The sequence below is a fragment of the Pseudomonas sp. GW821-FHT09E12 genome (assembly GCF_059416085.1).
Map to the genome: position 1 here is coordinate 1 of NZ_JBWKOM010000012.1, position 57,514 is coordinate 57,514.

At 61.2% G+C, this 57,514-nt stretch carries 51 protein-coding genes and 1 pseudogene (1 of these 52 cut by a window edge); 23 read left to right on the plus strand and 29 right to left on the minus strand.

Annotation, left to right across the window (positions count from 1 at the left end):
* Window positions 1-1,049: 1,049 nt before the first annotated feature.
* Window positions 1,050-2,666 (minus strand): AAA family ATPase, encoded by a 1,617-nt coding sequence (locus tag AC07PQ_RS28040; protein WP_493186760.1) that lies wholly within the window; start codon window positions 2,664-2,666, stop codon window positions 1,050-1,052.
* A gap of 485 nt (window positions 2,667-3,151) precedes the next feature.
* Here AC07PQ_RS28040 and ppk2 point away from each other — a divergent pair, with 485 nt between their 5' ends.
* The gene (ppk2, locus tag AC07PQ_RS28045; protein ID WP_493186761.1) at window positions 3,152-4,225 is read left to right on the plus strand and encodes a polyphosphate kinase 2; all 1,074 of its coding nucleotides are present in this window, start codon (window positions 3,152-3,154) and stop codon (window positions 4,223-4,225) included.
* A 94-nt stretch (window positions 4,226-4,319) separates the two neighbouring features.
* Here the strand turns inward: ppk2 and AC07PQ_RS28050 are convergent, their stop codons facing one another.
* Both AC07PQ_RS28050 and AC07PQ_RS28055 read right to left on the minus strand, forming a co-directional pair.
* Window positions 4,320-5,663: a sensor histidine kinase gene (locus AC07PQ_RS28050; RefSeq protein ID WP_493186762.1), complete on the minus strand. Its 1,344-nt coding sequence runs from the start codon at window positions 5,661-5,663 to the stop codon at window positions 4,320-4,322.
* Window positions 5,660-6,370 (minus strand): response regulator, encoded by a 711-nt coding sequence (locus AC07PQ_RS28055; protein ID WP_009045463.1) that lies wholly within the window; start codon window positions 6,368-6,370, stop codon window positions 5,660-5,662. The genes AC07PQ_RS28050 and AC07PQ_RS28055 overlap by 4 nt, the downstream gene beginning before the upstream one ends.
* A gap of 168 nt (window positions 6,371-6,538) precedes the next feature.
* Between AC07PQ_RS28055 and AC07PQ_RS28060 the strand changes: the two genes are divergently transcribed.
* The 4 genes from AC07PQ_RS28060 (at window position 6,539) to AC07PQ_RS28075 (ending at window position 9,551) form a co-directional block, all read left to right on the plus strand.
* Window positions 6,539-7,327 (plus strand): MlaA family lipoprotein, encoded by a 789-nt coding sequence (locus tag AC07PQ_RS28060; RefSeq protein WP_493186763.1) that lies wholly within the window; start codon window positions 6,539-6,541, stop codon window positions 7,325-7,327.
* A complete protein-coding gene (locus AC07PQ_RS28065; RefSeq protein ID WP_007929492.1) occupies window positions 7,314-7,589 on the plus strand; it encodes a hypothetical protein in 276 nt (91 codons plus the stop codon). The genes AC07PQ_RS28060 and AC07PQ_RS28065 overlap by 14 nt, the downstream gene beginning before the upstream one ends.
* Window positions 7,590-7,701: 112 nt before the next feature.
* Window positions 7,702-9,168: a PAAR domain-containing protein gene (locus AC07PQ_RS28070; RefSeq protein WP_493186764.1), complete on the plus strand. Its 1,467-nt coding sequence runs from the start codon at window positions 7,702-7,704 to the stop codon at window positions 9,166-9,168.
* Window positions 9,165-9,551, plus strand: a complete 387-nt coding sequence (locus AC07PQ_RS28075) for a hypothetical protein (RefSeq protein WP_007929488.1) — start codon at window positions 9,165-9,167, stop codon at window positions 9,549-9,551. Before AC07PQ_RS28070 ends, AC07PQ_RS28075 begins: the two co-directional genes overlap by 4 nt.
* A 687-nt stretch (window positions 9,552-10,238) precedes the next feature.
* On the opposite strand, the gene AC07PQ_RS28080 is transcribed toward AC07PQ_RS28075, so the two are convergent.
* Window positions 10,239-10,793 carry a hypothetical protein gene (locus tag AC07PQ_RS28080; protein ID WP_493186765.1) on the minus strand — a complete coding sequence of 185 codons (555 nt, stop codon included), beginning with the start codon at window positions 10,791-10,793 and terminating at the stop codon, window positions 10,239-10,241.
* 46 nt (window positions 10,794-10,839) lie between these two features.
* Window positions 10,840-11,667: an NYN domain-containing protein gene (locus AC07PQ_RS28085; RefSeq protein ID WP_274335127.1), complete on the minus strand. Its 828-nt coding sequence runs from the start codon at window positions 11,665-11,667 to the stop codon at window positions 10,840-10,842.
* Between the two features lie 373 nt (window positions 11,668-12,040).
* Here AC07PQ_RS28085 and AC07PQ_RS28090 point away from each other — a divergent pair.
* From AC07PQ_RS28090 to AC07PQ_RS28120, 7 genes and pseudogenes are all read left to right on the plus strand, one after another.
* Window positions 12,041-12,539 (plus strand): annotated as a pseudogene (locus AC07PQ_RS28090) (PAAR domain-containing protein).
* Between the two features lie 3 nt (window positions 12,540-12,542).
* Window positions 12,543-13,274, plus strand: a complete 732-nt coding sequence (locus tag AC07PQ_RS28095; protein WP_493186766.1) for an alpha/beta hydrolase — start codon at window positions 12,543-12,545, stop codon at window positions 13,272-13,274.
* A complete protein-coding gene (locus tag AC07PQ_RS28100) occupies window positions 13,271-13,801 on the plus strand; it encodes a hypothetical protein (RefSeq protein ID WP_493186767.1) in 531 nt (176 codons plus the stop codon). Before AC07PQ_RS28095 ends, AC07PQ_RS28100 begins: the two co-directional genes overlap by 4 nt.
* Before the next feature lie 137 nt (window positions 13,802-13,938).
* On the plus strand, window positions 13,939-15,888 hold the full coding sequence (locus tag AC07PQ_RS28105) for an alkaline phosphatase D family protein (RefSeq protein WP_493186768.1): 1,950 nt from the start codon (window positions 13,939-13,941) through the stop codon (window positions 15,886-15,888).
* Between the two features lie 102 nt (window positions 15,889-15,990).
* Entirely contained in the window at window positions 15,991-16,581 is a 591-nt protein-coding gene (locus AC07PQ_RS28110) for a DedA family protein (protein ID WP_493186769.1), read from the plus strand.
* 123 nt (window positions 16,582-16,704) lie between these two features.
* Window positions 16,705-17,955, plus strand: coding sequence for a 2-aminoadipate transaminase (locus AC07PQ_RS28115; protein ID WP_493186770.1), 1,251 nt, complete (start codon window positions 16,705-16,707; stop codon window positions 17,953-17,955).
* Between the two features lie 147 nt (window positions 17,956-18,102).
* Window positions 18,103-18,342: a hypothetical protein gene (locus AC07PQ_RS28120; RefSeq protein WP_007929469.1), complete on the plus strand. Its 240-nt coding sequence runs from the start codon at window positions 18,103-18,105 to the stop codon at window positions 18,340-18,342.
* A 9-nt stretch (window positions 18,343-18,351) separates the two neighbouring features.
* Here AC07PQ_RS28120 and AC07PQ_RS28125 read toward each other — a convergent pair whose 3' ends face one another.
* Window positions 18,352-19,173: an amidohydrolase family protein gene (locus tag AC07PQ_RS28125; protein WP_007929467.1), complete on the minus strand. Its 822-nt coding sequence runs from the start codon at window positions 19,171-19,173 to the stop codon at window positions 18,352-18,354.
* Window positions 19,174-19,588: 415 nt separating this feature from the next.
* On the opposite strand from AC07PQ_RS28125, the gene AC07PQ_RS28130 reads away from it, so the two are divergent.
* The gene (locus tag AC07PQ_RS28130; RefSeq protein ID WP_101338996.1) at window positions 19,589-20,863 is read left to right on the plus strand and encodes a glycoside hydrolase family 68 protein; all 1,275 of its coding nucleotides are present in this window, start codon (window positions 19,589-19,591) and stop codon (window positions 20,861-20,863) included.
* Between the two features lie 227 nt (window positions 20,864-21,090).
* On the opposite strand, the gene AC07PQ_RS28135 is transcribed toward AC07PQ_RS28130, so the two are convergent.
* From AC07PQ_RS28135 to AC07PQ_RS28195, 13 genes are all read right to left on the minus strand, one after another.
* Window positions 21,091-22,185, minus strand: a complete 1,095-nt coding sequence (locus tag AC07PQ_RS28135) for a polyamine ABC transporter substrate-binding protein (protein WP_493186771.1) — start codon at window positions 22,183-22,185, stop codon at window positions 21,091-21,093.
* Window positions 22,186-22,290: 105 nt separating this feature from the next.
* Complete coding sequence (locus AC07PQ_RS28140; RefSeq protein WP_493186772.1) at window positions 22,291-23,106, minus strand: carbon-nitrogen hydrolase family protein; 816 nt, start codon at window positions 23,104-23,106, stop codon at window positions 22,291-22,293.
* A 162-nt stretch (window positions 23,107-23,268) separates the two neighbouring features.
* Window positions 23,269-23,652: a hypothetical protein gene (locus AC07PQ_RS28145; RefSeq protein WP_007929460.1), complete on the minus strand. Its 384-nt coding sequence runs from the start codon at window positions 23,650-23,652 to the stop codon at window positions 23,269-23,271.
* Window positions 23,649-25,163, minus strand: coding sequence for a flavin-containing monooxygenase (locus tag AC07PQ_RS28150; protein ID WP_493186773.1), 1,515 nt, complete (start codon window positions 25,161-25,163; stop codon window positions 23,649-23,651). Before AC07PQ_RS28150 ends, AC07PQ_RS28145 begins: the two co-directional genes overlap by 4 nt.
* Window positions 25,164-25,275: 112 nt before the next feature.
* Window positions 25,276-25,773, minus strand: a complete 498-nt coding sequence (locus AC07PQ_RS28155; protein WP_007929455.1) for an HIT family protein — start codon at window positions 25,771-25,773, stop codon at window positions 25,276-25,278.
* 48 nt (window positions 25,774-25,821) lie between these two features.
* The gene (locus AC07PQ_RS28160) at window positions 25,822-26,778 is read right to left on the minus strand and encodes a fatty acid desaturase family protein (RefSeq protein WP_007929454.1); all 957 of its coding nucleotides are present in this window, start codon (window positions 26,776-26,778) and stop codon (window positions 25,822-25,824) included.
* Window positions 26,779-26,804: 26 nt separating this feature from the next.
* Window positions 26,805-27,836 (minus strand): ferredoxin--NADP reductase, encoded by a 1,032-nt coding sequence (locus tag AC07PQ_RS28165; RefSeq protein WP_007929452.1) that lies wholly within the window; start codon window positions 27,834-27,836, stop codon window positions 26,805-26,807.
* Window positions 27,833-29,137 (minus strand): fatty acid desaturase, encoded by a 1,305-nt coding sequence (locus AC07PQ_RS28170; RefSeq protein WP_053262533.1) that lies wholly within the window; start codon window positions 29,135-29,137, stop codon window positions 27,833-27,835. The genes AC07PQ_RS28165 and AC07PQ_RS28170 overlap by 4 nt, the downstream gene beginning before the upstream one ends.
* Before the next feature lie 79 nt (window positions 29,138-29,216).
* Window positions 29,217-30,353: an acyl-CoA dehydrogenase family protein gene (locus AC07PQ_RS28175; RefSeq protein ID WP_101339002.1), complete on the minus strand. Its 1,137-nt coding sequence runs from the start codon at window positions 30,351-30,353 to the stop codon at window positions 29,217-29,219.
* Window positions 30,354-30,381: 28 nt separating this feature from the next.
* Window positions 30,382-32,994, minus strand: coding sequence for an aminotransferase class III-fold pyridoxal phosphate-dependent enzyme (locus AC07PQ_RS28180; protein WP_007929444.1), 2,613 nt, complete (start codon window positions 32,992-32,994; stop codon window positions 30,382-30,384).
* A complete protein-coding gene (locus AC07PQ_RS28185; RefSeq protein WP_007929443.1) occupies window positions 32,987-33,265 on the minus strand; it encodes an acyl carrier protein in 279 nt (92 codons plus the stop codon). The genes AC07PQ_RS28180 and AC07PQ_RS28185 overlap by 8 nt, the downstream gene beginning before the upstream one ends.
* A gap of 904 nt (window positions 33,266-34,169) precedes the next feature.
* Entirely contained in the window at window positions 34,170-35,039 is an 870-nt protein-coding gene (locus tag AC07PQ_RS28190) for a LuxR C-terminal-related transcriptional regulator (RefSeq protein WP_493186595.1), read from the minus strand.
* Entirely contained in the window at window positions 35,036-36,877 is a 1,842-nt protein-coding gene (locus AC07PQ_RS28195) for a fatty acyl-AMP ligase (protein WP_493186596.1), read from the minus strand. The genes AC07PQ_RS28190 and AC07PQ_RS28195 overlap by 4 nt, the downstream gene beginning before the upstream one ends.
* Before the next feature lie 348 nt (window positions 36,878-37,225).
* Between AC07PQ_RS28195 and AC07PQ_RS28200 the strand changes: the two genes are divergently transcribed.
* From AC07PQ_RS28200 to AC07PQ_RS28210, 3 genes are all read left to right on the plus strand, one after another.
* Window positions 37,226-38,695 (plus strand): amidase, encoded by a 1,470-nt coding sequence (locus AC07PQ_RS28200; protein ID WP_493186597.1) that lies wholly within the window; start codon window positions 37,226-37,228, stop codon window positions 38,693-38,695.
* 14 nt (window positions 38,696-38,709) lie between these two features.
* Window positions 38,710-39,852: a fatty acid desaturase family protein gene (locus AC07PQ_RS28205; RefSeq protein WP_493186598.1), complete on the plus strand. Its 1,143-nt coding sequence runs from the start codon at window positions 38,710-38,712 to the stop codon at window positions 39,850-39,852.
* 234 nt (window positions 39,853-40,086) lie between these two features.
* Window positions 40,087-40,791, plus strand: coding sequence for a hypothetical protein (locus AC07PQ_RS28210; protein ID WP_007929715.1), 705 nt, complete (start codon window positions 40,087-40,089; stop codon window positions 40,789-40,791).
* A gap of 97 nt (window positions 40,792-40,888) precedes the next feature.
* Here the strand turns inward: AC07PQ_RS28210 and glyA are convergent, their stop codons facing one another.
* Entirely contained in the window at window positions 40,889-42,244 is a 1,356-nt protein-coding gene (glyA, locus tag AC07PQ_RS28215; RefSeq protein ID WP_493186599.1) for a serine hydroxymethyltransferase, read from the minus strand.
* 494 nt (window positions 42,245-42,738) lie between these two features.
* Between glyA and AC07PQ_RS28220 the strand changes: the two genes are divergently transcribed.
* Window positions 42,739-43,341, plus strand: coding sequence for a helix-turn-helix transcriptional regulator (locus tag AC07PQ_RS28220; RefSeq protein ID WP_493186600.1), 603 nt, complete (start codon window positions 42,739-42,741; stop codon window positions 43,339-43,341).
* Window positions 43,328-44,209, plus strand: a complete 882-nt coding sequence (locus AC07PQ_RS28225; RefSeq protein WP_493186601.1) for a queuosine precursor transporter — start codon at window positions 43,328-43,330, stop codon at window positions 44,207-44,209. The genes AC07PQ_RS28220 and AC07PQ_RS28225 overlap by 14 nt, the downstream gene beginning before the upstream one ends.
* Window positions 44,210-44,300: 91 nt before the next feature.
* Here AC07PQ_RS28225 and queC read toward each other — a convergent pair whose 3' ends face one another.
* From queC to hmpA, 9 genes are all read right to left on the minus strand, one after another.
* Complete coding sequence (queC, locus tag AC07PQ_RS28230; protein WP_007929707.1) at window positions 44,301-44,999, minus strand: 7-cyano-7-deazaguanine synthase QueC; 699 nt, start codon at window positions 44,997-44,999, stop codon at window positions 44,301-44,303.
* Window positions 45,000-45,117: 118 nt separating this feature from the next.
* Window positions 45,118-46,005 carry a heme o synthase gene (gene cyoE, locus AC07PQ_RS28235; protein WP_025806166.1) on the minus strand — a complete coding sequence of 296 codons (888 nt, stop codon included), beginning with the start codon at window positions 46,003-46,005 and terminating at the stop codon, window positions 45,118-45,120.
* Window positions 46,006-46,016: 11 nt separating this feature from the next.
* The gene (gene cyoD, locus AC07PQ_RS28240) at window positions 46,017-46,352 is read right to left on the minus strand and encodes a cytochrome o ubiquinol oxidase subunit IV (protein WP_007929704.1); all 336 of its coding nucleotides are present in this window, start codon (window positions 46,350-46,352) and stop codon (window positions 46,017-46,019) included.
* Window positions 46,352-46,978 carry a cytochrome o ubiquinol oxidase subunit III gene (locus AC07PQ_RS28245; RefSeq protein ID WP_007929702.1) on the minus strand — a complete coding sequence of 209 codons (627 nt, stop codon included), beginning with the start codon at window positions 46,976-46,978 and terminating at the stop codon, window positions 46,352-46,354. The genes cyoD and AC07PQ_RS28245 overlap by 1 nt, the downstream gene beginning before the upstream one ends.
* A 3-nt stretch (window positions 46,979-46,981) precedes the next feature.
* A complete protein-coding gene (gene cyoB / locus AC07PQ_RS28250; protein WP_007929700.1) occupies window positions 46,982-49,000 on the minus strand; it encodes a cytochrome o ubiquinol oxidase subunit I in 2,019 nt (672 codons plus the stop codon).
* Between the two features lie 3 nt (window positions 49,001-49,003).
* A complete protein-coding gene (gene cyoA / locus AC07PQ_RS28255) occupies window positions 49,004-49,945 on the minus strand; it encodes a ubiquinol oxidase subunit II (RefSeq protein ID WP_007929698.1) in 942 nt (313 codons plus the stop codon).
* 793 nt (window positions 49,946-50,738) lie between these two features.
* Window positions 50,739-51,248 carry a disulfide bond formation protein B gene (locus AC07PQ_RS28260; protein ID WP_007929696.1) on the minus strand — a complete coding sequence of 170 codons (510 nt, stop codon included), beginning with the start codon at window positions 51,246-51,248 and terminating at the stop codon, window positions 50,739-50,741.
* Between the two features lie 24 nt (window positions 51,249-51,272).
* Window positions 51,273-51,812, minus strand: a complete 540-nt coding sequence (locus AC07PQ_RS28265) for an ester cyclase (RefSeq protein ID WP_493186602.1) — start codon at window positions 51,810-51,812, stop codon at window positions 51,273-51,275.
* Between the two features lie 277 nt (window positions 51,813-52,089).
* Entirely contained in the window at window positions 52,090-53,271 is a 1,182-nt protein-coding gene (gene hmpA, locus AC07PQ_RS28270) for an NO-inducible flavohemoprotein (RefSeq protein ID WP_009045495.1), read from the minus strand.
* Between the two features lie 156 nt (window positions 53,272-53,427).
* On the opposite strand from hmpA, the gene norR reads away from it, so the two are divergent.
* The 5 genes from norR to AC07PQ_RS28295 form a co-directional block, all read left to right on the plus strand.
* The gene (gene norR, locus AC07PQ_RS28275) at window positions 53,428-54,981 is read left to right on the plus strand and encodes a nitric oxide reductase transcriptional regulator NorR (RefSeq protein ID WP_493186603.1); all 1,554 of its coding nucleotides are present in this window, start codon (window positions 53,428-53,430) and stop codon (window positions 54,979-54,981) included.
* 273 nt (window positions 54,982-55,254) lie between these two features.
* Window positions 55,255-56,157 (plus strand): chemotaxis protein CheV, encoded by a 903-nt coding sequence (locus AC07PQ_RS28280; protein ID WP_009045497.1) that lies wholly within the window; start codon window positions 55,255-55,257, stop codon window positions 56,155-56,157.
* 3 nt (window positions 56,158-56,160) lie between these two features.
* Window positions 56,161-56,652, plus strand: coding sequence for a GNAT family N-acetyltransferase (locus tag AC07PQ_RS28285; protein ID WP_493186604.1), 492 nt, complete (start codon window positions 56,161-56,163; stop codon window positions 56,650-56,652).
* Window positions 56,653-56,840: 188 nt separating this feature from the next.
* A complete protein-coding gene (locus AC07PQ_RS28290; RefSeq protein WP_493186605.1) occupies window positions 56,841-57,176 on the plus strand; it encodes a hypothetical protein in 336 nt (111 codons plus the stop codon).
* A 92-nt stretch (window positions 57,177-57,268) separates the two neighbouring features.
* On the plus strand, window positions 57,269-57,514 hold the start of the coding sequence (locus tag AC07PQ_RS28295; protein WP_493186606.1) for a YkgJ family cysteine cluster protein. 504 nt of this gene lie beyond the right edge of the window; only the first 246 of its 750 coding nucleotides appear in the window; its start codon is at window positions 57,269-57,271; its stop codon lies off the right edge, out of view.

Consider the following 57,514-nt stretch of genomic DNA (forward strand, 5'->3'; position numbering starts at 1 on the left):
ATCAGCTGTCACCGGCAGAGTTTGAAAAGCGTTACGCAATGAGCTTGCAAGGTGTCTAGAGAATCCGGGGCGATTCAAACAAATGTCGCGGAAAATTCAGACGTCGCATGGGCTCACCACAATGTTCGAGCTGGGCGAGCCGTCGCATGTCTAAGTTTTAATCGTAAAGGGGTCTATTCAACTAGCTCACGAGTTGGTGCTGCAAACGTTCACTGGGTAACTGATGAAACGAGCACCTTAGCGTTTTGGCGCACTGCGATTGATGTAGAAGGCGACACTTACGAATCATTGCGTCGCTTGGCACCACATGCGTTTCCTTCTTTATATATTCATCCCGATGTTTGGACCGGTCTGCATCGGCTATCTGGGGGGTATCTCGAACATCGAAATGAAGTTAAGAGGCATTTTGCAGTTTTCAATGACTACGGCACGTGGGCTTTTATGTGTCCGCCTCCAGCCTTAGCTCCAAATGAGGCTATGGGGTTGGACCCGTCACAAGCTCCATCTAATCAAATAATTGAGCGTCGCTTCATTGGTTTTAACGTAGATATATCACCGGAGAACCCGAACGTCTACCGTAATGCCAACTGTCGCCGAGCTCGCGAGATAACCATCGAAGCTAGAGAACTATATTGCGAGTGGCATGCAAAAATACAGGCACATCAAAATAGAATTCACGTTCATCCTCCAGCCAAGGAGTCCAGCGGAAAGTTTATTGTTGCCATAGTCCACGAACACTTAGAACTCCCCTAAGTATCTAACATCAAATTTCGCGACCTAAAAACCAAACACCACCAGTCTTCTTTAATCAAGCGGACACATCGAAGTCTGGTCATGAGTTCTCGAGAAAAACCAAGTACACAATAATATTTTTCCTTCAGGGTTTTCAATTTCAATGTTTAAATTCAGTAAGTCTAGAGCCTTGTCACCTCTATGACTTTTCGGGTTTCCGACCCTGTGCCGAAGAAAGCTGCGCAGGGTCCACAGCAGCCTCTAGGCATCTAGAGCAACATTTTGATGAATAGAACTCGAGTGCATGAGGCTATGGATTATTGTGGTTCTGGGATCTCGGGCAGCTCCCGACGCAAGGCTCGAACAAGCCCGGGAGCCCGCTCGTTGAGAAGCATCCGGGTAAGCCATCCCTCGAACGGACCTCGGCTAGTGTTTTTCAATCGGCTTGCGGCCTTAGCTAGCATTCCCTTGTTATCCACTAATGACAGAAGTTTCGCGAGGTCACCCTCATCAATCGCAGCAGCAACGTAATTTCGACGCTCTTGAGCAATTGCTTGAACGTCGATATTTCTCGTCTGCTCCTGATAAGCAACGCTGATGGCTTCAATCGTAGGCTCCTGGCTGAGATCGGTTCTCTTGAGAGAGCGGTCAATACGTCGTAGGCAGTACATGCGTACAACTTGCTCAATCACAGCAGGCTGCCCCGCTAATGTAAGGAGATCGCTCCTCAACAACGAGAGGCGCTCTTCCGCTTCCTCCAGTGATAAATGTTCCGAAATAGCTATTTCCCGACTGACATCAGGTAGTAAAAAAAGATTCTCTATCTCTGAAACAGGTAAAACCGCTATCCCTAAGCGCCCAAGGTTTTCAATTTCCGCTGGCTCGTACCCGTCGGCATCGATAATGCCTGAACAGTGAATTCGCGTGAATGCAGTATTGGTTCTCAACGTTGAGACCGCATGGATAACGTCTTGACACGAACCTCGGGGCATCACGGTCCATTGAGGATATGCACATCGGTAGACCGCTTTATCTAGACTGTTGGTATCGCCTTCAACGAATAGAATAGGGCGACGGCTGCCAAGTAGCAACGTTGTGATCTCTTCCGAAAAACCTGTATCTGCGGGTATCGCGTCTATCGCCCATGTAGGGCCAGCAGGGCGATAATCACGAATCACATACTTCAAGCCAACTCTCGAAGCTGCGAACTCTAGATCATGTGTTATAAACAAAAGCGCGCAATCCGGCCGAACGCTTTCTAACTGATCCCATAATTTACTCATAACCGACCGGTGAATGTGTAACTCAGGTTCATCAATTACAAGTACTGAGTTATCAGAAGCCAGCAACACTTGACCGATGAGATAAAAAATTGCTCTTTCACCGTCACTCAAATCTGCTGCACTGTATAAACTCTCACTGCCAGGGACCCGCACCTGGATATCGTCTCCACTAAATAAAAGCTCGCGATGCGGTAATAGATGTTCCCAAATCGTTTGGAGCTGTTCAAATTTAGTTGCTATTGCCGGCTGGCTATTTCCTGCGCGTGAGTTTTGATGCGTCGTGAGAGCTGTGCGTGACTGCTCCGCGAATAAGCATTGAAGGAGGAAGTCAAAGTCATTCAGTAGCTTGCTGGCTGCTTTAGAACCCCAACGATAACCCTTTCTGTGGCCGAGATGAATGTCATCAGCGGCATGACCAAACCTGAGGCCATTTAATGCTTGGCTTTCTTTTATCTTCACGACTTCGGGCTTAAGCTCCAAAGCCCGATGTGCTGAAATCCTATGAATTTCTTCACCGCCGGCGTCTTCTAGAAAGACAGCGAGCCTGCTTTTGCCAGCTCCGTTAGCGCCCACCAAAATTGCCGACGTCCCATTTTCGAGGGTTAGTGAAACGTCGCCGTCAGTCGTTGGAATCGAGAGTGTGTAAGGCATTACGAGAGCATCCTGGCTAACCTTGAAAGCAATGAGTGTACCTGTAGAGCAAATACTTCTTCGGCGCCATCCCAAATTTCGCATCTTTAGGAGTCCAGAAGCACTCAAAACTATGTATCCCTATCTGTATCCCTTCTATCAAGATATCGCTGCAGACCACGGGGCTTATGGAACATTCAAGTCTCCCTCGGGCACCAAACTTAAAAAAGACCTTGAGATTCAAGGTCTTTTTTTTCGCCTGCAGAAAAGTGCCGCAGCCCCTGCGCGCCAGGATTCCGTAGGAGCGAAGCTTGCTCGCGATGAACGATGACGCGGAGAGACTGGCACTGCGCAGCGTCTGTTTCGCGGGCAAGCCTCGCGCCTACAGAGGACTAAAAAGCGCCAATGCAAACCTGCTCAAAAGCTTCCTTGATACGCATCAAGAAGCCCTGACTTGTGCGCCATAGACTGTCTGAAAGACATTGGAGCGATCAGACAGGCCCGATATGAGCGAAGAATCCACCGCGCGTCCCCTTCCCGAAAAAGCCACACCCACAGCCAAACCGACGGTCACGGCCAGCAGCAAAAGCGCCCCACGCAAGCCCGCCACCCCACGCCCGCGCCGGCCTCGTGCGGCCAGTAAACCTGCCGCGGCCAAAAACGCCGAGGCGGAAATCAGCGCCATCAGCCAGCAGCCGGTCGCCTTGCAGGTAGCCAGCGCGCCCCATGGCAGTAATGAAGACAGCTCCACCGCCAAGCTGCCGGCCAGTTACCCGTACCGCAGCCGCATGCGCCGCGCCGAATATGAAAAGGCCAAGCAGGAATTACAGATCGAACTGCTCAAGGTGCAAAGCTGGGTCAAGGAAACCGGGCAGCGCGTCGTGGTGCTGTTCGAGGGACGCGATGCCGCGGGCAAGGGCGGCACCATCAAGCGCTTCATGGAGCACCTGAACCCGCGGGGCGCGCGGATCGTCGCCCTGGAAAAACCCAGCGAGCAGGAACAGGGCCAGTGGTATTTCCAACGCTACATCCAACACCTGCCCACCGCCGGGGAAATGGTGTTCTTCGACCGCTCCTGGTACAACCGCGCCGGGGTCGAGCGGGTCATGGATTTCTGCTCGCCCCTGCAATACCTGGAGTTCATGCGCCAGACGCCCGAACTGGAACGCATGCTGTGCAACAGCGGCATCCTGCTGTTCAAGTACTGGTTCTCGGTCAATCGCGACGAGCAACTGCGCCGCTTCATTTCGCGCCGCGACGACCCGCTCAAGCACTGGAAGCTCTCGCCCATCGACATCAAGTCGCTGGACAAGTGGGACGAATACACCGCCGCCAAACAGGCGATGTTCTTCCACACCGACACCGCCGATGCGCCCTGGACAGTGATCAAGTCGGACGACAAGAAACGCGCGCGGATCAACTGCATCCGCCACTTCCTGCATTCCCTCGACTATCCGGGCAAGAACCTGCGCGTGGCCCATCAACCCGACCCTGTGCTGGTGGGCCGGGCGTCGCGGGTGATGGAGGAAGACGAGCGGGTGTACCGGGACAACCTCATGCCCAATCCCCCCTCGCCCTAACTTGTGTCCCCTGTAGGAGCGAGCTTGCTCGCGATCCGCGTAGCGGCCAGCGGCCGGGCCGTCCGGTCGGGCGCTATCGCGAGCGAGCTCGCTCCTACAGGTATGTCATCGGCAACAGCACACAGGCCTGCAGCCCGCCACCGTCACGGTTGCGCAAGCGCAGTTCGCCGCCATGCTCCAGCACGATCGCCCGCGCCGCGGAAAGCCCCAGGCCGACGCCGCCGGTATTGCGGTTGCGCGAGCTTTCCATGCGGAAGAACGGCTCGAACACCTGTTCCTGCCACTCGACGGGAATCCCCGGCCCGCGATCCAGCACACAGACCGTCACCTGCTCGGCATCCGCCACCACTTCAATCGCCGGTTCGCTGCCATATTTGATGGCGTTTTCCAGCAGGTTGCTCATGACCCGCTTGAGCCCCAGCGGGCGGCCGAAATACACCAGGCGCGGCGGGCCGCTGAACGCGATGTCGATGGACTGGTCGCGGTAATCGTCGACCAGGGTTTGCAGCAGCTCCGCCAGATCGAAGGACGTCGCCTCCTCCAACCGCGCGTCGTCACGGAAGAAGTCCAGGGCCGAGTTGATCATCGCCTGCATCTCGTCGACGTCATGGAACAGCCGGCGCTGCTGCTCGGGGTCCTCGATGAACTCGCCGCGCAGGCGCATGCGCGTCAGGGGGGTACGCAGGTCATGGGAGATCGCCGCGAGCATCTGCGTACGGTCCTTGATGAAGTGCTGCAACTGGGCCTGCATGGCGTTGAACGCGAGGATCGCCTGGCGAATCTCGTGGGGCCCGACCGGCTCGATGGGCGGCGCGCGAAAGTCCACGCCAAAGCGCCGCGCGCCCAGGGCGAACTGCTGCAAGGGCTTGGCCAGGCGGCGGGTGGCGATCAAGGCGACCAGGACAGTGGACAACAACACCAGCCCGATCACGATCAGGTTACGCGGCCCCTCATCCAGCCCCCAGTTGCGCGAGACCGAGGAGAACATCAGCCAGGAGCCGTCGCTCATCTGGATCAACAACGCATAAGGTCCGCCCGGCTCCGGCCAGTCGCTGGGCTGATAGGTTTCAATGTGCCCTGGCCCCGGCCTGAGCAGCTGTTTGAGTTTCGTCGAATCCTCGCGGTACTCCGGCTCATCGACTACCGGTACCTCGATATCCCGTCGCGTGGGGTGCCAGGTCACACTCAGGCCGTGGTCGCTGACCGACTCGGCCAAGCGCGCGCGTTGCAGCGGTTGCGAGGCGTCGATCAGATTGCTGATGGACGCGATCTTTTCCACCAGGCCGGATTCGCTCAACGGCGGCTTGGCCCAGACCCCGGCCAACTGCACGAACAGCGCATTGAAGGCCAACGCGGTGAGCATCGCCATCAGGGTGGTCAGGGCGATCCAGCGGGCGATGGTGTCGCGCGGGCCGCCCGGTCTGTGTCTTGCTCTCATTGGCGGGTCACGCTGGGGGTGAACAGATAGCCGCCATTGCGCACCGTGCGAATCATCGCCGGGCGCTTGGTGTCGAACTCCAGCTTGCGCCGCAGGCGACTGACCTGCACATCGATGCTGCGGTCGAAGGCGTCATGGGCCTGCCCGCGCGCCAGGTCGAGCAACTGCTCGCGGGTGAGGATGCGTTGCGGATGCTCGACGAACACCAGCAGCAGGTCGAACTCCCCCGCCGACAGCGGGATCATCACCTGGTCCGGCGAGCGCAGTTCGCGGCGGGTCAGGTCCAGTTGCCAGTCGGCGAACCGGATCAAAGGGCGCGGCACCTCCCCGGTCACCGGTCGACTCTCCCCGGCCCGGCGCAGCACCGCGCGCACCCGGGCCAGCAACTCGCGGGCATCGAAGGGCTTGCTCAGGTAATCGTCGGCGCCCATTTCCAACCCCACCACGCGGTCGCTCAATTCGCCCATGGCGGTCAGCATGATCACCGGCACGGCGTGCTGCTGGCGCAGGCGCTGGCACAGGGTCAGGCCGTTTTCCCCCGGCAGCATCAGGTCGAGAATGATCAGGTCCGGCACCTGCCGCTCCAGCGCCGCCCACAGCGAAGCGCCCTCGGTGGCGACTTCCACCGAGTAGCCGTGTTGCACAAAAAATTTCTTCAGCAGCGCGAGGACCTCAAGGTCGTCGTCCACGATCAACAGACTGCTCACCAGTGTGTATCACTCAAGCTCGGAATGAGCTGTCATTCAAAACCATTGGACGCGGCCCGTCATATATTTCAGCGCGGTAACAAACCGACAACCACGCAATAAAGCAGACATCTTTAAGCAAAACGCCCATGCCAGCATCGGCCTCCCTGTTCCCAAAGTCCGCCGCCCATGCGCTCATTCCTGTGTTCCGTCCGCCTGCCTCGTCATACCGCCCTGCTGCTGTCCCTGTCCTACCTGGCGGGCTGTACCAGCCCGGGCCCCACCACTCAAACCGACTGCGCGAAGGTCGACTATCCGATCTATGACCCCGCCGAGCCAGTCAACCGTGGCGTGTTCGCCTTCAACAAAGCCGTCGACGACTACGCACTGGCACCGGTCGCCCGCGGTTACCGCCACCTGCCCGACTTCATGCAACAGGGTGTGCACAACTTCGCGAGCAACTTCGGCGAGCCCAAGGTCTTCATCAACGACCTGTTGCAGGGCAACCCACAGCGCTCGGTCAACAGCCTGGGGCGCTTTGCGGTCAACACCACGGTCGGCGTGCTCGGCCTGTTCAACGTCTCGGACCCGCTCGGCATCCCACGCCATACCGCCGATTTCGGCCAGACCTTCGGCGTGTGGGGCATCGGCAACGGTCCCATCGTCGAACTGCCGCTGCTGGGCACCGACAACAGCCGCGACTCCGTGGGCAAGATCCTCAACTTCGTGGTCTCCCCCTTCGGCGACAACAGCGACACCGTGCAGACCCTGGGCACCGTCGCCATGGTCGGCGGCGTAGTGGACGGTCGCGCCGCCCTGCTGCCGCTGACCGACAGCCTGAAAACGATGCCCGACTACTACAGCGCCCTGCGCGACGTGAACGCCGAACACCGCGCCGCCTTCGTGCAGGAAGGCAAGCAAGGCGCTACCAGCCCCGCGAAAAACCGCTGTGAAGGAGCGACTCATGATGACTTCTGAAACCGACGCCCTGGTCCTGCTGCAACGCGTGGCCAAACACGGCGACGCCTCCTTGCAATGCCGCGAAGTCAGCCTACGCCTGTCAGACGACCAGCAGCACCTGACCCTCAGCCGCTACAGCGAGCACTACAGCCCCGAAGGCCTGGAATGGGTCGAACGCCAGCACCGTATCAGCGTGAGCGAGTTGATACGGTGGGTGATCAAGCAGGGGGAACCGCAGGTGTTGGTGCGAGGGGTGGACAGCGATCTTGCGTCGTTATGAGTCGGCGGGGCTGAGGCCAGCCGAGGAGATAGGCATTTCAGGATCGCCTGATTCAGCAGCCTGATATTCGTCGTTACGTTCGAGGGCCCATCCCTCACCAGGAACGTACGCCATGGATTTTGTCATCAGGGAAGGCGACCCCACCACAACCGGCGGCAAGGTCATCGCCGGCTCGGGCACCACCTTTGTCGTGAATCAACGAGTGGCCCGCATTGCCGACCCGGTCTGGTGCCCGGTATGCCAGACAGTAGGTTTTATCGCCGAGGGCCATCACACCTGGGTGGATGACCAGCAAGCCACGGCGGTGGAGGGCAGCCTGGTGCAATGTGGCTGCCCGACCGGGGCCAACCGACTGGTAGCCACTCAGTGGACGGTCTGCTCCGGGAATCAACCGACCATCCCGCTCGACAGCGATTGCGTCGGGCCGGCGGTGATCAATACCCAGCGCTGGGCCGACGCCATTCATAAGGGCTACCCGCAAAACGAGTTTGCCAATGCGGTGCCGCGGGATCAGGTGCGCGGCCTGAGCGTTGCTCACGGCGATATCGTTTCACCGCCGTTGTCCGTGCAGGACACGCAGCATCTGGTAGAGCCGGGTTTTCATATCGTGCAAACGCCTATGAGCCGAGCGGCACTGGAGACGGTGCTGTTCGGTCAAGCCGATAAGGCGGTGCTGGAGAAATTCCGTCGGCTCAATCCTCAACTCTCAAACGATGCTAAACCTGGGCAACTGGTCGTGCTCAGTCATCCTGACAACTACCAATGCACTCGCGAAGAAGCGCTGTTGATGGAAGCGGCGGAAAAGGTCAGCGCGGCCTTGGCATCCCTGAGCGATGAGGAAGCGGTTTTTATGCTCAAGTATCGGGCCCAGGTTGAGTCGATACTGTCCTATGGTTCGACTGCTTTAAACGTTACTGCGGCAGCAGCGGGCAATCATATAAACGGCTTGAAAGGGACCTTGCAGGACATCGAAGCACTCCACCAAAACTTCTTCCTGCGGGATGGGCATCTGCGCAGCGTCGAGTTCTTTAGTGAAAGGAGAAAGCTGTTTGCAAAACTGGACGCCAAGCTGACGTCCATCACGAAAATGAGCATTGCCTTCCCAGATCATCCGAGTCTTAAAAGCGCCTTGGGGATTTCCAGCCAAAGCTTGGTGCATCGCTGGCCCCAAGCGGGCGCAGTGGGGCAAATACCGGGGTACGCTACACATATTGAGGGCGTATCCAGAGCATCCAAGGTGCTTCAGTGGGGCGGTTGGATTGGGGTTGCTCTAGGCGGTGGGGCCTCTTATGTAAAGGTGCAGGATGTTTGTTTGGCGGGAAGCAAGCAGGCGTGCGAGAAGGTGAAGTTCACTGAGGCCGGAAGCTTTATTGGCGGGGTAGCTATCGGATCAATCGCTACCCCCGTTATACATTCCGGTGCGGCGACTGTCTGTGCGGCAGTTGCAGCCTCCACAGGAGGTGTTGGTGGCGTCATATGTGGCCTGGTATTGGTCGGTGGGGGTGTTTATGTAGCCGGTAAGGCGGGTGAGCGCTTCGGAGAGTATTCAGGGAAGGTTATTTATGAGGTCGGGAAATGAGTAACGTAACGACTGCCGAAATTGTGCTGGTCTCTTTTGGTTGTATAACTTTCCTCGGGGCCTTCATTATGATCGGTGTGCACCTCTATTGGATTCGCACTCATCTAAATGAAGCGCTTGCATACTTCAAAAACAGCAAAATAGTAAATCAGCAAAGGGCTTTTCTATATTTTGGAACCTGGGGAAAAATGGCGTTAATCGGAGGGATAGCAGGGTTTTTGACATATTCCGGTTATTTTATTAAAAGGGGTCTACTAGATGCTGACGAGGTAAACAACTTCCCTGAGCCGCTCAAAAAAAAGCTGATCGCCTCACACTATATTCTGGGGGGACTGCTGACAAGCTTCTTCATCGAATATATAGCAATGAGACTAATTAGATAACAAAAACAAACGACACACAGATTCAAAGTCAACACAAAAGTTAAAGTTGCACAGGCATTAGAATTGGCAATAGACAAACCAAGAGCGAGAAAGCTTAAAACCCCACCCACAAGAAGGTAAAACAAACCTGATTAGCTCCCCACATGATTTTTTGTTGTTTTATGCGCCCTGACTTTTCTTGGAATATTCAGCATGGCTGGTATCTATCTCTATTGGGGGTACACCCGTATGGAGGAAATACTTGGCCACGTTAAAAACTGCAAGGCAATAACCGGGAGCAGGCTCTATCTTCACATGGCCCCTTGGGGAAGGCTTGTAATGGTCGGTATGGTGGCAGGCTTCTTAGCCCGACCTACTTCCTACGTTAAAAAAGGCATACTGGACGCCAACGAGATAGGCACTTTCCCTCAGCCATTTAAAAGAAGACTCATCATGTCGCATTATATTGTATGGGGACTTGGGGGAAGCAGCTGTTATCGGTTAGTGCAATGAAATTAATTGAGCGCTTCACCTGAATACAAAAAGGCCCTTTAAGGGCCTTTTTTTGCATCCTGCCTTCTCTCTCATATAGCAGCCAGCATTCCCTACAAACTGCCCCTATCTAAAACCAATGAATAACATTCAAAAAAACACACTACCTAGCACAACCAACACCCTATAACTTTTCATGCACTTTAATAGATAAACTTATCGCGGAATAACAATCGGAATTACCACCGGTGTCGGAGGGGCCGGCGGCATCATCATTCCTTCGCTCTTCACCACAGTCACTCCGCGCTTCTTGATGGTCTCGTACATGCGCTCCGTCGCCGCCGTGTCGTGATAGCCACCATCATCGATCATCACACTCAGTGCGCTCTGACGGCGTTGTTCGATCAGTTGCACCTGGTTGGTCCGGAAGTACGAATCCAAAGCGACCTTGCTCAGGGTCGACAAGTCGACCCGCAGGATTTCCTTGTATTTCAGCGCCGTGGCGTCCCAGTCTTGGACGTAGAGTTCGTCCTGAGTCAAGGCGAAGGTGCAGAAGTGGTAGGTACCGGTGGTAGAGCCCGGAGTGGAGATCAGTAGCGAGCAGCGACCGTGTTGCAGGATCGGTCCCTTGATGTCCGGGAAGTCTTTGCTGACTTGAGTCGTGAACTGCGTGCGATCGTAATAGATGGTGGCCCTGTCATAGGGTGTGGTGTTGCAGCCTGACAACAGAACGGTCGCGCCGATCAACAAGCTGGCACAAAGGTTACGCATGGATCACTCCTGGGAAGGTCAATCGAATCGGTCGTGGCCGACCAACTCAGCGAGCCTGCTGGTCGGGGGCTCTATTTTTGTTGCGCACGTACAACACCGCCCCGCCGGTGGGCGAGCCGCCACGGGTGTCCAGGTCAAACCATTTGCTCTGGCTACGGATCAGGCCACTGAGTTTGGTGTGGCCGTACAGCCGGGAGTCGAAGGCGGGACGCACCTTACTGATGGTGGTGCCCAACATGGCCAAGGGTGCCCAGCCGTCCTCTTCGGCGATGTCATCGAGGATCTTGGCGATGAACTCCACCGGTACTTTTGCCGGACTGCTGGAAGATGAAGCGGCTGGTTGTTTGCCCGTCTCCTCGATGGGACCGGGGGTGACCTGGGCCTTATCGCCCTGGGCGGCGGTCTCAGTGACATCCTGGGGCCGGAGAATTTCGGTGTAGATAAACTTGTCACAGGCCACGACAAAGGGCTTGGGCGTTTTCTCTTCGCCGAAGCCATATACCGTCATGCCTTCCTCGCGCAAACGCCCGGCCAGACGCGTGAAGTCGCTGTCGCTGGACACCAGGCAGAAGCCGTCGAAACGCCGGGTGTAAAGCAGGTCCATGGCGTCGATGATCAACGAACTGTCAGTGGAGTTCTTACCCTTGGTGTAGGAGAACTGCTGGATGGGCTGGATCGAATGCTCCAGCATCAGCTTCTTCCAACCGCCCAACTGCGGCCCGGTCCAGTCGCCGTACATGCGCTTCACACTGGCGATGCCGTACTTGGCGATTTCCTCGAACAACGCCTCGACAATCGACGCCTGGGCGTTGTCGGCGTCGATAAGCACGGCGAGGTGTTTTTGCTGGTTCGAGTGCGTGGACTTGGTGGCCATGGTTCATCCTTGATAGGTGGCAGCTAGGGTAGAACGTCTTCCTTAATGAGCATGAAGAGCCGGACCACGGCATTTTTTGGGGGCCGTAAGCAGAGGCGCTGGGGATCGAAGCTACTATTTTGCCATCGCGCCGTCCACCACCGACTACCGGAAGACGTTCAAGGGAGATTCGCTGATAAATCTCAGGACAACCAAGCACTGAAGGTTGAGCTGAATGACGCTCAAGTACCGGTGTAACTCCACTCGATTCAGATCAGCCGCGTCAGGCTCACTCTTATACAAAATAGCTTTCCGTTCAGGTTTGAAGAACCTGCTCGGCTACTGCATCATGCGCGCCCCAAAGGGATGACTCGCAACACTTCAAGGACCGATCATGAGTGGCAAACCCGCTGCCCGCGTCAGCGACCCAACCGCCTGCCCGCTTCCCGGCCACGGCACCAACCCTATCGTCACGGGTTCGCCCAATGTCACTTTCGACGGCCTGGCCGCCGCTCGAAAGAGTGACCAATCAGCTTGTGGCAGCCCGATAACCGGGGCGGTTTCCAGCACTGTTTTCATCAATGGCTTGAACGCCGCCACGCTGGACAGCACCGGCGGGCACGGCAACATCATCGTCGGGGGCTCCGGCACCGTCATCATTGGCGACACGGTGGTCAACGCCCCCCTTCTCCGGGCTCCTGCCCATGCCGGTTAACTTCACTGACCGTTTGAAGCTGGTGAACGATGTAACGGGCGAACCGATGCCCAATCATGCTTACGTGATCTAACGGGCCGATGGGCGCCTTGAGCATGGGGTTTCGGACGCCGCTGGTTTCACCCATGAAATCAGCTCGCATGTTGCAGAAAGCATCAAGTTGTTTTTGGAAGAGTGACGCATGGAAGCCAACACCATTACCTCGGCAAACGGTAAACCCGTCAAGTTGAAAGCCGAGCACACGCTTACAGATAAAAAAGACAAGAGTGACAAAGTCATTCCTATCGAGAGCACCAAGGCCATTGTGTTTTTTGTCGGGGGTGCAGGGGATAAGGAAAGCTATTATTTCTCTGGTCCCTACGCCAACATCAATGAGGCAAAGAGACCTCTAGATGACCGGGCGGTACAACTCCAGTTACAAGGCAAGTACCGGTCTGAGTGGCTGGGGTACAACGAAATCAGAGGAAAAAAAGATATTCAAAAAAATGTGCTGAATATCATTCCGTATAAGTCTTGCCCTATCTATATAATCGGCCACAGCCTGGGTGATTGGAATAGCGGGCACCTGACCAGCATCATGGCCAATTGGGGCTACACCATCAAAATTCTGGTCACTCTCGACCCTGTAGGCGAGGGTGCACTGGTATGGCTCGGATCAGATATTTACGGATCAGTACCAACTCCCGTCGCCGAGCAGTGGATAAACATCAAAGCCACACCCTCCAATCCCGATAGATCGGATGGCGTCGCTAACTTTGGGGAAAAATGGTTAATAAGCAGCGGGCCTGACCTCAATGTAAGCATGAATACAAACCATGCTAATGCACTCGGCATGTTCACAGGGGCCATTGCAGGTCGAAAGTCCGCTTGCGACCTGATTTTCGAGTCCATTACAAAGGAGTTCAGCAAATGAAAAAAATACTGCTCCTGCTATTAATCGCTATTTGCTCATCCTGCGCCAAAGATCATGGAAAAGTAATCGCCGATCTGACTTTCCTCTCTATCGAACGAAAAGATTATCTTCCGCTGTACACCATCCATTACAACTCGAACGTAAAACTACTAAATCTCTACGGTGAGGGTGTAAGAGACGGGATAGCTGCAGCGTTTTTCATCTGTGCCTTAGGTGATGACCAAGACCTATCCGTTGGTCATACCCCCATGTACTATGCCGCCGGCTTGATTAAAGAGGATGCTATTCAAACTTCAACATCAGCATCTAACTTCACGACTCGACTACCACTTTACGAAACACCCAACAATGGACAATCCAATACTTTTCTTTCCCAAAGCAAACTGAATGAGCTTTTAGCCAACAAACAAAGTATCCCCTGCAAAGCCGTCATCACCGCCTATGGCTACAAAGCCTACTACTCCAACACCTTGCAATTACCCGTTGCCGAACTCCTTCGGGGAATCAATAAACCCGAGACCCCGTAACCCCCTACGAGCACCGCGCAGTTCTTACCCCCCTCTGCGCGACTCCCCCCAAGCAACCCAAGCACTCGCTGACAACTCTTCGACACTGGCTGCGGTACTATCCCCGCCTCCGTTTGCCGCAAGAGCCTCGAACCTGCATGTCTCAACCGTCGCCATCGACCGCTTCCAGCATCGCCTTGCCCTGCGTCCTCGCCGGCCCTCTGCTGCGCCGCCTGGAACCCACGCGGCTGGTGCTATGGCTGGTGGGCTCGCGTGCGCTGGAGCTGACATTGCGTTTGCAGGCCGGCAGCGAGGCGCAAATCCGCGACTACCCGCTCAGCGCCGAGCAGTGCCAGGTAATCCCGGTAGGCCAGCACGCGTTTATCCACCTGATCGATCTGCCGCTGGACAATCCCCTGCCTTGCGATGTGCGCATCGACTATGACCTGCTGATCGCCAACGCCGACGGCTCCAGTTCGGGGATCGCCGAGTGGGCGCCGCATCTGCTGTATGGGCAAAAGCAGCAGCCGGATTTTGTGCTGCACAGCCGCATCCAGCAGTTGGTCCACGGCTCCTGCCGCAAGCCCCATCATTCGGCGGACGAGGGTTTGCTTTGCGTCGATCGCCTGCTGGAAGAAACAGCCGATCCGCAGCAACGCCCTGCCCTGCTGCTGATGACCGGCGACCAGGTGTACGCCGACGATGTGGCCGGACCGATGCTGAGGGCGATTCATGCGCTGATCGAGCGCCTGGGTTTGTTCGGCGAGCATCTGGAAGGCGCGGTGGTGAGCGACAGCGCCGCGCTTTACCGGCATCGCGCCAGTTATTACAAACGCGCCGAATTGCTGCCGGCGCTGAAAAGCAATGAGACCCTGCGCGAGCGTTTCTTCGGCGGGGTGAAGAAGCCGATCTTCACCAGCAGCAGCGCCGACAACCATTTGGTGACCTTTGCCGAAGTCATGGCCATGTACCTGCTGGTCTGGTCGCCGCTGCCCTGGCGCCTGATCGATCCACGACCGCCGCAGCTGGATGCCAAGGAGCAGCAGCGCTACCAGCGCGAACAACTGCGGATCGAGGCTTTCGCCAAGGGCCTGGACGGCGTGGCGCGGGTGTTCGCCCACCTGCCGAGCCTGATGATCTTCGACGACCACGACATCACCGACGACTGGAACCTCAGCGCCCAGTGGGAAGAAACCGCCTACGGCCATCCGTTTTCCAAACGCATCATCGGCAATGCGCTGATCGCCTACATGCTGTGCCAGGGCTGGGGCAACAATCCGGATGCCTTCGCCACACCGCTGCAACACACCCGCGCCCTGAGCGCCGAGGCCCAGGGCGATGCGCGCTACCTGGACAGCAGCACCCAGGACACCCTGATCGACGAATTGCTGCGTTTCCAGCAATGGCAATACACGCTGCCCACCACCCCGGCGCTAGTGGTGCTGGACACCCGCACCCGGCGCTGGCGCAGCGAGTTCAACCTGGCGCAGCCCTCGGGCCTGCTCGACTGGGAAGCCCTGAGCGAGCTGCAACATGAACTGCTGGATCACCCGTCGGCGATCATCGTGTCCCCGGCGCCGGTGTTCGGCGTCAAGCTGATCGAGACGGTGCAGAAGGTCTTCAGCTGGTGCGGTCACCCACTGCTGGTGGACGCGGAAAACTGGATGGCCCACCGCGGCGCGGCCCAGGTGATCCTGAATATCTTTCGCCACTCGCGCACCCCGGGTAACTACGTGATCCTCTCCGGCGACGTGCATTATTCCTTCGTCTACGAAGTGCTGATCCGCCACCGCAAGGGCGGGCCGAAGATCTGGCAGATCACCAGCAGCGGCATCAAGAACGAGTTTCCGCCAACCCTGCTGGAATGGTTCGACCGCCTCAATCGCTGGCTGTATTCGCCGCGCTCGCCGTTGAACTGGTTCACCCGCCGCCGGCTGATGCGAGTGGTGCCCTACAGCCCCGAACATCGCGAGGCCGGCGAACGACTGTGGAACTCGGCGGGCATTGGCCAGGTATTCTTCAACGACAACGGCCAGCCCCGGGAGATCTACCAGCACAACGCCAATGGCGCGCCGAAAACCCGGATGCTGGCGCCGGAGGAAGACTAAACCCCGCCGAGCGATTCGCAACAACGGATTCGCTCGGACACGCTATGGTTCAGCCGGTTGATCGCACCACCCCATTAGCTCTTCAAAGGCTCCCGGATTCCCATGTTCGAACACCTCGACCTGCACGCCCTGCTCGCGACCTACGGTTACTGGGTGATCGTCCTCGGCTGCCTGCTCGAAGGCGAAACCGTGCTGATCCTGGGCGGCATGGCGGCGCATCAGCAAGTGCTGGACCTGTGGGTGGTGATTGCCGTGGCGACGGTCAGCGGGATGTTCGGCGACCAGTTGCTGTTCTGGAGCGGGCGGCATTTCGGCGGGCGTTTGTTGCCGCGCCTGAAGGGCCAGCAGGCCGCCATCGAGCGGGTGACCGGGCTGATCCGGCGTTACCCCTCGACCTCGGTGCTGGCGGTGCGTTTCATGTATGGCATGCGCTGGGTCGGCCCGGTGGTGATCGGCGCCAGCGGTCTGTCGCCGCTGCGTTTCACCCTGCTGAATATGCTCGGCGCGCTGCTCTGGGCCACGCTGTTCGTCTGCGGCGGCTACTGGGCCGGCGATGCGCTGGAGCATCTGTTCGGTGATTTGAAGCCTTATCGCCTGCCGATTGTCCTCGGTGTCGTGGTGCTGGTGGTGCTGGTCGCCCTGCTGCGTCAGCGCCGGGCCAGGGCCAGGAACGCCGCGCTGCTTAACGGCTGATCCCGCCCCCACCCCAACATCCGGAATTTTCATACTGACCCCCGCACTTTATTTCGTTTGCGGCCCCACCCCGCTCTTGGCTTAGATAGCCCGCATGTTCCAGGCAGACAGAGCCCTTAGCCCATGAGCAGCGAAAGCATCAGCCAGTCGATTTCCATCGTTCACCCCATCCGTCTGAGCCACGGCAAGAATGCCGAGGTGTGGGACGAGAATGGCAAGCGCTACATCGATTTCGTCGGCGGGATCGGCGTGCTCAACCTGGGGCATTGTCATCCGCGGGTGGTGGCGGCGATCCAGCAGCAGGCCACCCGGCTGACCCACTACGCGTTCAACGCGGCGCCCCACGGGCCCTATGTGGAGTTCATGGAACGGCTGGCGCGCTTCGTGCCCTTGAGTTACCCGGTCAGCGGCATGCTCACCAACAGCGGCGCGGAGGCGGCGGAGAATGCCTTGAAGATCGTCCGGGGCGCCACCGGGCGTACGGCGGTGGTCGCCTTCGACGGCGGCTTCCATGGCCGCACCCTGGCCACCCTCAACCTCAACGGCAAGGTCGCGCCCTACAAGCAGAAGATTGGCGTGCTGCCCGGCCCGGTGTACCACCTGCCCTACCCGAGCGCGGACAACGGCGTGACCTGCGAGGAGGCGCTGAAGGCCATGGACCGGCTGTTCAGCGTGGAGATCGATGTCGCCGAAGTGGCCTGCTTCATTGTCGAGCCGGTGCAGGGCGAGGCCGGTTTCCTGGCCCTGGACGTCGAGTTCGCCCGTGCCTTGCGACGCTTCTGCGATGAACAGGGCATCCTGCTGATCGCCGATGAAATCCAGTCCGGTTTCGGCCGTACCGGCCAGCGCTTCGCCTTCTCGCGGCTGGGGATCGAACCGGACCTGGTCCTGCTGGGCAAAAGCATCGGCGGCGGTGTGCCCCTGGGCGCGGTGCTCGGGCGCAAGGCGCTGCTGGACAACCTGCCCAAGGGCGGCCTGGGCGGCACCTATTCCGGCAACCCCATCGCCTGCGCAGCGGCCCTGGCGACCCTGGACGAGATGAGCGACCTCAATCTGCAAACCTGGGGCGAGCGCCAGGAACAGGCCATCGTCAGCCGCTACCAACGCTGGCGGGCCGAGCGCCTGACACCTTATCTAGGGCGCCTGACCGGGGTCGGCGCCATGCGCGGCATCGAGCTGGTCAGGGCCGACGGCTCACCGGCCCCGGAGCAACTGAGCGCACTGCTCAGCGCGGCGCGGGACGCCGGCCTACTGTTGATGCCCAGCGGCAAGTCGCGGCACATCATCCGCCTGCTGGCGCCACTGACCATTGAGCCGCAGGTGCTGGAAGAAGGGCTGGATATTCTCGAGGGCTGCCTGGCGCGGTTGGCATGACACCGCGCGTTTGCACAAAAGCCGCTCGCCGTGGACACTGGCGCGCCTCATGCCATCGACAAGGAAGTGCAACATGACGTGTCCCGGCTACAGAGAGCGGCCCATGGCCGCCAGCCCAGGAATCTTCGGCCGCGGCGAGCAAGACTCATGAAGCAGTACATTCCCTTTGTGCTGGTCTACCTGCTGCTGACGCCGCTGTACTACTGGATGAAGCCTTACCCGCTGAGGAAGTGGACAGGCCTGGCCCTGGGCCTCGCCGGGCTGCTGTGGATTCTGTTCCTGCCGCCCATGCTGGGCGAGATCGATGCCGGGCTGATTGCCGTGGCGCTGGTGGCCATGGGCAGCTCGCTGTTTTTCAGCCGGCGCCGCTACCAGGACCACGCCTGAGGCGCTGCGCTACAAGCCGAATACCCGCCGCGCATTGCCCTGCAGGAACTTGTCCCGCACCGGCTCCGGCAGCTCCAGGGCCTGGACCTGCTGCATGCATTTGGCGAACGGCAACTGCGGGAAATTACTGCCGAACAACACCTTGTCCTGCCCGTAGGTGCGCATGAAATGCAGCAGCTGCGGCGGGTAATAGGCCGGCAGGTAGGCCGAGGTGTCGATGTAGATATTGTCGTGCTTCCAGGCCAGGCCGATCATCTCGTCGGTCCAGGGGTGGCCGATGTGCCCGGCGACGATTCGCAGTTCCGGGAAGTCCAGCGCCACCTCGTCCAGATAAGGCACCGGCCGCCCGGTTTCCGAAGGCATCAGCGGGCCGGTGTGGCCGACCTGGGTGCAGAAGGGAATGCCCAGCTCCACGCACTTGGCGTACAGCGGGTAGTACAGGCGGTGGTTGGGCGGCAGTTTCCACAGCCAGGGCACGATGCGCAGGGCCTTGCAGCCCAGCTCGTCCACCGCCCGCTCCAGCTCGGCCAGCGCCGCCATCGGCCGGCTCAGGTCCACCGTGGCCACACCAACAAAACGCTCGGGATAAGCCCGGGTATAGGCGGCGATTTCATCGTTGCTGAACACCCAGCGCTCCGGCCGGCACCAGGCCGCCAGCATCAGCTTCTCGACCCCGGCCTGGTCCATCAGCTCGACGGTCTGCTCGATGCTCAGCGGCTGGTCCAGCAAATGCGCGGAACCTGACTTCTCGAACAGCCGCGCCACCTCCGGCAGCAACAGCCGCGCCCGGCCGTTGGCCGGTTGTGCCCATGCGTCGATTGCACCCTTCATGAGAGCTATCCCCCTCTGCTGACCGTGATTCAGGCGACGAGGGCTCAGGCTACGTCCGCGCCATGACAGCGACAATGTTCGCAGCGCTCGGCGGCGTTGACCGATCCGCCCAGGTTCGGCGCCCACCCTCCACCTGGTTCCGTCTCCCTCCTTTCCCCCTTCCCTGCCCCTCGGATCGACCAACGGTTCCAAGCGCGCATTTTGCAGGCATCGTCGTTGATCAGGCCGAAAAACAAACTTCTGGAAACACAACCAGCTGAAACGTATCAGCTCCAACAAAAACGGCAATTATGCATAAATGCAAATTCACCCTTGACCCAAAAAATCGCCTCGCTTAAGGTGAAATTACTGTATGCACATACAGTATTTTTTGATGAACATTTATGTGAATCCATTCACGGACGAGGTATTACCTATGAAAAGCAACACTGAAAAATTCGGCAAAACACCCCATCAACCCAGCCTCTGGACCCGGGCCGATGCGCTGAAAGTCCATGCGGACGATCCCACCACGACCCAGCCACTGGTCAGTGCGGATTTCCCAGTATTGAGCAACGAGGTGTTCATCTGGGACACCATGCCGCTGCGCGACCTGGACGGTAACGTGACCTCCGTCGACGGCTGGTCGGTGATCTTCACCCTGACCGCGGATCGTCATCCGAACGACCCGCAGTACATCGACGAAAACGGCAACTACGACATCACCCGCGACTGGAACGACCGCCATGGTCGGGCAAAGATGTACTACTGGTTTTCCCGTACCGGCAAGGACTGGGAACTGGGTGGCCGGGTGATGGCCGAAGGCGTTTCGCCCACGGTTCGCGAATGGGCCGGCACGCCGATCCTGTTGAACGAACAGGGTGAGGTGGACCTGTACTACACCGCCGTCACGCCAGGCGCGACCATCGTCAAGGTGCGCGGCCGGGTGGTGACCACCGAGCATGGCGTCAGCATGGTCGGCTTCGAGAAGGTCAAGCCGCTGTTCGAGGCCGACGGCAAGATGTACCAGACCGAAGCGCAAAACCCCTTCTGGGGCTTCCGCGATCCATGGCCGTTCCGCGACCCCAACGACGGCAAGCTGTACATGCTGTTCGAAGGCAACGTGGCCGGCGAGCGCGGCTCGCACACAGTGGGCGAAGCAGAAATCGGCGACGTGCCGCCAGGTTATGAAGACGTCGGCAACTCCCGTTTCCAGACCGCCTGCGTCGGTATCGCCGTGGCCCGCGACGAAGACGGCGACGACTGGGAAATGCTGCCGCCGCTGCTGACCGCGGTCGGCGTCAACGACCAGACCGAACGCCCGCACTTCGTGTTCCAGGACGGCAAGTACTACCTGTTCACCATCAGCCACACCTTCACCTATGCCGACGGCGTGACCGGGCCGGACGGGGTGTACGGTTTTGTCGCCGATTCGCTGTTCGGTCCCTACGTGCCGTTGAACGGTTCCGGCCTGGTGCTGGGCAACCCGTCCTCCCAGCCGTTCCAGACCTACTCGCACTGTGTGATGCCCAACGGCCTGGTGACCTCCTTTATCGACAGCGTACCGACCGACGAAAGCGGCACGCAGATTCGTATCGGCGGTACCGAAGCACCGACGGTCGGGATCAGGATCAAAGGGCAACAGACCTTCGTGGTGGCTGAGTACGACTACGGTTACATCCCGCCGATGCTCGATGTAACGCTCAAGTAATAGCGACACCGGGCGTTCAGGCAGCAGGTTCGAGTTCGATGAAGAACCCGTTGTGGATATGAATCGAGATATCCCGCCTGGCTCACTGCGACTTTGCTCAGGAGCTTCATTGAACAATGCGTAGTACCGACCCTTCGGAACTGGCTACACGGATGTAGCCAGTTCTGCTCCTTCCTTGCGCGACGCCCCTTTCCCCTTGGCCAGCATGGCTGTCCACTCCCCCAAGCTCAGCTCCCGGTCTTGATCTTGCTCCAGACCCGGGTACGCACCCGTTCCATTTTCAGCGGCAGCGGTTCCAGCGGGAACAGCGTGGCCATCACTTCCCTGGACGGATAGACACCCGGGTTGTCGCGGATTTTCTGCTCCACCAGCGCCGTGGCATCGCGGTTGGCGTTGGGGTAGCCCAGGTAGTCGGAAGACAGGGCAATCACTGACGGACGCAACAGGTAGTCGATGAACTTCAGGCCGTCCTGTGGGTGCGGCGCGTCCTTGAGCAATACCAGGTTCTCCACCCAGACCGGCCCGCCTTCGCGCGGAATGCTGTAGACCAGATGACGGCCGTTGTTAGCTTTCTGCGAGGCGACCTGGGCATCGAACACCCCGCCGCTCCAGCCCACCACCACGCAGACGTTGCCGTTGGCCAGGTCGGAGATGAACCTCGACGAATCGAAGTAGCGGATATGCGGCCGGACCTTGAGCAGCAAGGCCTCGGCCTTCTTGTAATCCTCGGGGTTCTGGCTGTTGTAGGGCAGGCCCAGGTAATGCAGGGCAATGGGGATGATTTCGTTCGGTGCATCGAGCATGGCCACCCCGCACTGGCTGAGCCTGGCCAGGTTCTCTTCCTTGAAGATCAGGTCCCAGGAGTCCACCGGCGCCTGGTCGCCGAGCAGCGCCTTGACCTTGTCGACGTCATAACCGATGCCCGTGGTGCCCCACAGGTAGGGTGCGGCGAAGCGGTTGCCAGGGTCGTTGCTCTGCACCTTGGCCAGCATCTCGGGGTCCAGGTGCGACCAGTTGCCGAGCTGGCTGCGGTCCAGTTCCTGGAGTACCCCGGCCTTGATCAGGTTCGGCAGCAGGTCGCTGCTGGCCACCACCACGTCATAGCCACTGCGCCCGGCCATCAGCTTGCTTTGCATCACGTCGCTGTTGTCGAAGGTGTCCTGCAGCACGCTGATGCCGGTTTCCTTGTGGAACTGTCCGGGCGTGTCCGGGGCGATGTAGTCGTACCAGTTGTAGAAATGCACGCTCGGTTCGGCGGCCTGGGCCGTAGCGAAACCGAACAGTGCGGCCAGGGCCAGGGGCAAACAGCGGATAGCTTTCATCTGAGGACTCCGAGCGTTGGCACCCGCCTAAGGGACGTGCGCCTCGCCTGCTGATTATGGATTGTTATGGCAGGGCCGAAAGCGGCGGAAAAACAGCGATGGGGTTTAAGGGATCAACAGCTCGCGACGGCCATCGGCGTGCTCGACGTATTCGCCGGACAGTTGCAGGCGCCGGTCGTGCAGGTAGTCGTAATCGCGGCGAGCGGCCTTGAGTTGCCCGAGGTCGAGCTGCACCACCTGCCGGCACTCGTCGCGGCCGGCCTCGAACAGCAGCCGGCCGAAGGGATCGACCAGCGCACTGCCACCGGCGAACACCAGGCCGCCGGTGCCGCTGCCGACCCGGTTCACCATCACCGCGAAGACCTGGTTCTCCTGGGCACGGGCCATGATCGCGGTGCGGTGCACCGGGCCGTAGGGGTCCATGTTGCCGTTGCTCACCAGAATCAGCTCGGCGCCCAGTTGGCCGAGGGCGCGGGCGCTTTCCGGCAGTTCGATGTCGTAGCAGATCAGCAGGCCGACCCGCACGCCCCGCCAGAGCACGGTGGTGTAACGGTCACCGGGCTGGAACAGGCCGCGCTCGTCGGGCCACAGGTGAGTCTTGCGATAACTCGTCGCCACCCCTTCGGGGGTCACCAGCAGCGAGGTGTTGTAGTAATGGCCGGCGGCTTTTTCGGCGATGCCGACCACCACCGCGACCCCCTTGGCGCGCACCGCCCGCAATACGGCCTGGATACTCGGCCCGTCCAATGGCTCGGCGACCTCGGCCAGTTGCTGCTGGTTGGCGAAACCGCTGATCTGGGTTTCCGGGAAGACCAGCAGGTCGATGTCGTCATCACAGTCGGCAATGCCCTGCAGGACCCGCTCGAGGTTGTAGGCCGTGTCGCCGTCACGACCGGCCAGTTGCATCAGTTCAATCTTCATCGTGGATCCTTTGAAGTGTCGGCAGGTCTCCGGACGCCACATGGGTGTCACCCGCCAGGGCTGGTGGCGAGTATGGAGGGGATGCAGCCGCGCGGTAATCACTGCAAAGGAGTACCCCGCCAGGGTTAGCTGGCGGGACAAGGCAACAGAAGACTGGCGGGGTCAGGCGTTACCCAGCGACTGGCGGGAAGCCCGCGCAGCCTTCAGCGCGCGCCAGGTCCAGAGCGCGCCGCACAGGTCCGGCAAGGCCAGCAGCAACAGCACCGGCGACACCAGCCCGGCGGCGACGAAGGCGGCAAAAAACACCGGCACCGACAGACGGATCGCCACCGTCAGGGCCATCAACTCGCGCCGCTCGGTGTAGCCGGCCCAGACGTAATAGACGCCCAGGTACAAGGCCAACTGGCCCATCACCCGGATCCACACCTCATCGGTCAGGGCGAAGCCGAACAACGGCAACAACAGGTTCGGCGCCAGCACCAACGCGGCGCCCAGCAACAACATGTACAGGCCGAACACAAACACGCTCTTGCCCGGATGGCTCATGGTTTCACTCCTTGGGGGTGCAAGGTGAGGCGATAGGCCTCGGCATCGAAATAACGGGTCTGCTGGCGGAACTGCCAGCTGAACCCTGGCCACAGGGCGACGTTGCGCCCGCTGCTGGGGTCCATGTACCAGCTCTGGCAATGGCCGACGCTCCATACCGCGCCGCGCAGCCGGTGGCGCAGGCCCTGGTTGAAACGCGCCTGGGCCTGCGGGTCGACATCGACACTGGTCACGCCCAGGCGTTGCAGGGTGTCCAGGGCGCCGAGGATGTAGGCGATCTGCGACTCGATCATGTAGACGATGGAGTTGTGCCCCAGGCCGGTGTTGGGCCCCATCAACAGGAACAGATTGGGAAAGCCGCTGACCGTGGTGCCCTTGTAGGCTTCGCTGCCCTGCTGCCAGGTGTTGACTATGTCCCCCCCGCCACGCCCGAGGATCATCCCCGCCGGGAATGGCGTGCGCGCCTTGAAGCCGGTGCCGAAGATCAGCGCATCCAGGGCATGGCGCTGGCCGTCGACGGTGATCAGCGCATCCTCGGTGACTTCACGGATGCCGCTGGTGACCAGCCGGGTATTGGCCTGGGCCAGCGCCGGAAAATAATCGTTGGACAGCAGGATGCGCTTGCAGCCGATGGCGTAGTCCGGGGTCAGGCGCCGGCGCAGTTCCGGGTCCTTGACCTGGCGCCGCAGCAGGTTGAGCGCCAGCCATTTGTGCAGAGCCATCAGCCGCGGGTTGAACACGAAACCCAATACCCGGGTTTCATGGGCGGTATAGATCAGCCCGCGCAACAGCCGCTGCACCGCGGGAAAACGCCGCAGCAGGCGCTGGGCGGTCGTGGAAAAGGCCCGGTCCGGCTTGGGGATGATCCACGGCGGCGTGCGCTGGAACACCGCCAGGCTGGCCACCTGCGGCTGGATCTGCGGCACGAACTGGATCGCCGAGGCGCCGGTGCCGATCACCCCCACCCGCTTGCCGGCCAGGACATAGTCATGGTCCCACTGCTGGGAATGAAAGACCCGGCCCTTGAAGCGCTCAAGCCCCGGCAGTCGGGGATAGTCCGGGGTCGACAAGGCCCCGGTGCCGGCCACCACCACCTGGGCAAAACGCACGCCGCCACGGGCATCCGTCACCTGCCACAGGGCGCGCTCTTCCAGCCAGCGCAAGCCGGTGACCGCGGTGTTGAAGCGACAGTGTTGCAGCACCTGATACTTGTCGGCGCAGTGCCGCAGGTAATCGCGGATCTCCGGCTGCGGCGAAAAGCGTCGCGACCAGTCGGGGTTGGGCTCGAAGGAAAACGAATAGAGGTGGGAAGGAATATCGCAGGCACAGCCGGGGTACTGATTGACCCACCAGGTGCCGCCGACGCCGGCTTCCTGTTCGAGGATCAGGAAGTCCTGTTCGCCGCGCTGGCGCAGGTTGATCGCCATGCCGATGCCGGAGAAGCCGGCGCCGATGATCACGACCCGATAGACCCGCGCGGGGTCGGCCTGCTCCTGAAGTAGCGCACTCATGTTCCTGACTCCTGGCGGCACAAACGCCGGGCGAGACCGCCCGCAGCGCATGCACGGCTGTTCATTCCGAAGTTCCGTGGATCGAGGATGGGCCGCTCACCGGCCCTGGCGGTTAGGTTGACGCTGCGTGCAGCCTGCTGGTCCGGTGCGCCAGGTTCTCCAGCGCCTGCGGATCGAGTTCGGCGGCGATCACCAGGGCCTGGCGGCGCAGGGTCTGCAGGGGCGTGCGGCGGCCGAATATACCGGTAAAGTGCATGAACATGCGCAGGCCGAAACCCAGCCCATCGCCCCTTTGCCGCGGCACCAGGTGCAGGTGGGCGTGGGGAATGTGCTGGTTGGTGGCCTTGCCGTCGTTGACGATCAGGTGCGTGCCTTCCACCCCGAAGCCGGCGCGCCGCTGGGCGGCGAGCAGGGTATCGAACACCTGGTACAGGTGCTGGCGGATGACCGTGGGCAGTTGCTCGAGTTTTTCCACATGGGCCAGCGGGATCAGCAGCAAGTGCCCCTGCCCCAGCGGATGCACATCCATGAAGGCCATGCAGTGGGTGTCGCGATAGACCAGGGCACTGGGCAATTCGCCGGCCGCGATCTGGCAGAAAATACAGGTCATCCGTGAATCCTCGGTGAGTGGCGCTCCTTCGGGCGCTGTAAATGTAGCTCACGCCGCTCGCCGAGGTTCGGCGCAAGTTGTTACCGGACGTCGCGCGAACATCCGCGCCAGCAGCCAGCGGTCGCGCAGGTAGGGCTTGTTGTCCAGCAGCGCCGCCAGCCGCGGCAGGTTGACGAAGGGCACGCCGGGGTAGATGTGATGCTCGACGTGGTAGTTGATATTGGCCCACAACAGGCCGATCAGCCGGTCGCTGACGGTCACGGTGTTCTTCGCCAGGTCCAGGCGCTGCGGGTCGCCAACCGCCAGGGTGGCCATGGGGAAGTGCTCATAGCCCCGGGAAATCGGGTTGATCACCAGCGCCAGCAACAGCAGCGGCACGATGAAAATCAGCACGAATTGCAGCATCAGCCCCTGGCTGTAGCACCAGGCGCCGATCGCCGCCATCGACAGCAGATTGAACGCCAGCTCGCGCAGCACCCGGTTGCGCACCGCCTTGCCGTAGCGCACCAGGGAAAAGTAGATGAAGCGCGGCACGAACACGGCGATGCGCAGGAACATCCACTTCACCCCGCCGGTGTAGTTCCAGTCGTCGGGGTCCTTGTCCGGGTCGCCCAGGTAGCGGTGATGGTATTTGTGGCACTCGGTGAAGGAGGAAAACGGGAACACGATGAACCAGGCCATGAAGCGCCCGACCCACAGGTTCAGCGCCGCCGAACGAAAACCGCTGGCATGCCCGCAATCGTGCTGCAGCACGGTGAAGGCATGCAGCTGGTTGCCCAGCACCAGCACCGCCAGCGCCAGGCCCCAGGGGTTGTCGCCGAGCAGGATGTACAGCGCCGCCGCGCACCAGACCAGCACATGCAGTACCGACCAGAGCACGAACTTCAGCGGCTGCGGCTGCATCAGTGCCTGCAGCTGGGCCTGGCGCTCGCGGTCGACCCGCAGTTCGGCGCGCTTGGCCAGCCGCAGTTCGTCCTCGGCGGCGTGGTGGGTTGAATGATTCATGAATTGACCTTCCTCTGTCTGTATCGCTAATCGACTTGCAGGCGCACGTCGTCCGTCAATGGATAGCCCACGCACAACAGTGCCTGGCCCCGGTTCAGTTCGTCCGCCGACAGCCCATGGTCCTCGCGCATGCGTACCTGCCCCGCCAGCCGGGTGCAGACGCAGGCCGTGCAGAAACCGCTGCGGCAGGAAAACGGTGGCTGCACGCCGCTGGCCAGGGCCGCGTCGAGCAGGGTCTGGCCCGGGGCGACCGTGAAACTGAACGCCTGGCCCTGCATCAGCAGTTCCACGCGTTTTTCCGTGTCGCCACTGGCCACTGGCGCCTTGGCCGGGGTGAAACGCTCCTGGTGCACGCTTTCCGGGGCGATGCCCAGGGTCTCCAGGGCGGCGGTCACCTCGTCCATCATGCCGCTGGGGCCACAGCTGTAGTATTCGCGGGCTTGCGGGCCGGGCAGCGCGCCGAGAATGTCGATCACCCGCTGCCGGGTCAGGCGTCCTTCGTGGGCCCCCGGGGTGTCTGGCCGCGACAGCACATGCACCAGTTGCAAGCGCTCGCCGAAGGTCTGGCGCAGCTGGTCGAGCTTGTCGCGGAAGATCACCGACTCCTGATTGCGGTTGCCGTAGATCAGCGACACCTGGGCATCCGGCTCGAAGTGCAGCGCCGACTTGAGGATCGAGAAGATCGGCGTGATCCCGCTGCCCGCCGCCAGCAGCACCAGGTGCCGCCCCCGGCCCGGCTGCGGGGCGAAGGTGAAGCGGCCGTGGGTGCCGAGGGTCTGCACCGCGTCGCCGGCGCTCAGCTCCTGCACCAGGCGGTTGGAAACCTTGCCGCCGGCCACGCGCTTGACGGTGATCGACAGGGTCTTGTCCAGCCCCGGCGTGCTGCTGATGGAATAGGCGCGGCAGCCCTTGGCGCCGTCGACGTCGACCTCCAGGGTCAGGTACTGCCCGGCGCTGTAGCGGACTTTGCGCAGCAGCGGCTGCTTGAGGTGAATGGTCACCGCATCGTCGGTTTCCCGTTCGATGGCGGCGACTTTCAAGGTCAGGGGACGGTTCATGGCTGGCCCAGGGCGCTGTGCGCGGGGGTGGGTTCGTCGGCGTTGCGCGGTGTGGCGAGGCGCCGTTGATGGGCATGTTCATGGGCCGCGATGGGCGCCGGCAGCACCCGGAATTGCAGCAGGCGGACTTTCTCTGCGTGGTCCAGCGGCTGCCACCAGTCGAGCTTGTCCGCCAGCGCATCGAAGCGGCGCAGCATCAGCAGCACGAACAGGCCGAATACGCTGAGGTCGCGAAACACCATGGAACCTGCGGCCGCCAGTTCCGGCTTGAGCCGCTCGAACAGCGCCGGGCTCTCCGACCAGTGGCCGACGGACCAGTGATGGTGGCAGGCGTGGTAACCCTCGTTGAGGATATTCACCGGTGTTTCCAGCAGGGTCACGGTGTTGTACATCCAGTCCTTGGGGTCTTGCTGGCCGCCGTAGAAGGCGTGCTGGCTCCAGTGGATGACGCCCATCAGGAAGTTGCTCGCGCACCAGGGCACCAGCATGTAGAGCACGGCGATCGGCAGGCTGTAGCACGCCAGTGCGACGAACAGCCCGACATGCACCAGGTTGCCCATGACCATGGCCCGGGCCTGGCTGCGCTTGTGTTTGCTCTTGAAGTACAGCCAGGGCGAAACCATGAACTGCTGGTACATCACCTCGCGCACCATATACACGGCGAAATCCCAGGCGCTGGCATGGTCGTAGCGCGCGGTGGCGTAGACATCCAGCGGCCCGGCGTTTTCCCGGTGATGCTGTTGCAGGTGCGCCGCCGCATGGGGGATCAGGCCCATGGGAATGGCGAAGAACATGTACAGGAAGGAATTGCCGACCCAGCGATCGAGCAGGCTCGAACGCTTGAAGATACCGCCGGGCACATGGCCTTCCTGATGCATGGCGCTGAAGGAGCGGACAAAGCCGCGAATGTTCGGCCCATAGACGAAGGCGTAGAACAGCAGCACCAGCAGCCAGGAGATTTCCTTGAGCCACAGCTGGGCGATGAACACCGGCCCGGCGGTCAGGCCCAGGCTGATGGCGGCGGCCAGGATCGGCTCGTCCCGCGGGTCCTTGAGCAAGCGGTCGGCCAGGGGTTGCAACAAGCGGTGATAGCTCGTCACCAGCCAGTTGCCCAGGGCCTTCATGCCCGGCAGCCACGACAACGACCGGCGCCCGGCCTGCAAGGTGCATGACAGGGCCAGAATCACAGCGATGGCCGCGGTGTTGAACACCAGCAGCAGGCTGAACAGCGGAATAGCCAGGCAGTGAAACCCGCGACCGACATTGGCCGGGCGCGGCGGATAGAGAAAATCGCTACTCATGCTTCTACTCCATTAGGCATGTTGCCGAGGCCGGAGCGGCGCCAGGGGCGCCGAAGCTCCGACTGCGGTAGCAGGCGAATCAGGCGCTGTAGGACTCGCGCAGGAACTGCGCCAGCAAGGGCGTGGCGGCACTACGGGAGATCGGGTGGAAGCCGATCGCCCGGGAGGCCGCCAGCAGATAGGCCACTTCGTCGGAGGCGATGAACGCCATGCCACCCAACAGCTCGACGCTGAGGTTGGTCGCCCGCTCGATCGCCGCCTGCACCAGGAAGCGCGTGCACAGCGCCTTGTGGTAGGTGTTCATCGGCGCATCCTGTTGCGCCTGCAGTTCGCCGGCGGTGCCGAGCAGCGCCTGATGGGCGCCCTCCAGCTCGATGCACAGCAGGGCCAGTTGCGCGGGGTCGGCGAAGGGCTTTCTCAGCAACCGGTCGACCAGCGCCGAAGCCACGCCCAGGTAGCTGCCGCCGACCATCAGCTGGAACCAGCTCAGGCCGTTGAGCGAGGTTTCCATGGCGGTGGCGGCCACTTCTTCGCTGTCGGCGCCGTCGGCCAGCAGCATGCGCTCGCTGGGCACGAACACGCCGTTGAACACCAGTTCGTTGCTGTCGGTGGCACGCAGTACCGTGGCGTTCCAGAAGGGTTCGCGGGTGATCGTGCTGCCATCGGCAAAGACCACGGCAAAGCCCTGGCTGACGCTGCCGTCGTCCTGTTCACAGGCGACGCCGACCACGATCACGTCCATGTGGTGGCTCATGGTGCAGGGCTTCTTGCTGCCGTCGAGGACAAAACCGCCCTTCACCGGCCGCGCCTTGACGCTGCGATTGAAGATCTCCGAGCCCGGCTTGCCCTCGGCGAAGGCCGAGGCGATCAGCAGCTGGTTCTGGGTGATGCCCCACAGCAGCTCTTCCGCCGCCGGGATCAACCCGCCCAGTTGCACGATGGTGGCGATGGTGTGGTGATGCATGGTCATCATCACCGCCAGGGATGGGCACAGCGAACCGATGGCGCGCAGGATCTCCACGGTTTCCTCCGGCGAGGCGCCGAGGCCGCCGTAGGTCTCGGGGATGATCAGGCCGGCGGCGCGGTAGTCGCGAAACAGCCCGCAGAGCACGGCCGGGTCGGCTTGCTCCAGGGCCATCAGGCCGCGCTCCCGGAGGGCGGCGAGCAGGCCCGGCAGGTACTTCTCGGTGGCGTTGCGGGCGTTGTGCATCGACATGGTGTGGACTCCTTTCTCGTTGTCAGGGTTAACCGGCTTTTTCGATCAACTGCTCCACCGCGGGGGCGAAACCGAAGGCTCGGGCCAGGTCGAAGATCGCTTCGGCATCCTCCAGTGGAGGACGCTTGCCGATGCTGTAGTCGCGCTGCAGGCCGGCCATGGTCAGGACCATGGTTTCGGCCAGGCAGCTGAAGGTCACGCCCGTGGGCAGACCGGTGAGGTTCTGTTGGCCGAAACGCTGGCTGCGGTCGGGCAGATGGATCAGGCCGCCTTCGATCACCGTGACGTCCGGGCGCAGTGCCAGAGTGACGTGGCCGATGTCCGGCGGCTGCGCGCAGTCGCAGATGATCGCGTTCTGATGCAGCACCAGCGGGTCGATAAAGGCCGAGCCATTGGAGGTGGCCGAGAGCACGGTTTCCAGGCGCGGCAGCCAGTGGCCCAGGTCCGCGGTGATCACCAGCGGCGGCTGCACCTGCGGCTTGCCCTGGGCCAGGGCATCGACGCTGTCGAACAGCGTGCGCAATTGCTCCTCGTCGCCAAGGTCGCGATCCAGCAGTTGCTCGACGCTGGCCAGGCTCGGCAGGAGCAGCACCAGGGTCTTGGCGATGCCGCTGCTGTGGCCGCCCTGGATCTGCAGCAAGGCATCGCGATACAACTCGCCGGCCACCAGCCGCAGCTCGTCCATGGCGCCCCGATTGGCCCCATTGCCGAGCAAGACCAGGTGCTCGCAGAAGCGCCCCAGGCGCAGGCTGGCCAGGCGCCCCACCGAACCGTAGGCACCGATCACCCCGGTCAGGCGCTTGGCCAGCGGCGCACCGCGGTTGGCGCAAGTGCTCAGCAGCGCATCGACACCGACCATGGCCGTCAGGCTGTTGCCGGTGGTGGTATGGAACCGCTCGTTGATGACATCCACGCCGGCACTGGAAATCACCGAGGTGTAGGCCCCCAGCCCGACGAAATCCACCTCCAGCTCGGCGACGCTGTCCAGGTAGTTGGCCAGCAGCTTGCGCCGCTTGCCCAGGCTCAGGCGCATCAGGTCGCGCGGTTGCAGCAGGCTGCCGACCAGCCAGCCTTCGACGTAGTCGCCGGCATCGTTGTAGACCCGGCGGGCGTGATAGGACACCCCGGCGTCGAGGTCGGGCTTGGCCCATTCGGAGAAGTCGTCGAGCCAGCCCTGCATAAAGGTTTTTTCCGCCGCCGACAGCCCCAGGCCGTCCACCACGCTGTCGCCGTTGACGCTCTCGGCGGTGGTCGGGTGCAGCAGGAAGGCGAAGCGCCCCAGGCAACGCCCGCTGCTGCGTGGTTTGCCCGCTGCGATCCAGGGGCTCAGGGCCCCCCGGGGCCCGGCATAACCGTGGGCTTCGAGAATCAAGCGGTGTTGCTGGTTATGCACCACCAGTTCCGCCACCGCCTTGAGGCCTTCGAGCAGCAGGTCGATATCGGCGCGCTCGATGCACAGCGGCGGCTGGATGCGCAGCACATTGCCTTCGGTGAGGGTCGGCAGGCAGTACACGCCATGCCGGCTTTTCAGGTAGCCGCAGACGATCGGCACCAGGGCGCCGAAAGCGCTGGCCAGGGACAGCGTATACAGGCGCTCGCCGCTCCAGCGCCGAAACTTCAGGCCGAGCATCAGGCCGCGGCCGTCGAGGCTGTGGAACACCTCGGGATAGTCCTGCACCAGCCGCGACAGCCCGGCGTACAGGTAGGCGCCCTGCTCCGCCGCATGCTTGAGCTGGGCGCCGTCGTTGGCGGTGAGCTGGTCGAGCACGGCCAGGCCGATGGCGGCGCTGAAGCCGTTCACGGCGAAGGTAGAACTGTGGTGCCGGTCGAAATCGCGGCTCCAGCACTGCTCGCCGTAGATGCACGCGCCGATGGCCGCGACGCCGCCGCCCAAGGCCTTGGCCAACAGCACCACGTCCGGTTCCAGACCGTGGGCGGTGGCGGCGAACAGCTCGCCGGTACGGCCCAGGCCGGTCTGGATCTCGTCGAGCACGAACAGGGTGCCGTATTGGCGACAGAGGTTCTGCGCCGCCAGCAGGTAGCCTGGCGGCGGGGTGATCATGCCCGCCTCGCCCTGCACCGCCTCGACGAAAAAGGCCGCGGCGCGCCGGGTTTTCAGCAGCGCCTCGAGGGCCTCCAGGTCGCCATAGGGCACATGGCTGAAACCGTCGGCGCGGATCTGGAACGGCTCGCGGTAAGTGGCCTTGCCGGTGACCCCGACCGCGCCCTGGGTCTTGCCGTGAAAACCGGTCAGGGTGCCGATCACCAGCTCACGCTGGGTCGCGGCGCGACACAGCTTGATCGCCGCTTCGACGGTTTCCGCGCCGCTGGTGGTGAAGGTCACCTTCGAGTGGGTACCCGGCGCCAGCTCGATCAGGCGTCGCGCCAGTTCTTCGGCGCCGGGGTTGATCAGCGGCTGGACCAGCGAGGCCTGGCCGCTGGCGAGAAAGGTGTGGATCGCCTCAGTAATAGGCGCCGCGCCATAACCGAAGGGCACCGCGCCGAACTGGCCGACGAAATCGATCAGGGTCTGGCCGCTGGCGGTTTCGATGCGGGTGCCCTGGGCGCGCACCACGGTCTCGTTGAGGCCGACGAATTCCAGCAGTTCCTGGCGGGTGATATTGAGCAATGAATCAGCCATGACTGACCTCCCTCACTGCGCCGAACGCGCCCTGGTTGATGACGCCGTACAGGTGCTGGCTGACCTTGCTCACGGTGTCGTGCAGGTAGGCCAGCTCAGGGTCCAGGGAGATGCCGAAACGGTCCTCGAACTCGGCGGACAGGCCGACGATCAGCACCGAGTCGACGCCCATCTCGTGGAACGAGCGCTCGACGTCCAGCGACCCGGAATCGACCTCCAGCAGGCTGGCCAGGGTTTCGGTCACGGCAAAGGTTATTTCGTCTATGTGCACAGTCGCCTCCCAGCGTATTTCGCTTCCTTTGCATGGCCGTTGGCCCGCGCCAACCGCGTGGTGAAACCAGCGGATCAACGCTTGGGCAGGCGTCATGATGCAAACGCGTGTTGAGTGTGGATAACCCGACGGAGCAGGCTATTTGCTACACCCCGATGCTCGGCGTCATGCCGGTTCAGCTCAATACTCCGTAAGGAGTAGCGAGCCCTGTAGCCGCTGCCGCAGGCTGCGATAGGACCGAAGGTCCTCCAGCGGTCTCAAGATCCCTGCGCCTGCTGCGCAGTCGATCGCAGCCTCGCAAGCTCGGCAGCGGCTACAAGGTTTAGCGCCGACCGGTAGGTCGCGCATGGCGCAGCTTTGGCTTTTGATCTACCCGCCCCATCGGGAGGCCGAGCGGAGGCGTTCATCAGGGGGATGGCGCGCAGCGCCCCTCGACGCAGTCGAGGACATCGTATGGAGGTCGAAGCGAAGCCGACCGGAGTCGATGCCCCCTGATGGACGCCGGAGCGAGGGAACCTGAGCGCAACGAAGGCCGTACGCAGGGGCGAGACCTTTTGGTTACTTTTGGCTGGGCCGGCATTCCGGGCGTTTGCCAAAAGTGACCCGCCGTAAGGGCGGAACCGCCAGCAACCGTTACCGCAGAAATGGATATGTACACCGACCAACATCCCCAGCGAGGCCACCATCGTCATCGCGGGCAAGCCTCGCTCCTACAGAAGCCTTCCCCTGCCGCCAGCCAAGAATGGATATGTACCCCGTCCAAAACAAGCAGCGAAACCACCGCCGCCATCGTGGCCAATCGAGCGTCGACCGGCCGCTCCTACAGAGGCGCAGGCGACGCCGAAGCACTGACCCCCGTCAGCACTGTGGAAGGGTTACCGGATGAAAGACAGGCAGGCAGCACTCACTCGTCGCAGAACAACGCCGCGATCTGCGCCCGACTCGACGCCTGGAGTTTAGAGAAGATGTTCTGCAGATGGGTTTTCACGGTCTTGTCGCTGATGCCGAGGATCTGGCCAATCTCCCAGTTGGTCTTGCCTCGGGCCACCCAGTGCGAAATCTCCGCTTCGCGGCTGGACAGGATGGACAACAGTTGATGGTTCGGCCCCGGGTTGTGGCGCAACAGCTTGCTGCCCAGCGCCCGGTTCAGGGCAATGTGCAGGTACGGGGCGAAGACCATCATGCGCATTTTGCTTTCATGGGCCACGGTGGCCGAGATGTTGTGAAAGAAGTAGCCGGTGAAGGTGTTGCGGTGCAATCCGGGCAGCAGGGTCCAGCCCAGGTTGCGTATGCCGTGTTCGCGAAAGATCTTCGCCCACACCTGGTCCTGCGAGTTGCCCAGGCGCTCCAGGGTGGTGAACTTGGGGCGCCCGCAATGCTCGATGGGGTCGATGCCCAGCGGCGGAATCATGCCGTCGCGACCGACGATGGCCTTGATCAGGTCATCGGAGACGCTGTCCGGATGAATCAGGTGCGAAAAGAACACCCGGTGCGCGCGGACCCGGCCGCTGGCGAACACGAAGTTCTCACAGGGCAGGATCTGCGGCAGCGCCAGCTGGGTCTGCTGCGTCAGCTCGGCGATGCTGCGCGCCGAGGTGATGGAGTTGAGCACGCTGGTCAGTTGCAGCCGTTGCTGGCTGTCGGTGGGCGGCAACGACAGCACCGACCGCGGGCGGCTGGCCAGTTCCAGCCGCGGTTCGCAGAAGGCCGGCTGGGCGAACAGCAACGCCGCGGGCTTGGGCGCATGCACCGGGCCGATCGATAGACTGGTCATGCTTCCACGACCTGGCTGTCGACGGTGATGCCACGCAATACCCGGCCGTTGCTCTCCACCGCGACCACCGACTTGTCCAGCGGGTGGACTTCGGCCGGCGCGGCATCATCGAGTGCCGCCAGCCAGGGAGCGAACTGCTTGCGGCACTCCTGGCGCTTGATCTTGCCGCTGGAGGTACGCGGCAACGACCCGCCGAACACCAGCAACAGCACCGGCCGCGCCAGTTGGTGCTGTTGCCACAGCCGCGCTTTCAAGTCGCTGAACAGCTGTGGCAGGTCGAGGCTGCGCAAGGCACGCCGTTCGATTTCCTGGGCGATCACCACCTGCTCGCTGTCGCCGGTCTCGATGCTGAAGGCCGCGGTGCCATCCGGGCGAAAGCTGTCATGGGTGCGCAGCACGGTGTTCTCGATATCACCAGGGTGATGGTTGACGCCATTGACGATGATCAGGTCCTTGAGCCGCCCGGTGACGAACAGCTCGCCGTCGAGCAGGAAGCCCAGGTCGCCGGTGCGAAAGTAGCGCGACCAGCCGAGCGCCGGCGGGGCCGGGCGAAAGGCCGCGGCGGTGCTCTCCGGGCGCTGCCAGTAACCGCTGGCGACGCTGTCGCCGAGGATGCAGATCTCCCCGACCCGCCCGTCTTCCAGCGGCTGCTCGGTGTGCGGGTCGCAGATGAACGGACCCTGCCCGGGGATGCCGCGGCCGCTGCTGACCAGAGTGCGCAGGCGCAACTCGGCGTCGCTGCCCGGGCCTTCATGCAGGCATGCCACATTGTCCTCCAGCAAGCCGGCATGGAACTGACGGATCACCGGCTCGCGCTTGCTGCCGCCGGCGCTGACCATCAGCGTGCCTTCGGCCAGCCCGTAGCAGGGAAAGGCCGAGGTGCTGGCAAAACCGGCGCGGGCGAAACGCTCATGGAAGGCGGCAATGGTCTGCGCCCGCACATGCTCGGCGCCGTTGAACGCCACCTCCCAGCTGCTCAGGTCGAGGCCGGCCAGCTCTTCGTCCTTGATCTTGCGCAGGCACAATTCATAGGCGAAATTCGGCCCGCCGCTGACGGTGCCGCGGTAGGTGCTGATGGCCTGCAACCAGCGCAGCGGCCGTTGCAGGAAGTGGATCGGCGCCAGCAAGGTCGAGCCGAAGCCGACGAACAAGGATTGCAGGATGCCGCCGATCAGCCCCATGTCGTGATACGGCGGCAGCCAGCTGACCAGGTGGCTGTCCTTGTGGGTCAAAAAACCGCGGCTGATGCTGCGCGAATTGTGAATCAGGTTGCCGTGGGTCACCGCCACTCCTTTGGGAATCCCGGTGGAGCCGGAGGTGTATTGCAAAAAGGCGATATCGTCCCGGGTTACCGGGACGGCCCGCCACTCGCTGGCCAGGGCCAGATCGAGACTCGCCATGTCCAGCACCCGCGGACTCTGCGCCTGCCCCAGCCGGGCCCGGATGGTCGGGACATCCTCGCCACTGGCCAGTGCCGCCGTCGGCTGGCAGTCGTCGATGATGCCGTCCAGCCGGTCCAGGGTCTTGGTCGCCCCCGGCGGGTAGGCCGGCACCGCCACCAGCCCGGCATACAGACAGCCCATGAAGGCGATCACATAGTCCAGGCCTGGCTTGAGCAGGATCAGCACCCTGTCCCCCGCCTGGCAATGCCCCTGCAGCCGGACCGCCGCCGCTCGGGCCGCGCGGTCCAGTTCAGAGAAGGTGATCAGGGTTTCTTCGTCTCGCCCGTTGTGCAGAAAACGATAGGCCAATCGGTCCGGGATCGTATGGGCGTGAAGCTGCAGACATTCCGAAAAATTCGCATACGGAACGTCGCTATCGTGGTCGTTCGTAGTCATTATTTTGTGTCCAGGCAGCCGTACTTAGCCATCTCCCGCAAGGCCCGAAATCTGCGGCCTTGCGCATCCATTACGCTTGATCATCCTCTGGGAGCGCGCAGTCGAAGTTAATACTCCGAACGGCGTATACCCGCAATTTCCGCCCCCGGCGCATATTCGCCTCACAGCTCGATGCATGCATGGCTTTTTGCCATATCACTTGCAGTCATCAGCTTTTTTCAAGGATGTGAAGCCGATATATCCAGGCCCGTGCAAGCCGGGCCTGTGCAACCGGCCATGCCATCAAACCCAGGCCGGAGCGGGAGCGCCCCGGTATCGCCAGCAGCGTGCGCAGCACGGGAGAACAGGATGTCTTTTAGCGAATACGCCACCTTCGATGCGGTCGGCCTGGCCGATCTGGTCAGGACCGGGCAGGTACGCCCCTCCGAACTGCTGGAGGAAGCCATACGCCGCATCGAAGCCTTCAACCCGGCGGTCAACGCCGTGGTCTACAAAGCCTACGACAAGGCCCGGGCGCAGGCCGCCGCACAAGACAAGGCGCCGCCGACCGGCGCGCTGCACGGTGTGCCGTTCCTGCTCAAGGACATCCTCGGCGACTGCCAGGACCTGCCTTCGACCCTCGCCTCGCGCATGCTGCAAGCGCGGGTCATGCCCCAGGACTGTGAGCTGGTGAAGCGCTTTCGCCAGGCCGGACTGGTGTTCGTCGGCAAGACCAACGCCCCGGAGTTCGGCATTCTGCCCACCACCGAAGGCGCCTTCCATGGCCCGGCGCGCAACCCGTGGAACCTGGAGTATTCCACTGGCGGCTCCAGTGGCGGCGCGGCCGCCGCGGTGGCCACCGGCATGGTCCCGGCGGCCCATGGCAACGACGGCGGCGGCTCGATCCGCATTCCCGCGTCCTGCTGCGGCCTGGTCGGCCTCAAGCCGACCCGGGCGCGCAACTCCCTGGCCCCGGACTTCGGCGAGCTGCTCAGCGGCCTGCTGGACGAACATGTGCTGACCCGCAGCGTGCGCGACAGCGCCGCCCTGCTCGATGCCACCCATGGCGTGGTGCCGGGCGACCCGTATCGCGCGCCGCCGATGCAGGGGCGTTTTCTCGACCAGCTCGGCCGCGAACCGGGGCGCCTGCGCATCGCCTATTCCAGTACCGACCCGGCCGGGCGGCCGCTGCACCCCGACTGCATCGCGGCGGTGGAAAGCACCGCGCGCCTGCTCGAATCCCTCGGCCACCATGTGGAAGAAGCGGCGCCGCAGCTGGACCTGCAAAGCTTCGCCGAAGCCTTCAGCGCCCTGTGGTTCTCCGGCATTGCCTTCGCCGTGGAACTGATGAGCCTGCAACTGGGACGCGGCCCGTTGCCCGGCGAGCTGGAAAACCTGACCCAGGCCGTGCATCAACGCGGCCTTGGCGTCAGCGCGGTGGAGTACCAGATGTCCGAGCTGGTGTTGCAGCAGGTAGGTCGGGAAATGGCGCGTTTCCACCAGACCTACGACTGCTGGCTGACCCCGACCCTGGCCCGGCCGCCGCTGCGCAACGGCGTGGTGGATATCCATTCCAGCGACCTGGAAAGCACCTACGGCCCGCTGATCGACTACAGCCCGTTCACTGCCATCCATAACGCCTCGGGGCAACCGGCGATTTCCTTGCCGTTGCACTGGAACGCCGAGGGCCTGCCGATCGGCCTGATGCTCAGCGCGGCCTTTGGCGAGGAAGGCCTGTTGTTCCGCCTGGCCGGCCAGTTGGAACAGGCATGCCCGTGGAAGGACCGGCGGCCACAGTTGTTCATGCAGCACAGCCCCGACGAAGCGGTTATCGGCTAAGGAGAGCACCGAGCATGCGCACGCTGGACACCTCGACCGCCTCTGCTTGTTGCCGCGCCGGCGCAGGCCAAGAACCGCACCAGCCGGGGGCCATCCCCTGGCCCACCGACGGCCTGGACCGCGAGCAGCTGGCGCGTTATGGCAAAGAGCTGATTCGCCAGACCCTGCCCTTCACCGTGGAAAACCGCCGCCTGAGCTGGTGGCATTTCTACTCGACGCTGCTGGTGATCGGGCTGTTCGGCGCGGCCGTGGCCCTGCCGCTGTGGTGGCCGCTGCGCCTGGGTTGCAGTGTGCTGCTGGGCTTGTCCCTGGTGCGCATGTTCGTGCTGTACCACGACTACATGCACGGTGCGATCCTCAAGGGCTCGCGTTTTGCCGAGGTGTTTTTCAAGACCTTCGGCCTGCTGCTGATGGCCCCGCCGACACTGTGGAAGCAGTCCCACGATTACCACCACGGGCACAGCTGCCAGTATGTCGGCGCGCAGAAAAACCGCCTGCCGCTGCTCTCTACTCACACTGACCTGGGCACCTTTCCCCTGCTGTCCACCGAGGAATATGCCCGCGCCGGGCGCCTCAAGCGCTTGCGCTACCGCGTCGCCCGACACCCGCTGATGATCCTGCTGGCGTCATTCAGTATCTTTATTTTCAGCATCTGCATGGTCTCGCTGATCACCCAGCCGCGGCATCGACTGTGGTCGCTGCTGGCCCTGGCGCTGAACCTGGCGAGCGCCGTCGCCCTGGCGCTGCTGGCGCCGGACATCCTGCTGTACGGGGTGCTGGTCCCCAGCCTGTCCGGCTCGGCGCTGGGCGCCTATATGTTCTACTGCCAGCACAACTTCCCCGGCGTGCGTTACCCCGAGCGCGCCGACTGGGACTACGCGGCCACCGCGGTGTTCTCCTCCAGCTACATGCGCACCGGCCCACTGATGGCCTGGTTCACCGCCAATATCGGCTACCACCATGTGCACCACGCCAACTCGGGCATCCCCTTCTACCGCCTGCCGCAAGCCATGGCGGCGATCCCGGCGCTGCAATCGCCGATCACCACCTCACTGCACCCACGGGATATCTACCGCTGCCTGCGGCTCAAGCTGTGGGACCCGGCGCGCCAGCGCATGGTCTCGTTCGCCGAGTTTCATCAGCAGGCGCGACGCTGAAGGAAATGAGACAGGAACGGCTGCCATGCGACGCCAAGCGTTGCCCGGTGAACGCTCGCCTGGGATGATCGGTGCCGGAATTTTCCCGTCGATCGCGGGTCAGTAGAGCCACGCCTTTTCGCACCGGTCCGTTGGTCCGTGACAATGGGGCCTCGGTCCCATAAATTAGGCGCCCTGAAAAGGCCCGGTGCTTTTCTAGCCTCATTTCCAGTTAAACGAAGTAGTGAAATATCAATGTCCGATTCCAATACAGAAGAATCCGTAAACGCCTTGTCGTCCAAAGCGGAATACGAAAACGCCATCAATCTTTCACAGCATGTCTCCCAGGCCAAGACCATCAGCGAGATGGTCCTCGACGCTTTCCAGTCCACCAAGGAAAGCGACCAGATCCGCGAATTGCGCGCCGAGATCCGCCAGGCTCACGACCGCTTCGACGACGACCGCGCCTATGAACTCATGGGCCAACTCAAACAGCTCAAGGACGCCGAGGCCGCCGACAGCGCCGCCCTGGAAGACCTGAGCAGCAAATTCCCGATCAGCCGCATCCTGTCCAGCTACAAGGATGACCCGAGCTTCCAGGAGCTGGTCTACGGCCTGGCGCTGAAGGTGCTGAACCAGACCCACCAGGCCATCAGCAGCCCGGGTGGCGGCAAGAGCAAGGCCTCGCGGGCCAAGAAGGAAATGGAAGTGTTCGCCATCAGCAAGGACGGCATCAGCGTCACCCTGCCGATCCGCCCGCGCTCCAAGGCCAACGTCGACCGTGAAGCCTTCGAGTTCCTCGGTTTCGCCTTTGTCGGCGAAGGCGACGAAGCGGAACTGGAAAGCGAAGTGTTCTTCGACAAGGACGGCAACGAACAGCCGGCCACGCGCAAGAACATCGTCACCGCGATCCAGCAGCAGACCGCGTTCGAAGGCTACAGCGCTCTACAACAGCAGTAACCCGTACCCGCGGGCTGGCTCGCGCAGACGGCGGATCGGGCAACAGTGCAGTGCGCCCTTCGCCGGCTGGCTCCTACGAATCAAAGGCCGGGGCCCCTCAGTTGCCCCGGTAATCGGCGATGGGATACATCGCGCACAAAGCCTCGGTCTGAAGACGGAACTGTTCCTGCAGCTCAGGCTCCAGGCGGTACTTCTGCTCGCTGAGGGGCGTCACCTTGTCCAGTATCCGGCAGACCAGTTCGACGACTTCACGACAGCCCTGGGGATCGATGTAGCGTTGGGCGATGGAGCCCGTGCCGATACACAAGCCATTGGCGACGAATGAGGATCGGGTTTCCCCCAGTGCGCGGTTTTTACTCACGATGATGCCGCATCGCTCCAGTGCCGAGGCGGCAATCGAACCGCTAACCCCACCACGCAGCCTGAGCAGAATCGTGTGGTTCTCCGTCCCCCCGCCCACGACTTCGTAGTCCTGCGCCATGAATGCGCTGGCCATTGCATCGGCCGTGCTGCGAATCCGTCCCATGTAGGCGTCGAACTCCGGGGTCATCGCGTAGCCCAGCGCAGCCGCCTTGGCGGCAATCATGTTGACCGCCGGCGAGCCCTGCATCCCGGGGAATACCGCTTGCTCAAGGACACGACTGAAGCTCGCCCTCAGGCCGGGAACCTTGGTGTCGGCGTCCCGGCCGGAAAGGATGAGGCCGCCACGCGGCCCCGCGAGTTGCTTGTGGGTACACGCGGTGGTGACGTGCGCCACGTCGATCGGGCTCGGATGTCGACCCGTTGCGACCAGCCCGGCGATAGAGGAGATATCCGCCAGCAGGATAGCCCCGGCCTCGTCGGCAATAGCGCGAAAGCGTTGGAAGTCCACGACCCGGGAATAGGCCGTCGCACCGCAGATGATGATGCGCGGACGATGGGCGAGCGCCAGATGGCGTACTTCTGCGTAATCGATCACGCCCTGCGATGTGGTGCCGTAGCGGATCGCCTTGTAGTGAGCGCCTGTGAATGCGACAGGGCTGCCGTGGGTCAGGTGCCCGCCATGATCGAGGGCCATGCCGAGAATGGTGTCCCCGGGCTCGAGCAGGGCAGCAAGCACCTGGTAGTTGGCGTTGGAGGCGGAATGCGACTGTACGCTGGCATATTGCGCCCCGAACAGCTCCCGCGCCCTGCGAATCGCCAGGGACTCGACCAGATCGACGTTCTCGCAGCCGACATGATGGCGCTTGCCTGGTATGCCCTCGGCGGTGACGTTGACCAGTGCCGAGGCAGACGCCGCGAGGATTCGAGGGTTGGCCGCGCAGGAAGATGAAACCAGGGACAGTGTGCGGTGTTGACGCCTGACTTCAGCGTCCAGGATCCCAGCCAGTTCGGCGTCTTCTGCCCGCAGATCCGCCAAACCTCGTCGCAGCAGGTCGGCCTGGTTCCTCAGTGGTGCTGTATAAGCTGCCATCGTTCGGTATTCCTTCCTTGTCATTTGCGTGCCACGAACGACAGCACGCTTCCTGATTTAACGTTCGCGAGCCGCTAATTAATCAAAGAATTAAACATTTTCCAAACAAAATGCTTCTTTTCCGAGAATCAGGAGGGGACAGCAGATTTGCGTTGCCGCCGAATATTCGTCAATCGAGGCCAGGGCACCGGACGTTTCGGGGCTTTATTGTCATGACTGGGACATGCAACACTTGCCGCCGCGGCGCCTCCGGTCCGGACCCTCCCGACAATTCCGAGCGCGCCCCATACCGACAGCGAAATATCCCAGGATGGATGCAGGCTGGCTAAAGGAGTGCTAGCGAGTTGGTACAGGCCACGAAAGAACCCGACAAGCTCTAGCCGCATCAATCCGACTGTTCTCACCTTTGGCGTCGAGCAGTTGAATGTCATGCACGGCACGCATTCCATGAAAGACCCTATGCGTGGCGACTATAAGGAAATGGTGAGCATTTGATGCACAGAAGAGAAAGAACAGAGTATTTGAAGAGCAACATCAAATACCTGATAAAAAGTCGCGGCGAGACGCAACTGTCTTTGTGCAATGCCAGCGGCCTGACCCGAACGACCATATACAACATCCTGGAAGGCAAGGTCAGCAACGTACAGCAATCCACCATTCGCAAAATCTCCGATTTCTTCGGTGTCTCCTATGAAGAAATAGAAACCGTCGATTTTGAAGAGAAGGAGATCATCGACAGCAGTATTTCCCCACAAGGAAACATGAACCCGGCGGCGGTTCCGATCCTCAAGGAAAGCCTGCTGATGATCAACATGGACAAACGGATTGGCGAACTGGCCATACTTCATCCACTGACCTATTACTTCGGCGCATCCTACAACTTGATAGCGGTGCTGCTCGAGAATGAGATCAAGGGCCTGTACGAGGCCGGTGACCTGTTGATCATTCAAAAGGGCACATCGACCGACGACAAGGAAAAACTGGTTTACGACAGGCAGACAAAAAAGCTGTTCATCATCAATGAGCCATGCTCCGACTCAGATCGAGTATTTGTGGTGGGTGACATCATCGAGGAGCGATTCAATGACAGCTTATGAAGGCGAACTCGAGAACAGCAAATACAAACTTCTGGGCTTTGAAAACAACAAGAACCTGGCCGTGATCATGATCATCGCCACAGGCAAAGTCATAAAGATCAAATTAAGCGAAGTGCTTAACAGCGAAATAATGGAAAACCTGAACAAAATGGAAGTTAAAAATATTTACAAGAAGCTCTACTCCCAAGGAGGAGCACTTACTGCATACGACCTGAATGACCGCCACGAAAGCTCATGGATGATTTATATCATCCTGAATCTACTGCTCTTTACATTTTATATATTCACCAGCATTGCCGCCACCAAGCCCATTTATCTTGAATCACTTGGCATCATTATCACTCCGGGCACCTTTCTTTACCCTCTGACCTTCCTGATCGTTGACCTGTTGAACGAAAACTTTGGCCTCAGGCTGGCAAGAAAAGCGATCTTCTTTGCCTTCGCCAGCAACGCCATGATTATCGTCCTTCTGTATGGCTCGACCTTTCTTCCCGGCCTGCCGGGCTGGAAGCTCGACACCCCGTACAACGACGTCATCATTCATGTGTCATCCGTGCTGGTGGCATCTTCGGTCTCGTTCCTGGTTTCGGAAAACATAAACTCTTACTTGCTATGCAAAATAAAAGAGCTGACCAACTCCAGATTCCTGTTCCTGCGGATATTCTTGAGCACGCTGTTCGCGGTCATTATTGACAGCTTCGTGTTTTGCTACATTGCCTTTTACGGCTCGATGGAGAACAACGACATCCTGAACATGATTTATGTGCAGATCGCGATCAAGGTATGTTTTGCCTTCTTCAACATCTTGCCTGCCTATGGCGCAAGGTCACTGTTCAAGAAATACATAACGGACAGCCAGGCAAAATAGTACGACCACGCTTGGCTCGAGCTGATGGATTCAACACTCATCCAGCAGGCAGATGCAGTGTTGAACTCCATTGAGACGGTCGATCAAGCCTTCATTGCAGGTTCATCTTGCTTCTCAAGCTGTTCATGACTTCTGCCTTGTTCCCCAGATATTCATTCAGCCCTCTGCTGCGAAGATTGCATGCATCGCAATTGGCACAGCCGCTGCCGATAACGCCGTTGTAGCAGGTCAGGGTCTGCTCGCGAACCAGGCTCAACTGATGGTGATGATCCGCCAGCGCCCAAGTCTCCGACTTGTTCAGCCACATCAGCGGAGTCTCAAGGCGCAGGCGGTATTCCATGCCCAACTCGACGGCCTTGTTCAAGGCCTTTACAAACTCGTCACGGCAATCGGGATAGCCGGAGAAGTCCGTTTCACATACCCCGGTAATGACCGTTTCAGCCTTTACCTGGTAGGCATAGATAGAGGCCAGGGTCAGAAACAGAATATTCCTTCCCGGTACGAAAGTGCTGGGCAGGCTTTCGCCCGAACTGTTCACCGTAGGAACCGGGATATTGTCCCGAGTGAGACTGCTGATCGCCAATTCATTGAGTAGCGAGGCATCCAGCACTTTGTGGACTGTCGCCCCCAATTGCTTCGCGAGTTGCTGCGCCACTTCGATTTCTGCGCGGTGGCGCTGACCGTAATCAAAGGTAATGCAGTGCACTTCATCATAGAGCGGCAATGCGTGGATCAGACAGGTCGTCGAGTCCTGCCCGCCACTGAATACGACAACAGCTTTTTTCTTCATCATTCTGCTTCCTGCATGAATAGAGTCATTTGAATATTTAAACAGCCCACTGACTGACACTCAATAAAAAAGCCCCGCGCTTCTCTCGAAGGCGGGGCTTTTTCATAGCGTTTGCAGCTTATGGCGCGTAGGTCAGCAGCAGCTCGCTCGGTACCTTGAAATCCAGGGACATCATCACGCTCAGCGCGGTGATGGTGAAGATCGAGAACACGAACAGCTTGCGCGCCCAGACGGTGTCGTCCACCGCCTTGTAGCCGGTCCAGGCCATGTACAGCCAGTACATGCCCATCGCGGCCGCGACGGCCAGGTAGCTCATGCCGGCATACCCGCTGAAGGTCAGCATCAGAGTCGCCACCAGGAACGCCAGGATGTAGAGCAGGATGTGCTTCTTGGCCACCAGGATGCCGCGCTTCACTGGCAGCACCGGAATCGATGCGGCCAGGTAATCGTTGAAGCGGAAGATCGCGATGGCATAGGAATGCGGCATCTGCCACAGGCTGAACATCACCAGCAGGGTCAGCGCGGCCATGTCGAAGCTGTTGCTCACGGCCACGTAGCCGATCACCGGCGGCATCGCCCCCGACAGGCTGCCCACCAGCGTGCCGTGCACCGACTTGCGCTTGAGGTACAGGCTGTAGAAGCCGACGTAGATGACGAAGCCGATCACGGCAAACAGCGCCGCCAGCGGATTGGCCACCTTGTACAACAACGCAACGCCGGCGACACCCAGGATGGTCGCGTAGACCAGTGCCACTTTCAGGGAGATCAGGCCCTGGACCAGCACACGGTTCTTGGTGCGTTCCATCTTCAGGTCGATGTCACGGTCGATGCAGTTGTTGAACACGCAACCGGAAGCCACCACCAGGGACGTGCCGATCATCGCGGCCAGGAAGATGGCCAGATCGACATGTCCCTTGGAGGCCAGGAAAAAACCGCCCGCCACAGAAAGCACGTTACCGAAAATGATCCCCGGTTTGGTGATTTGGATAAAGTGCTTGAGCGACATCGGGTCTTACCTCACTTCGCCATCATGTAGGTGTGGATGCTGAACATGATCCACAACGACAGACCAACCAGCAGGACGATCACCAGGGCAGCGAAGACGAACGCGATCACGTTGTTACGCTGGGCCTCGGAGCGGTCCAGGTGCAGGAAGTACACCAAGTGAACCAGGACCTGGATCACCGCGAAGGCGAGCACGATCATCAGGGTGATGGATTTCGGCAGGGTCGGGTACATCACCAGGCCGAACGGGATGATCGTCAGGATCACCGACAGGATGAAGCCGATGGCGTACGACTTTACGCTGCCGTGGCCCGCATCATGGCTGTCATGGGAGTGTGCATTAGCCATTACATAGTCCCCATCAGGTAAACAACGGTGAAGACGCAGATCCAGACCACGTCCAGGAAGTGCCAGAACAGGCTCAGGCAGCTCAGGCGGGTCTTGTTGGTTGCGGTCAGGCCGTGCTTGTTGACCTGATACATCATGATCGCCATCCAGATCAGGCCGGCGGTCACGTGCAGACCGTGGGTGCCGACCAGGGTGAAGAACCCGGACAGGAAGCCACTGCGGCTAGGGCCGTAGCCTTCGGAGATCAGCAGGTGGAACTCGTTGATCTCCATGCCGATGAAGCCCAGGCCGAACAGGAAGGTCAGGGCCAGCCAGCCCAGGACCTGCTTCTTGTTGCCCCGGAAGAACGCCAGCATGGCGAAGCCGTAGGTGATCGAACTGAACAGCAGCAAGGCGGTTTCGCCGAGCACGTAAGGCAGTTCGAAGATGTCGTGGCCCGACGGGCCACCCGCTACGTTATTTACCAGTACCGCGTACACCGCGAAGATCGACGCAAACAGAATGCAGTCGGTCATCAGGTAGAGCCAGAAACCGTATACGGTCATCTCGCCCGAGTCGTGGTGATGGTCATCGTGCCCATGGTCATCGACATGGGTGTGTCCAGCATTGGTCACTAAGTTCGACATGGTTTAAGCCTGTTCCAACGAGGTTTCTACACGGTTGGCCGGAATCTTCTTCTCGGCTACCAGGCGAGCGTGCTGCTCGGCTTCGATGCGTTCGATCACGTCGACCGGCACCATGTAGCCTTGATCATCGCGAGCCGCGTGGATCACGAAATAGATCACGGTACCGGCCAGGCTAGCGATCGCCAGCCACCAGATGTGCCAGATCATCGCGAAACCGAAGACGGTCAACAGAGCACCCATCACCAGGCCGGTGGCGGTGTTGTTCGGCATGTGGATCGGTTCATAGCGAGCAGGCTTCTGGTACGCGGTACCGTTTTCCTTGGCTTCGGTGAACGGGTCGATGCCATTGGCCTTCGGCAGTACGGCGAAGTTGTAGAACGGCGGTGGCGACGAAGTCGACCATTCCAGGGTGTGGGCATTCCACGGGTCGCCGGAAACAGTCTGGTTCTGCTTGCGATCACGCACGCTGACGTACAGCTGGATCAGCTGGCAGGCGATACCGATGGCGATCATCACCGCACCGAACATGGCGACGTACAGGTACGGCACCCACTCAGGGTTGGTCGTGGCGTTCAGACGACGGGTCATGCCCATGAAGCCCAGTGCATAGAGCGGCATGAACGCGACGAAGAAGCCCGAGATCCAGAACCAGAATGCAGCCTTGCCCCAGCCTTCGTGCAGCTTGAAGCCGAACGCTTTCGGGAAGTAGAAGCTGAAACCGGCGATGTAGCCGAACACGGCACCACCGATGATCACGTTGTGGAAGTGCGCGATCACGAACAGGCTGTTGTGCAGTACGAAGTCAGCACCCGGGATGGCCAGCAGTACGCCGGTCATGCCGCCGATGGCGAAGGTCACCATGAAGCCCAGGGTCCACAGGACCTGGCTGGTGATACGCAGACGGCCGTGGTAGATGGTGAACAGCCAGTTGAACAGCTTCACCCCCGTCGGGATGGAAATCAGCATGGTCGCCAGGCCGAAGAAGGCGTTGACGCTGGCCCCCGAACCCATGGTGAAGAAGTGGTGCAGCCAGACCATGAAGCCCAGTACCGAGATCGCGCCGGAAGCGTAGATCATCGAGTGGTGGCCGAACAGGCGCTTGCCCGAGAAGGTCGAGATGACTTCGGAGAAGATACCGAACGCCGGCAGGATCAGGATGTACACCTCAGGGTGACCCCAAGCCCAGAACAGGTTCACGTACATCATTGGATTGCCACCAAGTTCATTGGTGAAAATGTGGAAATCCATGTAACGGTCGAGGGTCAGCAGTGCCAGGGTAGCGGTCAGGATCGGGAACGAAGCCACGATCAGCACGTTGGCCCAGGTGCAGGTCCAGGTGAAGATCGGCATGTCCATCATCTTCATGCCAGGGGTACGCATTTTCAGCACGGTGGCCAGGAAGTTGACCCCCGTCAGCGTCGTCCCTAGCCCTGATAGCTGTAGCGCCCAGATGTAGTAGTCGACACCCACGCCCGGACTGTATTGCAGGCCCGACAGCGGCGGATAGGCAACCCAGCCGGTCTTGGCGAATTCGCCGACGCCCAGGGACAGGTTGATCAGCACGACGCCGGAAACCAGCAGCCAGAAGCTCAGGGAGTTGAGGAACGGATAGGCAACGTCACGCGCACCGATCTGCAGCGGCACTGCAAGGTTCATCAGGCCGGTGAAGAAAGGCATCGCCATGAAGATGATCATGATCACACCGTGGGCGGTGAAGATCTGGTCATAGTGTTCAGGAGGCAGGTAGCCCGGCGAACCCTCGGTGGCCATGGCCAGCTGGGTACGCATCATGATCGCGTCGGCGAAGCCGCGCAGGAGCATGACCATGGCGACGATGATGTACATCACGCCGATTTTCTTGTGGTCGACCGAAGTCAGCCATTCGGTCCATAGGTAGGACCATTTCTTGAAGTACGTGATACCCGCGACAAGCGCCAGACCACCGAGGATGATCATGGCAACGGTCACCATGACAATCGGCTCGTGGAACGGTATCGCGTCCAGACTTAATTTACCAAACATCGTTTACTCCTCTGCCCCAGCAGCTGAATGCGAGCTCATGTCAGTCCCTTCCACAGCGGCCACTTCTTTCTTCTCGTGCTTGACCGGTGCGCCTGGTTTCATGCCTTCATACTTGTCGACAATTTTCTGAAACAGGTCCGGCGTGTACGAGGAGTACAGCGCGACAGGGTTGTTCTGGCTTGGCTTGGCAAGGGCTTCGTATTCAGCTTGATCAAGCTGTTTAGGTGCGGCCTTGACTTCGGCTACCCAGGCGTCGAAATCTTCCTGGCTCGTCGAGATCGCTTTGAATTTCATGCCGGTGAAGCCAGCGCCACTGTAGTTAGCGGAGATGCCTTCCATTTCAGCTTTCTGGTTGGCGATCAGGTGCAGCTTGGTCTGCATGCCTGCCATCGCATAGATTTGGCCGCCCAGGGCTGGGATGAAGAACGAGTTCATCACAGCGTCGGAGGTGATCTTGAAGTTCAGCGGAGTGTGCTCCGGGAACCGGATCTGGTTAACAGTGGCGATACCCTGGTCCGGGTAGATGAACAGCCACTTCCAGTCCAGCGCGACCACTTCGATGTTGATCGGCTTGACGTCGGATTCCAGCGGACGATACGGGTCCAGCGCGTGGGTGGACTTGTAGGTCACATAACCCAGGGCAATGATGATGAGGATCGGGACCAGCCACACCGCGATTTCGATCTTGGTGGAGTGCGACCACTTGGGCGCGTAGGTCGCGTTGGTGTTGGACGCGCGGTATTTCCAGGCGAACGCGAAGGTCATCACGATCACCGGAATCACGACCAGCAGCATCAGCAGGGTAGCGGTGATGATCAGGTTTCGCTCATCCAGACCGACCTGTCCCTTCGGGTCGAGCAAGGTCCACTTGCAGCCTCCCAGCATTAACATCATGCCAAGCAGCGGCAAAAAGCCTAGTAATCGGGGGTACCTGTTTTTACTCATCTCACGACCTCTAAAGCAGCTTGCGCCATGCAGTTGGGTTTTGATCGCCAACACTTCACCGTGCCAAGGGTTGGCATTTTTTCTTCGATTGAATAAGGGCCTGCCCGACGCGTTACGCGTTGTTTGACAAATCCTGGGCTAGCAGTGAGTTCTTATTCGAATTCGTGGTCAAAGGCCTTTTACAGACCAATTCCATTTGGTGCGGATATTTGGAAGGTGCCGACACCTGGGGTCGCATGGAGCGTCCAACGCCCCTCGACCGCCGCCGTATGCTCAGGGGTGAGCAGCGCCGGAAATTCAGTGCGGGCGATTGTAGATATGTAGCGTTTTATAAACCATGTCTTATCCCGAAATAATTTTTATCGGCTCGCGCAACAATGCGTGGCGATTATTGCAACGGGTCGCGATCATATCGAGATTCATTCGCAATAAAAAGCCCCAAAAACACCTTCCAGCCAAGTCGAAAAAGGCGCCTTTCACCCGTACAAAATCCACCGATGGCATCGCGCTACCCCTTGTAAAACGAGGGCTGAACCGATTTATTTAGATAGCAGGCTATGCTTGCCTGGCCGTTCACCGCGCCGACACGAACTGACAGACTTTTTTCGCTCCTGGCGCAAGAAAAATCGTCTCGACGTCATCCTCTGAAACACAGCTGCGACATCACCATGTGACAACATGTCGCACTTTTATCGCGCATCCGATTGCCCCATATCACGCCCCCTTCACACATTGTCCTACACGCAAAAAAGCCCCGGCCCCGAACATCGGGACCGGGGCTTTTTGCGCCGGGTCAGGCGCTCTTGCGACGGTTACGAATGATGCCCAGCGGCACCAGCACCAGGGTCAGCACAAAGGCCACCAGCGCCCACTGCGCCAGGGACAGGCCCAGCACCGGCGGGTACGGCGTGGAGCAGAAACCATCGACCTGGAACCCCAGCGGGAAGACGGTCGCCAGCGGCAGGCTGTCGACGATCGGCTGCAACACATCGATGCCGCAACTGACCGCAGGATGGGCCTGGGTGTAGACGTGATGCCCCGCCACCGCCGCCCCGAACAGCGCGCTGATCACTACCAGCGCTTCCAGCACGGTGAGGCTGCGACGGCTGCGCATGGCCGCGCCGATGAAGGCGAAAATCGCGATCAGCAGAAACGCGTAGCGCTGCAGGATGCACAACGGGCACGGCGCCTCGCCCAGCACCACCTGCATGTACAGCGCGCCGCCGATCAGCGCCAGGCAGATAACCCCCAGCAACACCAGAAAACGTCGCTCGCGCCCCAAACGCAGTGTGTCGTCAGTCATCCTCAATTCCTTTCTGTCTGTGGCTCAACCCGACGGCAGCGTTTGCAACTGCTGCATCAGGCTGAGGTTGTCTTCGATATGCCAATTGGCGGTGATCCGGCCATCGGCGATCTGATAGATGTCGGTTGCCCGGAAGTCTACACGCTGACCATGACCTTTGAGTGCATTGAAGGTCCCGCTGAAGTGCCCGCGAAAATGCAGGTGCAGCACCACCCGATCCCCGGCCACGATCATCTGCTCGATGTCTGCGCTCAGGTCCGGCACCGCCGTGCGAAAGAACCGCGACGCCAGTAGCGGCCCCGTCGGCCCCTGGACCCGCCCTGCAGGCGGCGTCATATCGACGAAATTCTCCGCCAGCGCGGCCCTGGCCAGGCTTTCATCGCCGCTGTTCCAGAAACTGCCGTAGCGCCGCGCGGCCAGCTCCATGGCTTCACGCTGGGCCTTGGGCAGGCTCTGATCGGCGATCAGGGTCTGCGGTTGAAGCAAGGTCGGCTCGGCGAAAACCAGGGGACTGGCGAGCAGGGTTGCGGCCAGGGCGATGTGGGAAATGGCTGAGAGTTGCATGGGATGATCCTGATCAGTGCGAACGAGCGCCTATCATCAGCATCGGGGAATTAACGATAAACAGGTTAAGAACGGATTAACCTTTAAAGGATTTTTACGAGTGCGCCCCTGTAGCCGCTGGCGCAGCCTGCGATCGGTTGCGCAGCGACCGCCAGGCCTGAGCTCGCGGTTTGCCTGAGTACTCGGGGGAAAGCATTGCGAGCGCTGCACGCTCGATCGCAGGCTGCGCCAGCGGCTACAAAGAGGCCAGCCTCCGGGCGGAGGCTGGCCGGAGGGGTCACTCCAGCGCCGCGGCCGGGCCGAAGAACTCGTAGCGGCTTTGTTTTTCCGGTACGCCCAGGGCCTTGAGGTGGCGCTTGATCGCCGCCATGAAGGCTTTCGGGCCGAGGAAGTAGGCGTCCAGGTCACGCTCCTGCGGCAACCATTCGGCCAGTTGCTCCTGGCTCAGCAGGCCGACCTTGTCCGCCGCCGGGCTGACGCCGTCGTCTTCGGCGTAGCAGTAGAAGCGCTTGAGTTGTGGATGACGCGCGGCCAGGCCGTCGACCCAATCGCGGAACGCATGCACCCCACCGTTGCGCGCGCAGTGGATAAAGTGCACCGGACGCTCGGTGGCCAACGCGGCTTCGAGCATCGGCAGGGTCGGGGTGATACCGACGCCGCCACTGATCAGCACCAGCGGCTTGTCGCTGTCCGCCAGGGTGAATTCGCCCGCTGGCGGGAACAGCTGGATGCTGGCACCGATCTGCAGTTGGTCGTGCAGGTAGTTGGAAGCGCGGCCACCGGCCTCGCGCTTGACGCTGATGCGGTACTGGCCGGCGTCGGACAGGGCCGACAGCGAGTAATTGCGGCGGATTTCCTCACCCTCGAGGAACAGCTGCATGCCGATGTACTGCCCCGGCTCGGCAGCGAGAATCGGGCCGTTATCCACAGGCTCGAAATAGAACGAGGTGATTTCCGCGCTCTCCTGCTCGCGGCGGACCAGCTTGAACTCCCGCGCACCACGCCAGCCGCCCGGGGCCTGGGCCTTCTGGTCGTAGATCGCGCCTTCGGCACCGATCAGGATGTCCGCCAGCTGGTTATAGGCCGCGCCCCAGGCGTTCATCACCGCCGGCGTGGCGATCTCTTCGCCCAGCACTTCGGAAATGGCGCGCAACAGGCAACTGCCGACGATCGGGTAATGCTCCGGCAGGATCTGCAGGGCCACGTGCTTGTTGATGATCTTCGCCACCAGATCGCCCAATTGGTCGAGCTGGTCGATGTGCCGGGCGTACATCAATACGCCATTGGCCAGGGCCCGTGGCTGGTCGCCGCTGGCCTGGTGCGCCTGGTTGAACAGCGGGCGCACTTGCGGATACTCGGAGAGCATCATCCGGTAGAAGTGGGTGATCAGGGCTTCGCCACCGCTTTCCAGCAACGGTACGGTGGATTTGATGATGGCACGATCTTCGACGCTAAGCATAAGTACAACTCCTGAGCTTTCTGACTACTTGCAGGTTGCCCTTTACCAATCAGTTTTCGTGCCAAAAATAAAAACCATATAAATCAATTAGTTGAAATAATTGTAGTCATATCGACAAAGCCGCACTTATAGTCATTAAGACCATACGGAGTCATTATGACCGCAAAATCCCTGCTCACCGCCTTGTTGCCCCTGGTCTCCGACCTGTCCCGCGAACTGCCCGAAGGCGAACGCTACCGCCGCCTGCTGGAAGCCATGCGCGCCCTGCTGCCCTGCGACGCCGCCGCGCTGCTGCGCCTGGATGGCGAATGGCTGGTGCCGCTGGCGGTGGACGGCTTGAGCACCGACACCCTGGGCCGACGCTTCAAGGTCAGCGAACACCCGCGTTTCGCCGCCCTGCTCAGCCACCCCGGCCCTACCCGCTTCGCCAGCGACAGCGAGTTGCCGGACCCTTACGACGGCCTGGTGGATGGCCTGCACGAACACCTGGAAGTCCACGACTGCATGGGCTGCCCGCTGTTTATCGACGAGCGCCCCTGGGGCCTGCTGACCCTGGATGCCCTCGACCCACAGCGCTTCGAACCCATCGAACTGGATGCCCTGCAGGCATTCGCCAGCCTGGCGGCGGCGACCGTCAACGCCGCCGAGCGCATCGAGCGCCTGGCCCTGCGCGCCGAAGACGAACACCAGCGCGCCGAGGTCTATCGCCAGGCCAGCGGCCAGAACCGCGAGATGATCGGCCAGAGCAAAGCCCACAAACGCCTGCTGGAGGAAATCGGCCTGGTCGGCGGCAGCGACCTGACGGTGCTGATCACCGGTGAAACCGGGGTCGGCAAGGAACTGGTGGCCCAGGCCATCCACGCCGCCTCGCCCCGTGCCGACAAACCGATCATCAGCCTCAACTGCGCCGCCCTGCCCGATACCCTGGTGGAAAGCGAACTGTTCGGCCATGTGCGGGGCGCCTTTACCGGCGCCACCAACGACCGCCGCGGCAAATTCGAGCTGGCCAATGGCGGCACGCTGTTTCTCGATGAGGTGGGCGAGTTGTCGCTGACCGTCCAGGCCAAGCTGCTGCGCGTGCTGCAAAGCGGCCAGCTGCAACGCCTGGGGTCGGACCAGGAACATCAGGTCGACGTGCGGCTGATCGCCGCCACCAACCGCGACCTGGCCGAAGAAGTGCGCAGCGGCCGCTATCGCGCGGACTTCTATCACCGCCTCAGCGTCTACCCGCTGCTGGTGCCGGCCCTGCGCGACCGCGGCCGCGATGTGCTGCTGCTCAGCGGCTACTTCCTCGAACAGAATCGCTCGCGCATGGGCCTGGGCAGCCTGCGCCTGACCAGCGATGCCCAGGCGGCGCTGCTGGCCTACGCCTGGCCGGGCAACGTGCGTGAGCTGGAACACCTGATCGGCCGCAGCGCCCTCAAGGCCCTGGGCAATTGCCGCGAACGACCGAAGATCCTCAGCCTGAGCGCCACCGACCTGGACCTGCCGGACGCCTCGGCGCCGCTCACGCCCCAGCCCCCGGCTGCGACGGCCATGGCCGACCTTCCCGGCACCGGCGATCTACGGCAGGCCACCGAAAACTACCAGCGCCAACTGATCAGTGCCTGCCTTGAGCGCCACCAGCACAACTGGGCCAGCGCCGCCCGCGAGCTGGGACTGGACCGCGCCAACCTGGGGCGCATGGCCAAGAGGCTAGGCTTGAAGTGACTCACCTGTAGCCGCCGAAGGCTGCGATCGGCTTGGGCGGCATTGCCACGAAACGGCCATGAACCCGATACATGAGGTATGACCGAAACGACGCAGTGGCTGATCTTGCGAGGACTGCGTCCTCGATCGCAGCCTTCGGCAGCGGCTACGGATTGCGCGGGTCGCGGATATTGGGATTAAGCCTAAAGCCAGCCCTTTGCGCGTCGATAACCCGTTATCGCTAGCTGTTCGCGGCCCATGGCGCGAACCACCTTTTTTCCACAGAAGGTTTTTATGTCTTCCAACAAAGCCCGCGCAGACTCTCTTTCGCTTCTGCTGTTCACCTTGCGCAGCGGCAAGCTGATGGCGATCAACCTGCTCAAAGTCAGTGAAATCATTCCCTGCCCACCGCTGACCAAACTGCCGGAATCGCACCCGCACGTGAAAGGCATCGCCACCCTGCGCGGCAATTCGCTGTCGGTCATCGACCTGAGCCGGGCCATCGGCGAACGGCCGCTGGAAGACCCGGAGGGCGGCTGCCTGATCGTCACCGACGTCAGCCGCTCCAAGCAGGGCCTGCATGTGCAGGCGGTGAGCAAGATCGTGCATTGCCTGACCACCGATATCCGCCCGCCGCCCTATGGCTCCGGCGGGGTCAAGTCCTACATCACTGGGGTCACCCAGGTCGACGGCACCCTGGTGCAGGTGCTGGACATCGAGAAAGTCATCCATGGCATCGCCCCGGCGCAGATCGAAACCGCGCCGACCGAGCTGAGCATGCAAGACGCCGAACTGCTGGGTAACGCGCGGATCCTGGTGGTCGACGATAGCCAGGTGGCCCTGCAGCAGTCGGTGCATACCCTGCGTAACCTCGGCCTGCAATGCCACACCGCGCGCAGCGCCAAGGAGGCCATCGACTGCCTGCTGGACCTGCAAGGCACCGCCCAGGAGATCAACCTGATCGTCTCGGACATCGAGATGTCGGAGATGGACGGTTACGCCCTGACCCGCACCCTGCGCGAGACCCCGGACTTCGCCCACCTCTACGTCTTGCTGCATACCTCGCTGGACAGTGCCATGAACGCGGAAAAGGCCCGCCTGGCCGGCGCCAACGCGGTGCTGACCAAGTTCTCCTCGCCGGACCTGACCCGCTGCCTGATCGAAGCGGCCCGTCACGTCGCCGCCCAGAGCGCCTGAGCCATGGCCGACGACTACTGCCTGCTGATGCGCCGCGACCTGACCGGGCAATCGAATCCCGCCAGTTGGCCGGCCGCCTTCAGCCTCGACAGCTATCGGCCGGAACTGGCCGAAGCGGTGCATGGCCTGATGCACCTTGGCTACCAGGACGGCGGCGGGCGCGTGCCGGAGCTGGACAGCTGGCGCCAGCGTTTCGAAAGCGACGCCGAATACGACCCGCAACTGTGCCTGGTGGCGCAGGATGCCGAGGGCGTCGTCGGGGTGATCCAGTGCTGGACCAGCGCCTATATCAAGGACCTGGTGGTGCATCCGCGGGCCTGCGGCCAGGGCCTGGGACGGGCCTTGCTGCTGCAGGCCTTCGAGGTCTTCCGCCAGCGCCGCGAAGCCTTTGTCGACCTGCGGGTGCTGGAAGACAACCAGCGAGCCCGCGGGCTGTACGACAGCGTCGGCATGGTCGCGATCCGCCGTGAGCAGGTTCCCCACACGCCGCTGTAACCTGTAGCCGCTGCCGCAGGCTGCGATAAGGTCCGCAGGACCTTCAGCGATTTCAAGATCGCCGCGGCCGTTCCGGCCGATCGTCCGAACGCGGCCCGAGCCTGCGGCAGCGGCTACAGGAATATCTTTCATCGTCGGCGCCTCAGGCATACTCCCGCGCACACTCGTGAACGAAGGAGCGCCCCGCCATGAATGCCCTGTCCCTGAGCTTCGCCTGCCTCACCACCCTCCTCGCCAGCCAGGCCCAGGCCTCCAGCCCGGACGCCTGGGCGACCTTCGACAAGCAGGTACGGGCCAGCTGCACCAAGGCCAGTCAGTTGAAGAATGTCAAAGTGCTGGGCAACGCCGCACAGTTCGACGACCGGGTCGGCTACAGCGCGTTGCTGCTCCAGGGCCAGTACCCGCAAAAACACATGAAGGGCCAGATTGGCGTGGAACTGTGCCTGTACGACAAACAGCGCAAGAGCGTCCACGTCACCGAGTGGGATTCGATCCGTCCCGCCCTCGAGGCCAAGGGCCGGTGACTGGCGCATAACTTGCTTCGAGAGCGCTATTTAGAGGGCGATGTGAGTCATTCCGTCGCCGCTTCCGCCTTTCGACTATGGCTGCCGGCTCAATGAATACTCGTTTTTCCTGCGTAGGCTGCGGCAAGTGCTGCAACGATCATCACGTTCCCCTGACCCTCGGCGAAGCCCGCCAGTGGGCGCTGGATGGCGGCCAGGTGATCGTGCTGGTGGAAGGGTTCCTGAGCAATGGCCTGGGGCTGCCAGCCCAGCAGCGCGAGCACGCCGAACGGCGTTCCTGCGTGGTGCCCAGCGGCAATGCCCAGGCCCACGTGGCGATCACCTTCGCCGCCTACAAC

Coding starts and splice junctions, on each gene's coding strand:
- AC07PQ_RS28040 (WP_493186760.1), bottom strand. CDS start 2,666: ATGCCTTACACACTCTCGATTCCAACGACTGACGGCGACGTTTCACTA.
- ppk2 (WP_493186761.1), top strand. CDS start 3,152: ATGAGCGAAGAATCCACCGCGCGTCCCCTTCCCGAAAAAGCCACACCC.
- AC07PQ_RS28050 (WP_493186762.1), bottom strand. CDS start 5,663: ATGAGAGCAAGACACAGACCGGGCGGCCCGCGCGACACCATCGCCCGC.
- AC07PQ_RS28060 (WP_493186763.1), top strand. CDS start 6,539: ATGCGCTCATTCCTGTGTTCCGTCCGCCTGCCTCGTCATACCGCCCTG.
- AC07PQ_RS28065 (WP_007929492.1), top strand. CDS start 7,314: ATGATGACTTCTGAAACCGACGCCCTGGTCCTGCTGCAACGCGTGGCC.
- AC07PQ_RS28070 (WP_493186764.1), top strand. CDS start 7,702: ATGGATTTTGTCATCAGGGAAGGCGACCCCACCACAACCGGCGGCAAG.
- AC07PQ_RS28075 (WP_007929488.1), top strand. CDS start 9,165: ATGAGTAACGTAACGACTGCCGAAATTGTGCTGGTCTCTTTTGGTTGT.
- AC07PQ_RS28080 (WP_493186765.1), bottom strand. CDS start 10,793: ATGCGTAACCTTTGTGCCAGCTTGTTGATCGGCGCGACCGTTCTGTTG.
- AC07PQ_RS28085 (WP_274335127.1), bottom strand. CDS start 11,667: ATGGCCACCAAGTCCACGCACTCGAACCAGCAAAAACACCTCGCCGTG.
- AC07PQ_RS28095 (WP_493186766.1), top strand. CDS start 12,543: ATGGAAGCCAACACCATTACCTCGGCAAACGGTAAACCCGTCAAGTTG.
- AC07PQ_RS28100 (WP_493186767.1), top strand. CDS start 13,271: ATGAAAAAAATACTGCTCCTGCTATTAATCGCTATTTGCTCATCCTGC.
- AC07PQ_RS28105 (WP_493186768.1), top strand. CDS start 13,939: ATGTCTCAACCGTCGCCATCGACCGCTTCCAGCATCGCCTTGCCCTGC.
- AC07PQ_RS28110 (WP_493186769.1), top strand. CDS start 15,991: ATGTTCGAACACCTCGACCTGCACGCCCTGCTCGCGACCTACGGTTAC.
- AC07PQ_RS28115 (WP_493186770.1), top strand. CDS start 16,705: ATGAGCAGCGAAAGCATCAGCCAGTCGATTTCCATCGTTCACCCCATC.
- AC07PQ_RS28120 (WP_007929469.1), top strand. CDS start 18,103: ATGAAGCAGTACATTCCCTTTGTGCTGGTCTACCTGCTGCTGACGCCG.
- AC07PQ_RS28125 (WP_007929467.1), bottom strand. CDS start 19,173: ATGAAGGGTGCAATCGACGCATGGGCACAACCGGCCAACGGCCGGGCG.
- AC07PQ_RS28130 (WP_101338996.1), top strand. CDS start 19,589: ATGAAAAGCAACACTGAAAAATTCGGCAAAACACCCCATCAACCCAGC.
- AC07PQ_RS28135 (WP_493186771.1), bottom strand. CDS start 22,185: ATGAAAGCTATCCGCTGTTTGCCCCTGGCCCTGGCCGCACTGTTCGGT.
- AC07PQ_RS28140 (WP_493186772.1), bottom strand. CDS start 23,106: ATGAAGATTGAACTGATGCAACTGGCCGGTCGTGACGGCGACACGGCC.
- AC07PQ_RS28145 (WP_007929460.1), bottom strand. CDS start 23,652: ATGAGCCATCCGGGCAAGAGCGTGTTTGTGTTCGGCCTGTACATGTTG.
- AC07PQ_RS28150 (WP_493186773.1), bottom strand. CDS start 25,163: ATGAGTGCGCTACTTCAGGAGCAGGCCGACCCCGCGCGGGTCTATCGG.
- AC07PQ_RS28155 (WP_007929455.1), bottom strand. CDS start 25,773: ATGACCTGTATTTTCTGCCAGATCGCGGCCGGCGAATTGCCCAGTGCC.
- AC07PQ_RS28160 (WP_007929454.1), bottom strand. CDS start 26,778: ATGAATCATTCAACCCACCACGCCGCCGAGGACGAACTGCGGCTGGCC.
- AC07PQ_RS28165 (WP_007929452.1), bottom strand. CDS start 27,836: ATGAACCGTCCCCTGACCTTGAAAGTCGCCGCCATCGAACGGGAAACC.
- AC07PQ_RS28170 (WP_053262533.1), bottom strand. CDS start 29,137: ATGAGTAGCGATTTTCTCTATCCGCCGCGCCCGGCCAATGTCGGTCGC.
- AC07PQ_RS28175 (WP_101339002.1), bottom strand. CDS start 30,353: ATGTCGATGCACAACGCCCGCAACGCCACCGAGAAGTACCTGCCGGGC.
- AC07PQ_RS28180 (WP_007929444.1), bottom strand. CDS start 32,994: ATGGCTGATTCATTGCTCAATATCACCCGCCAGGAACTGCTGGAATTC.
- AC07PQ_RS28190 (WP_493186595.1), bottom strand. CDS start 35,039: ATGACCAGTCTATCGATCGGCCCGGTGCATGCGCCCAAGCCCGCGGCG.
- AC07PQ_RS28195 (WP_493186596.1), bottom strand. CDS start 36,877: ATGACTACGAACGACCACGATAGCGACGTTCCGTATGCGAATTTTTCG.
- AC07PQ_RS28200 (WP_493186597.1), top strand. CDS start 37,226: ATGTCTTTTAGCGAATACGCCACCTTCGATGCGGTCGGCCTGGCCGAT.
- AC07PQ_RS28205 (WP_493186598.1), top strand. CDS start 38,710: ATGCGCACGCTGGACACCTCGACCGCCTCTGCTTGTTGCCGCGCCGGC.
- AC07PQ_RS28210 (WP_007929715.1), top strand. CDS start 40,087: ATGTCCGATTCCAATACAGAAGAATCCGTAAACGCCTTGTCGTCCAAA.
- glyA (WP_493186599.1), bottom strand. CDS start 42,244: ATGGCAGCTTATACAGCACCACTGAGGAACCAGGCCGACCTGCTGCGA.
- AC07PQ_RS28220 (WP_493186600.1), top strand. CDS start 42,739: ATGCACAGAAGAGAAAGAACAGAGTATTTGAAGAGCAACATCAAATAC.
- AC07PQ_RS28225 (WP_493186601.1), top strand. CDS start 43,328: ATGACAGCTTATGAAGGCGAACTCGAGAACAGCAAATACAAACTTCTG.
- queC (WP_007929707.1), bottom strand. CDS start 44,999: ATGAAGAAAAAAGCTGTTGTCGTATTCAGTGGCGGGCAGGACTCGACG.
- cyoE (WP_025806166.1), bottom strand. CDS start 46,005: ATGTCGCTCAAGCACTTTATCCAAATCACCAAACCGGGGATCATTTTC.
- cyoD (WP_007929704.1), bottom strand. CDS start 46,352: ATGGCTAATGCACACTCCCATGACAGCCATGATGCGGGCCACGGCAGC.
- AC07PQ_RS28245 (WP_007929702.1), bottom strand. CDS start 46,978: ATGTCGAACTTAGTGACCAATGCTGGACACACCCATGTCGATGACCAT.
- cyoB (WP_007929700.1), bottom strand. CDS start 49,000: ATGTTTGGTAAATTAAGTCTGGACGCGATACCGTTCCACGAGCCGATT.
- cyoA (WP_007929698.1), bottom strand. CDS start 49,945: ATGAGTAAAAACAGGTACCCCCGATTACTAGGCTTTTTGCCGCTGCTT.
- AC07PQ_RS28260 (WP_007929696.1), bottom strand. CDS start 51,248: ATGACTGACGACACACTGCGTTTGGGGCGCGAGCGACGTTTTCTGGTG.
- AC07PQ_RS28265 (WP_493186602.1), bottom strand. CDS start 51,812: ATGCAACTCTCAGCCATTTCCCACATCGCCCTGGCCGCAACCCTGCTC.
- hmpA (WP_009045495.1), bottom strand. CDS start 53,271: ATGCTTAGCGTCGAAGATCGTGCCATCATCAAATCCACCGTACCGTTG.
- norR (WP_493186603.1), top strand. CDS start 53,428: ATGACCGCAAAATCCCTGCTCACCGCCTTGTTGCCCCTGGTCTCCGAC.
- AC07PQ_RS28280 (WP_009045497.1), top strand. CDS start 55,255: ATGTCTTCCAACAAAGCCCGCGCAGACTCTCTTTCGCTTCTGCTGTTC.
- AC07PQ_RS28285 (WP_493186604.1), top strand. CDS start 56,161: ATGGCCGACGACTACTGCCTGCTGATGCGCCGCGACCTGACCGGGCAA.
- AC07PQ_RS28290 (WP_493186605.1), top strand. CDS start 56,841: ATGAATGCCCTGTCCCTGAGCTTCGCCTGCCTCACCACCCTCCTCGCC.